The organism is uncultured Methylovirgula sp., from assembly GCF_947646745.1.
In the GTDB taxonomy this organism is placed as follows: Bacteria; Pseudomonadota; Alphaproteobacteria; order Rhizobiales; family Beijerinckiaceae; genus Methylovirgula.
In genome coordinates this window covers 1-57,671 of record NZ_CANSHK010000018.1, presented here as the reverse complement: position 1 = coordinate 57,671, position 57,671 = coordinate 1, and the positions used below count along the sequence as shown (strand labels likewise).

Sequence of the window (57,671 nt, the reverse complement as noted above, 5' to 3'; positions counted from 1 at the left end):
CAATGTCGCGAATAGGTAAGGGAGAAATCGCATTGAAACTCCTGCGAGGCTCAAGAAAGCAACGCGACGTAACAGGCAAAGTAAGACGAGAGTGCGTCAACGGTGACGGGGCCGTTCGGCCCGGCCCACGATTTGCGCGCGACGGCCGCGTTTCGGCGCGCCGCGGCCTTGACGGGCGCCGGGTCGAATGCCAGCTAGAGGGCAGCACAACGAGATTGTTGGATCATTTCATGCGCAACAGATTTTCTTTTCCTCGGCGTGCGGCCCCTGTACTTGCGGCCGCAGCTTTCGCTCTTCTTTTCCTTCCGGCGGCCAGCCAAGCCCAAACCACGCAGAGCGGCACCAGCGTGTCGGCGAGCACATCGACCGACAAGCAGCCGCAGGAAAGCCCCGTCGCACCGACGCAAAGCGACGGCAAATCAGGGCAAAGCGCGCGTCCCTGGCCGACGGACGCAACGTCGGCGGCCGATCCCGGCCTGAGCAACGCGCCGCAATAGTTCAACCTATCGATGCGTTTCGGCTGACGGGGCCTCCGCCCAGCGATAGAGACGCAGGATATATTTGGTCCCTGCGGCCGTGCCGCTGACGACGGCCTGATATGGGCCGCTTGCGACGGGCGCGAAAGTCAGCGACGGATACCAGACGCTGTTTGCCGAGAGCGGATCGGTGAATGCGACGGCGCCGCCGCTTTTGTCGCGTAAGGTCAGCGCGATGGGCGTTTCGCCTTCCGCGTAGGCGATGATCACGTAATGCTGGCCGGCGGAGAGGGACAGCGGCGTCACACCCGTCGCGGCACCCGACTTCGCATCCGCCAAGAGAACGCCCGGCGCGCGCAGGTCGAGCGCCGGCTCGGCATCGGCCCCGATGCCGGTATTCCTCTTGTCGGCTTGCAGGATCAGGGGAATATAGATTTTGTTGCCCGGCTCGTAGCCGGCAGCATGCAGCATGGTCAATTGCGATTGCCAATAGGCGCGGTCGCGGGCAAGCGCATCCGCGGCGCGGCCATCGATGAGATCGGCGACGATATCGGCACGCTGGGCATAATTGATCAGCACCGCGCTCGGCGCGCACTGACCACCGGTCGAACTGAAGGCGCTGATCACGGCAATGACTTTGCCATCCTCGCCGACGACCGGGCTGCCGCTCGCCCCGCAGGTGATCGGGATATTATGCATCACCAGCAGCGTTTCTTTGGGATCCTGCTCTGCCGAGGAAAAATAGTCGGTCAAGCTTTCGATCACCCCGGCCCGGTATTTCGGCGTCGCGCCGCAGCCGAGCACACTCGAACCTGCAACATTCTGGCTGGGATAGCCCTCGCTTTGGATTTGCATCCCCTTCCAAAGCGATTGCAGTTCGCTCTGCGTCGCGAGCGGCAGGATCGAATCCTCCGGCAACGGGCCTTTGACGCGCAGAAGCGCGACATCATAGGCGAGCCCAGTCGGCGGCGTCTCGATTTGCCCGGCATCCCATTTGACGAGGTCCTGCGCGCGGACGAAAGCGGTGAACGCCTTGTAGCCCGGATGCAGCACGCTCCCGATGACCTCGTATTCCTTGCCGGCGGGACCGGGCGCGCGCACCAGCATCGTGCCGCTGCCGGCCTCATCGACGACATGGGCGTTGGTGACCAGCAAATCGCGCCCGACCGGCCAAGCGGTTGCATCCCAGTCGGGACAACCGTCGGGGCGATGCCGGATCTCGACGAGGAAAGCCGAACGGTCGAGCCGCTGGCGAATCCGGTCGCTTTCGATCTTGTTGTAGATCAGCGTGCCGACGGCAGCGACAACAGCCAAGACAGCGACGCCCAAGGCGATTCGCACGTCACGGCGCACGAGACGGCGCACCGAAATCTGCTTTTGCTGCGCGCCGGTGAGACCGAGGTCGGGGCTTGCCGCATCGCGCGCGACATTCGCGGTGAAACTTGGCCCATCGTGGCGGCCGAGGCGGATTTTGGCGCCATTCGGAATGGCGCGACGCGTGTCGACTGGCTCGCCGTCGACTTCGGCATAATGATCGCCGTAAAGCTCGATGGCCCAATCGCCGGACGGCTGACGCAGCAAGGCGCAATGTACGCGTCCGACGATTGTGCAATCGGGCGGATAGACGATCTGGCAGCGGTCGGGATCGCGACCGATGGTGATTTGCGCCAGATCGTCGGAGATCGTCTGCTCCTGGCCGGCCAGCGGTCCCTCGGCATGCTTGATCGTCAGCAAAGGTCGGTTCCCCGGTGCCGTTCTGCTTCAGCCATGGTCGCGTTCTAGCAAAATCGACGGGCGCCGCGATAGGGCGCTCACGCCGTCCGCAGGTCTGCGAGCGCCGCCTGCAGGAGAAGCGCAATGTCGCGCGCCGCTTGCGGCCGGCGGCGCGGCGACGCGGCCAGCATTGCGGCGATGAGCCCCGCAACATCGGCGGCGACGCCGCCGCTGCGCAAATCGCCGCCGATGGCCTTGACGCGCGCATCAAAGAATGACGCAAATCCCCCGGGCATCGGCGGCGGCAGGCGCCCAAGCAAAACCTCATAGGCGATGACGCCCATCGCATAGATGTCGCTGCGCGCATCCGCCCAGCCGGCCTTTTTCTGTTCCGGGGCGGCGTAATTCAGCGTCTTCGGCGCATCCTTGCTTTGCCAGACATGGCCGATGGCGCTGATGCCGAAATCGATGATGACCGGCGAGATGCCGTCGCGCAGGACGACATTCTCCGGTTTCAGGTCGCGATGCACGATCCCGGCCGCGTGGATCGCCGCCAGGCAATGTGCCAGTTGCGCCAAGAGGCCGATCTTCTCGGCGAGATGCAGCTTACTTTGCATCGCTTCGCGCAAGGTCGGGCCTTCGACCAGTTCGCGCGCCAGCAGCGCATCGCCATCAGGCTCGTCCAACAGCCCATAGACCCGCCCGACACCCGGATGCTGAACGCGCGAGGCGGCAGCGACCTCCATCTCTGCCGCGCGGCGCCGCTCAGCGAGCACAGCGCCGTCGTACAGCGCTTTCAAGCGGAGTGTCTTCAGCGCGACCTCGGTGCCGAGCTCGAGATCATAGGCGCGGCTGACCGAACCGAAGCCGCCCGCCCCGAGCGGCCGGCGGCGGACGAAGCGATCGGCGGAACTGAGAGTGGACGACGCCACAGAAAGCCCCGGCGCCCAGACATTCTGGGCGCGGCCGCGCGCGGCAAGCCGCTCGCGCACCGCATCGGCGTGGCCTGGCAGATTAGCCGCAACGGCGCGCCGCAGTGCCGCCGCCAAGGTGCGGTCGGCCTCTTCGGAACGATCGAGCGCATCGAAAATCTGGCTCTCCAACAGGCGCCCGGCAATCTCGCGCCCCGGCAGATTGTCGTCGCCATAACGGGCGATGACCGTGCCGATTGTCTTCAACGCCTCGGCGAAGGATTGGCGCGCAAAGAGAGATTCGGCCTCGACATGCGCATATTCGACATGCTCGAATTTCTCGCAGTCCGGCGGCAGGCCGGCGCGGATCTCGGCCAGAATGGCATCCGCCGCGGCGAAATCATTTTGCGCTAAGGCGATCCGCGCGGCTTCGATCCGCGCCAGATGCTGCAGCCGCGATGTCGCGAGACGCGCGAGATTCAAATGCGCCGCAGCGGCTTGCGCGCCTGCCATATCGCCGGCTGCGACGAGCGCTTGCAGCGCGCCGATCCGGGCGCGGTCGCTCTCAAGCGCCGGCGGCGCATCACCACCGATGGCAAGCCCCCGTTCGAAGAAGCGACAGGCGTCGCGCGGCCGCCCGATCTCGACCTCGAGCCGGCCGGCTTCGAACAGAGCCAGGGCGACATTGATCCGGTCCTCGCTCGCCTCGCTGATCGCGCGCAGAAGGGCGAGCGCGGATTCGCGCGCATCGCTGCGCCAGGCATGGACAAGCGCGATCGCCCGCAGAATTTGTGCGGCGCCCGCCGCATCGCCGATTTGCGCGTAAAGCGCAGAGGATTCGAGCAGGTCGCCGAGCGCTTCGCTGCGCTGGCCCATGCGGTTCATCACCAAGCCGCGGGCATTGAGGTAGCGGGCGCGGGTATGCGGCAACGCCAGGCAGGGCACTTCGATGACCCGCAGACGCGCGGCGATCCCTGGCTCCGGTTCGTTGGCCGCGAGATCGGCAAAAACTTGATCAAGCGCCGCCCCGACATCCAAAGGGGAAGCTTCGTCGCTCATTGCGTCTCGATGATTTTAACGCGGAACAGCCGTTGCCAACCCTCCAGATCCTGCAGCATCAGCGATGCGACGGCATCGGCTTCGGCACCGAGATCCTGCGAGGCCAGGGGACGCTTCAAATTGATGCGGTCGATCCGCTGTTTCGCCAATTTCAGCAGATCGAGCATATGGTTCGATTCTTCGGCCAAAAGCTGCCATTCCGCGTAGCTGCCGATGCCGACCGCCGCCGCCGAAAGCGCCGGCAGGATAATGCCGAGAAGACCGAGGCTCGCCGTCACCCAATCGTCCAGCGGCGTCAGCGGCGTGCTCGCACGCAACGACAGCAGGATTTTGAAAAAGACGCAGACGACGACAATGCCGAAGATGCGCTCACCATTATGTTCGAAGAATTTCGCCGCGCCGGCGGCCATCTTGGCGCGCCCGCTGTGATATTCCAATTGTTCGTCGACGAGATCCTGCAGCACATCATGATTGCGGACGCCCGGCAGCAAATGGGCGATCGTCCCGCGCGGCAGGAGGGCTGCGCGCTGGTAGGCGCGAAACAGCCAGCTCACCCAGCCTGACCGGTCGCTCTCCGCGGCAAGCTTGGATCCGCCGGCGTGGTCCGGCGCCGACGACACCGCCTCGGCATCCCGCATCAGCGCCGCAAGCTGCTGGACTGCGCCGAAGGACAAAGCACGGCCGAGCGGCGCCAGCACCTGCTGCTTGCGGCAGAGCTCGGCAAGCAGGCGATATTCGATCGAACGCACATGCCAGTCGTTGCGCAAGGCCATGCGGGCGATCGCCACGATGGTCAGAAGGGCGACAAGTTCAGCCACGGCGAAAAATATAACGGCCAGCCGGCCGCTCACGGCGAAACCGAAGATCGAAAAAAGGCTGCCCTCGCGTCCATGGAACATGCTGGCGAGCGCGCCGAACAACAGCGAGCCGGTGGTGAGAATGAAGACCCAGACATAGCTCGAACGATAGCGCGCCGCGTATTCGCCGGCGCGGGCATCCGCGGGTGCATAGAATTGAAACCAGTAAGCGCCCGGCTCGTTTTGCGGCTTCACCGGCGGTGTCCAAGGCGGCTTACAGCCCGATGCCATGAACATCATGCGGCTATAGAGCTTCCACACGCCGTAGGACGGCAACGGCGCCTCGGCGAAATAATCGCCGGCCGGGTCATCGGCTGCAGCCGGCGGGAACGTCAAAGCATCGAGCCACGAATGGCGTTGCCGCAAAATCGGCTTCGGCGGCGGGATTTGCTGGCGCAGATAAGCACTGAGCTTGTCTTCCGGCTTTGCCGTGATCAGCGGATCACGCAAGTCCTGGATATCGGCGATCCACCGCGGCGCGACGGCTTGCGTCGCATGGATCCACCAGACCGGCACCCCGGCCTTGGCGGCAAAATGGACAATATCCCTTGTGCCGCCACGCCCGTTGCCCTGGCCGCCATCCCAAATGGCGATGACGATGTCGCTGTTGCGCACGACGAAATCGCCGACCGCCTCATAGGCGGCTTCGGCCGTCTGGTGATCACCATCAAGCGCAATCCAATCGTCCCCGGCCTGCGCGAAAAGCCCGCGAAACTCGTTGAGATCGTCCGTCTCCGCCGTGGCGGGACTGTCCGGCGGCCGAAAATCCCGCTCGTATTCTTCGCGCGAAAACGGCATCGGCACATTCAGCTGGTAGCCGAGCGCCAAGGCCTCCTTGGCGACAAGCCGATCGGCGCCGAGAGCAAGCGGCGAAATGATCCGCAAAAGCGGCGGCTGCAACGCGTCGCCCTCGCGCGCATAGGACCAGGCGAGCGCCGGTTGACCGGCAAGGGCGGTCATCTCGCTGCGGATCTGCTGCAGCACGGCGCTGACCTTGACGCTGAGATCGCCAAGCCGGTCGGCGCGCAGGGCCCGCGCGCCGGTCACGCCGACGCGAAACGCCAGTCGCGGCTTGGCCGCTGCATTGGCCTGAGCACGGGGTTCAGGTGAAAGCGACATCGGTCTTCACCGCAATTGAGCACTGGAACCCGCCGCGCGAACCGCTAGCAACGGTTCAGCTTGGCCATGTTGTGCCACGGCCGCAATCGGCAAACAAGGCGCAGACGGCCACCGCTCGGACCCGACCTTTCGTCGCGATGCAGATTTGCAACAAGCAGCGACAAAGCGTGCTGCGCCATTGACTCAAATTCGCGTCAACGCTCATGTGAATGGCTACGTTCGCGGTGCGTATAGCGGGGGGTGCTATGCGGAAAAACGGCTGGATGGCACTGGCCGGCGTGTGCCTGATGTCGGGCTGCGGGTCCCTGACAGGGCCGCCTTCCATCACGGCGAGCCGCACATTTTACAATGAAGTCATTCACGACACGTCGTCCGAACAATTATTGCTGAATATCGTCAGGGCGAAGAATTACGAGACGCCCAATTTCATCGACGTTTCCGAAGCCGATGCGACGGTTTCCTTCAACACCGGCGTCAACGGAGGGCTTGCCGGCATCGGCGCACAGCCGGGCGTGCGCTCCACCACCGCCGGAACGATCGCCGGCCAAGTCGGCGCGATTTCCGGCACCTTCACATACGGCGATTCCGCTCTCGTTCGTTACGCGCCGGTACAAGGCTATCCGCTGATTCAGCAGGTCTCCTCGCCGATCGCGCCGGAATCGATCGTGCGCATGTTCAATTCCGATTTCGGCCTCGCTGACGTGCTGGAATTTTCAGTCGATCGGCTGGCGCCAGGCTATATGGACAATTTCGTCGCGCAAGACCGCATGGTGCTGCTCGACCAATTCGGTGCGATCGTTCTCGCCGCCGATGTCGAGGACGTCGCCGGCGGGCACGGGCGCGGCCATTCCGGCATGGCGGACGGATTGCGCGGCGGCGGCGATGACGCGCCGAAGCAGAATTTGAACGTCATCCTCCACAACGCCGCCCTGCATCCTGGCGGCGGCATCGCCGGGTCCGATTGTCCCTTCATGGATCAGGCACGGGCGCCGGAGGCCACGGTTGCCAAGCTTTGGAACGGCCTGCGCCAGCTTTATCCGCGATCGGCGGCGAATGTGATTACGCTGCGCGGCGCCGCCTCGCCGAATTTCTTCTTTACCACCCGATCCGCCATCGGCGCCTTGAAGGAAGGCGAAGTCGATGCCATCCATTTCGCGTCGCCGCAGGAGGCGGCGCAAATCCGCGCGCTCAACAGTGCGGCGCCCTGCCGGATCAATGCCAATATCTTCTACTTCAATCCGCCGCACCTCACCCAGGATGAAGTCGACGTCATGTGGAGCACCTATCTCACCGACGCGCTTTTTCCGCGCATCGATCAAGATATCCGCACCCGCGCGATCTGGCGCGACACGCACCGCGCCTTCATCATCATCGAGCAAAGCGCCAGTGCGCCGGAGAATGCCTATGTCTCGGTCAACAAACGCGGCATCTGGTATTGGATCGATAATGACGATCTCGTCTCGAAGGCAAATTTTGCCTTGCTGAACGAGATCGTGACAATTCAGGCCGTGCCGGAGACGCGCCAACCCCTGACGCCATCGATCTCCGTCGGGCGATAGGGGGGTCGCGCACCTCGGCGCGCCGCCCGATGAGATCAGCTTGTGATCAGCTCTGATCCGACGCGTGCCCGTACATGCTCGGGTCTTCCTGCGGCCCGCCCGACGTCCAGATGACGCGCAGCGGCATCGGCTCCTGCTTCTTCAGGCCGCCGTCGGCCCCGATCATCTGGCTCGATACCCATTTCGTGCATTGCTTCTGATCGGTGTCGATCAGACGCTTTTCGATCTCCGCCGTCGAGGCCATGCCGGCGCCCGATTCGGTGATCGATTCGACGCTCTGGGACAGACAATCGAAAATGATCCGCTGCGCGCGATAGATCAGCGTATAGGGATGATCGGCACGGTTGAACGCATCCTGGAAATGCGAAACTCCATCCGAAGACGCCTTCAGCAGCAATTCCTCGGTATCCTCGCGGACGTCCCCCTTCACGAGATCGCCGCGGGCTTGGTAGAGCCGCTGCACGAAGAGCGTGGCGCTGCGATTCGAGGCGAGCAGTTCCGACGTCTCGAACAGGCGCGAATAGACCTCGCGCGCCGCCTTCTTGATCATCATGTTGAGATCGGCCATCGAAACGGCACCGCGGTTGTTGCCCTCGAAGAGACCGCCGAGTTCATCGGTGACGCGTTTGACGATCATGCCGCGCAAGCGCTCGGCCGACCAATTCTCGCCGATGAAGGTCTCGAACCGTTCCAATTTGGCCTGCAAGATCGCTTCGGTCAGCGCGTCCATGACCGCAGTCTCGGTCACATCACCTTCGCGGTCGGAATCGCCCAAACGCGACTTGAGCGTCTGGATGAGCTGATCGACCATGGTCGTATAATCGCGATCGGCATCGTTGCTCGCGGTATTGCCCGAACCATTTTGATCGTCGGAAGATCCGACCGCGCCGAGCGAATCGCTGGCATTGACATTCTTGAGCAAGGCCATTTGCTCGCGCGCCGGAGGCGCGAGCTTGGCGAGTTCGCGCGTCGAATCGGCCTCGGATGGTGCCGACGAAGACGAATCCTGATCTTCGTCGGTGTTGCCGCCTGTGGGCGCATGATGATGGCGCGCATGATGCGAGCGGTGCCGGCCACCGCCGCCGCCAAAAAATTGACGAAAGAAGCCGAATTGCGCCTGCGCCGGCGTCGGCTCGCCGGCGACAAAAAGGCTCGCCGCAAACGTACATGCGGCAACAAGACAGGACGTTCTCAAAAGATTTGCTCGCTGTGCAGCCATGGAACTCTCCCTAACCGCGCAAGTATAATCCGGGGTATTTTATACCTTGACCTTTGTGTCTTCAACCGCGGCATCGCCCTCAATAGCGATGGCGATGCCGGGAATTCGCGGTGGTATTGTCGACGGTTTCCCGCGCTTCCTTGATCTGCTGATAGATCAGATCGGCAAAGGGAACCTTGGTTTTCCGCGCCAGCAGGAAGCTGGCGATGAGCGTGCGGCGGAGCGTTTCATTGTCGTAGCAGCCTGTCTGGCGTTCGATGCTGCGGAACTGCGGCTCGGTCGGCGATTCCTTGCGGCCCCAATCCCAGACCCAAAGCGTGCCATAGCGGCTGTAATAGCCGTTGCAGCCGAGCGGTACCTCGAGCTTGCGGACCTCGACCTTGCGGACGTCGGGGTTGACCGTGCCGTAGAACTTTTGCAGCCGGTCGATCTCGTCCGGATTGAGCAAGGAATGGCCGTTGATATCGTTGGCCTCTCCGTTGACGGCCATTTCGGCGAGCAGAATCCCGGCGTCGATTTCGAAGAACGGATCGCCGTCCTCCGTGGTCGGATCGGCTTCGACCGAGAGCTTGATCGCCTGATAGGCGTATTGCATGGCCTTCAAGGGATCTTTGCGTTTGCCGAATTCGCCGTTGCGGTAGATTTCCGCGAGATAGGACGCCGCACGGGCCGAGCCTTGGCTGAGCGCGCGCGCCAACAGATCGACGGCTTCGTTCTCGCCATTCTCCGGATTGACCAGGATGCGGCCGGACCGCAGCCGCTCGGCAAGATCGATCTCGGCGTCTTCGTAGCCGCCATGCGCGGCGAGCCGGTAATAGCGCGCCGCAATCTCCGGCTGGGCGATGGGCAGGCCGTCACCGGCTTCCATCATCAGCGCGAGATAATATTGCGCCTGTGCATTGTTGGCTTGCGCCGCACGGCCGAACCACAGCAGCGCCAGCGAATCGTCGGACAATACGCTTTTGGCGTCGTCGACATCGCCGTTGTCGTTCACGATCTTATAGCCCCAGAAATAGAAGAGCCCGAGATCGACTTTGGCATCGACGGAGCCGGCGTCGGCGGCGCGTTCTGCCCATTCGACGGCCCGCCGTGGATTGGGGCTGACCCCTTGCCCATACCAAAGCGATTCCGCCACATCGACCATCGCACCGACGGAGCCCGCTTCGGCGGCCTTGGCCATCCAATCATAGGCTTGCGCGAAATCCGCCTGGATGCCGAACAGGCCCTTTTTATAGCGCAGGCCAAGCTCATACATTGCGGCAGGAAAATCCTGGTTCGCCGCCTTGATCAAAGCCTTGTTGGCCTGATCCTGATCCTGATCCGCGGATTCGGTGTAATCGTAAAGCGTCGCAAGGCTGTAGAGGGCCGCGACATAGCCGCGATCGGCCGCGTCCTTGAAGGCCGCGTGCGCCGCGAGCAGCTTCTCCTGCCGGGCCGGATCGTCCGGCCGCATCGCATTGGCTGCTGCCTCCTCGGCACGCCCATAATTATATAGGAAGCGGGCGATGCGCGGGCTGCGGACGATCGATTTTTGACAGGCCGGGATGGCCGCATCGACGTCGATCTTGCCGAGCGCGATGCCCGGCACTTCCGGCGGCCGCGCCGTATCGATATCGGCGGCGGCGAAGCGATCGCAATCGTCGATATTGCGATTGAGCGGCATCGCGATCACCGAACTATCGCCCGGCGAGCTGATCAGATTGACGAGGGCGCGGCGGGCAAGTTCGGCCGTCGGGCAATCGTGAAAGCGCCGACGGTGGCGTACGAGCGCATCGCGGGTCGGCCGCTGGCTGACCTGTTCCCAATCCTCCTGAGCCCCCTCGCATTGCTGCTGCGAAAGGGTGAAACGCTCGGCGCCGACCGAGCCGACCAGGGTGAAATCGCCGGCGCCCGCAAGATTATCGAATTGTTCCGGGTCCTGCTGGAAGCCGCCCTTGGCGGCATAGGCGCGCACGACAAGCCTGGCGCGATCGGCGAGTTGCGGCAGCGTCTGGCCGGGCCGCTGCATCTCCTGGCGCAGCACTTCGGTGAACAAAGAATTCCGCCGTTTGTCGCCGGGGCCGAAGCTCTCGATCGCCGTCTCCCCGAACGAGGCCGAATAAAGCACGAGAAAACCGTTCGGCAGATCGGTATCGGGCAGCAGGCGGCTGCCGGACGTGTCGCTGCGCTTGAGGGTGCGGATATCGGTCGTCGCCGGCGGCAAGGAACGGCAGGCATCGAGAACGATGAAGGCGACCTTGGGCTTCTTCTGGGCAATCTGCTGGATGATGTCCGATGCCGAAACGCCGTCTTTCGGAATTTCGTCGGTCTCGTATTGGCCTTCGAAGGACGGCATTTTCAGCGCGATAATATCGTCGCGCCGGTCGGCCTCGAGCAATTGCGCGCGCGTATAGGTCTTGAGGCTCTTCAGATTGCCGAGCAGCAGATAATTCGTTCCGGTCGCCTCGACCCCCAGGCCGTGGCCGGAGAAGAAGAAGAAGACGTCATCGCCCTCTTCGATCGTCTTGAGAAAGGCTTGGAATTTCTTGTCGAAATCTTCTTTTGTCCGCAGATCGGTCGCGACTGTGATGTTCTTCTTGTCGAAACCGAGATCCTCCAGATCGCCGGCAATGTCCTCGGCATCGGCGTCCGAGCGGGTCAGGCTCTGGATATTGGGGTCGGCGTAGCGCTGGACGCCGAGAACGAAGGCGCGGCGCGTCTCCGCCTGCGCGCCGCCCGCCGAAGCGAGCGTGCATAGACTGGCCAGCCCAAAAAACACCAACGCCCAGGCGGCCCGGCTCATTCGCAATTGCAACATCACGAACCTCTCAATTTGCCGCCCGTCGAAAATCAACTTTGTCTGTTTATCGTCCCGGCGCAAGCGTGCGTGCAACGCGTATGCCGATATTTGGCGATTCCCGATCGTCGGCAGCGTCCCAAGCCCGGGCCGAGGCGCGCAGGGCGTCGGGCTTGTCGGAATAGGAGCCGCCGCGGATCACCCGGTCGGCGCAATCGCCGCTGAGCACGGCACTGCCGTCGGCCGGCGGCGCCGCCAAATCGGCATTCCAGCAATCCTCGACCCATTGCTGGACATTGCCCAGCATATTGGTGAGCCCGAACGGATCGGGCTTGCCGCGATCGACCGGCACCGTTTCGACGACGTGATCCGCCTTCGGGCTGCCTTCGTAAGAATAGCGCGAATCGTAATTCGCCAGGTCGGGCGCGATGTCGCCGAACCAGAAGGGCGTCTCGGGACAGTCAGCTTTGGTGCAGCCGCGTGCCGCATATTCCCACTCCGATTCGCTCAGCAAGCGATAGGGCTGTCCGGTCTTGCGTTTGAGCCAATTGACATAGGCATTGGCATCATTCCACGAAACGAAGATGACCGGCCGCTTGCCGCGGCCGAAGCCGTTGTCGTCGGGCTTATAGCCGTTGCAGCCGCCGTCGGCGACGCAGGCATCCCATTGATCGAAGGTCACCGCATAGCGGCCGACGGCAAAAGGCTTGTCGATCGTCACGCTATGCGGCGCGGTTTCGTTCGACTGCCGCCCCGGCTCGCCCGACGGCGATCCCAAAATTGCCGTGCCGCGCGGCACAACCACCATCTGCGGGCAATCCTTGCACTCTTGAAAGATCTGCCCGCCCGGCGTCGCGACATCGTAGGGGGGCGGTTTGGTGCCGATGACCGGCGCGGCGGATTCGGCCGGAACGGGTTTGCGCGAGATTGGCTTGGCGGACGGAGCAATCGCCTGGACAGGCACGACCGGGCCAAGCGCTGCGACCTGGGTCTTCTTCGGCGCGGCGGCGGGTGAGACCGGTGCCGGTCTCGGGGCGGGAACAACAGGCGCGGGCATCGGTGACGGCGCCGGACGATTGCCCGCCGATCCATTGTCGCCTGCGGCGGTCTTATCGCCTTGGGTATCGGCGACCGCGATGGGCGTTGGTTTCGCCGCGGAAACGGCGGGTGCCGGCCCCGGCATGGGCGCCGCACGGCCGCTATCCGCCCTGTCGCCGCCGGCCGCAGCGCTCTTATTGGCGGCGGCTTTGTTATCGATCGTATCCGCGGCCGATTCTGCCGGCGAAAGCGCCGCATTCAGGCCGCTGACGTTGCCGCCAGCCTCGTGATGAGTGATCGCGACGGTCACCGGCGGCCGCGGCCACAGACCATAGGCGGCGGCGCCAGCGACGAGGACGACACCGGCCGCGGCAGCGATCCACGCCGGTTGAAGACGCGGCTTGGGCTGCGGGCGCGGCGGGGGCATATCCTCGAGCGGCTTGGCCTCGTTGACGATCGAAGACACGCGCCGCACCAGCGTTTGCATGCCCTGGTTCCAATCGGGGAAGCAATCGATCCAGTTGCGCGTGACCAATTCGTAGCGGAAAGCCTTGCTCGGTGTCGCATCTTCGATGCGGATCGGCACGACGGTGAGTTTGCGCTGGCTCGCCAGCGCGATCTCCTTCTTGATCTCATCGGAATTGTTGGCGTTGGCGGAAAAGACAAGCACCATGACTTTGGCGGTCTCGATCGCATCGACGATCGCATCGCCATAATTGTCGCCGGCGCCGATGTCGCGCTCGGAAATCCAGCAGCCGATGCCGTTCTTTTCGAGGATATCGACGACGACGCGCGATTGTTTGTAGTCGCGGGAGGAATGCGTGATGAAAACCGCCGCAGCCATAAAATCCGCTCTCCGGCAAACACCGTTTCCCCGCGGCCGCTATCGTATAATGCAATCTATTTTAGCGTAAATACATTGTCGCGCTCGCGCCGGCAAAAACCGGCGGCGGGAGCGGATTAGGCTGTCCCCCTAGGGCTTTTTCGGCTTGGCGCAGCCCATCAGCCGATCGGCCCAAGCAAATGCGTAACCTTGCCGATCACCACCGCGAAATCGGTGGACGGCAAGGCAAGCGCCCCTTCGAACGGATAATCGAGCAGCCGCGCCACAACGAGAATGCTCGACACCGACGCGGCAAATATACCCGAGACCAGCGCCGCGGACGTCCAGTAACGCAGGCCCGAAAGCACGACAAAGGCCACCAGGATCAGCTCGAAGCTGATCAACACGATCCAAAGGGCCCCGGGAATGCCGCTGCCCGCCTGGTAAATCCGCACGGCCCGCTGCTCATGGGCCTGTGCAAGCAGTGATAAGATTTCGGGTTTCTTGGCGTTTTCGCTGGGATCGGTCAATTTGAGGTTCGCGACGACCTGGATGAGATCCTGCAGCTTCCGGTCCGTCGCGATATCCTCGCCACGGCTCGCCGCCATAATCGGCCATTCGCTTTGCGTGACGCTGTCGAGATAGGCCTTTTCCCGGGTGAGGATTTGCTTCGCCGCGGGCGCCGGCAAGGTGGCGGCGATGATCGCGGCGCCATGCAGGGCGCTGACCTCGAGTTCGATCGCCGCGGATGCCTCGTTATATTCCGTCCACGCCTCGCTGAAGACGAAGGCAAGCAAAACGGCGAAGATGACGCCAAGCTGGAGGAAGACGGTGGAGCCAACCTCGTGATGCTCCCGCCGCAGCTCGGCGGCGACGGATTTCTGCACGAAAAGCGTCACGCCGGCCGCACCAAAACCCGCCGCCAAGACAATGAAAATAGCTAAGACATAGCTCATGCTTCGCTTTGCCGTTGGAGAGGCCGATAAGCCACGAGGAACAGCTTATCCAAACCTGAAGCCTCGGGCCGCGTCAAAGCCCCAGCGGCGGCAGGGCGGCGAGCGCCTCCTCGGCCGCGCGGATGCCGCTCGCCCAGGCGCCATGCACCGTTGAAAAGAAAGACGGATGCGTCGCCTCCCCGGCGAAGAAAAGCCGCCCCGCCACGGGCGCCGCAAGCACGGCCCGCGCCGCGGAATGCCCCGGCAGTGCATGCGAATAGGAGCCGAGCGCGAACGGATCGCGCCCCCAGCCGGTCTCGGCGATCGGCACGACACGGCGGCGGAAGGACGAGCCGACGAGCGCCGACAATTCGTCGAGCGCGAAGGCGCTCAAAGCCCCCTCGCCGGCGCGGATCAAATCCTCGGCATTGCGGCCGCCGAGAAAGGCTTCGATGTAAGGCCGGCCGAACGGCCGGGTGTGATAGGAGCCCGTAGCGGCGCGATCGATCCGGCCGAACAGATGACCTTCGATCGGCAGTTCCTCCGGCTGCTCAAGGTAGAAAAAGGCCTTCTCCGCCGTGCCGAGCGGCAGGCCGGCCGCCGCTTCGGTCTTGTCCGGCAGGCTCGGGGTGAAGGCGATCCGCTCTTTGGCGAGAAGGTTCGTCGGCACGGCGATGATGACGGCGCGCGCTTCAAGCGGCCCCTGCGGCGTCGCAAGGCGCACCGGCACGCGGCGATGGTCGATCCCCGTCACCGGGCAAGAAAAACGCGGCATGATAGGCGCGGCCAATGCGGCGACGGCGGCACCATAACCGCTCGTCACCCGCCAATTCACGCCGGTATCGAGATAGGCCGCATAATCGAGCACCGAGACACGATCGAATTCGGCGCCGTTGTAATAGGACGAGACCGCATCGATCAGGCCGTTCCAACGGCAGCCGGGCTCGAAATAATTCGCGGCCGGCGCATCGGCGTCCTTGATCGCCGCGGCAGCGAGCCGCGCATCAAAGGCTTCGAACGCTTCGGCGAATTCCTTTTGCTCGGCGGCACTGAAGCCTTGATCGCCGGATTGGCGGCCCCAATTTGCCCCGTTCTTTTCAAGTGTGAGGCCTTCCGCCTCGATCAGCGGCACAAGCGGATTTTGATCGGCCGAATGAACCCAGCCGCAGCCGGCATCGAGCGGGAATTCGCCGCGTGCTTCGAACGTATGCGCCCGGCCGCCGGCGCGTGCGCGCGCTTCGAGCACGACGATCGAGCGCCCGGCGCGCTGAAGCACCAAGGCCGCGGCAAGTCCCGCGGCACCGGCGCCGACGATCGCAACATCGAACATGTCATCCATGTGGACCGATCCGCCCATTACCGTGCTACTTGGCCGCCCGCGCGCGCCCCACGGCTTTGCGGAAGCCGGCTTCATCGAGCCCGCCGGCAATCAAATAAGGGCCGACGAGAAAGACCGGCGTGCCTTGAAGATGCAAGGCATCGGCTTCGGCGATGTTTCGCTGCAGCAGCGCGCCGATGTCGGCGTTATGCGCGGCGAGGTCCTTGTCCAATTGAACAATGTCGATGCCGGCGGATTGGACCGCGGCCTTGATCGCGGGCAAAGTCGCGGGGCGCAATTTGATCGCCATCAGCGCATCATGTGCGGCTTGATATTTGCCCTGATAATTGGCGGCGATGGCGACCTTCGCCGCGACGATCGACGAGGGCGCGAGGATCGGCCAATCCTTGTAGATGACTTTCACATGACCGTCGCTCGCGATGAATTTGTCGAGCTCCGGCGTCGCCCGGCGGCAATAGGGGCAATTGTAATCGAGAAAGGCGACGATCGTGATATCGCCTTTTGGATTGCCGCCGACAGGCGCCGCGGGATCATTCAAAACACTTTCGACGAGATCGAATTTTTTCTGCGCCTCAGCGCCGGGCATAGCAAAGACGAAAGCAACGAGCGCAAATGGGATCAGAAAATATCTTGGCATGAAGCCCCGTTGGGTTTGTCAGGCTGGAATAGGAAAGACATGGGCTTTCGCACTGGTGCAGCGAGGCCGCCGATCGGCAAGATCATTGGCTCGTCGGATTACAGCGATCCCGCGCTGAAGGAAACTGGCGAATGCGTGATGATGGCGCGAGCCCGTCTCAAATTCCGCCTTGCGGCTGCTTGCTCGGGCAGAGCTTCAGCCGCTCGATCAGCCACCGCCCGGCCGGCCCCGGCGGCGATGCGGTATGATAAACTGCATACATGGGCAGCATCAGGCCGCCGGGCGGCGCATCCTCGATATCGAGCACGACGAGCTTGCCGTTGTCGAGATCGGGCTGCACCGTATGCAAAGGCATGCCGCCGAAACCAAGCCCGTTGAGTAGAAAGGCATGTTTGGCAAAGAGGTCGGAGAGCCGCCAGGTCGCCGGCGACATGACGCCGAACTCGCGGCCGGCAGAGAGGGTCGAACGGTCGGTCAGCACCAGCTGGGTATGTTTGGCAAGTTCCGTCCGCGGAATCGGGGCTTCGATGGCAGCCAGTGGATGATCGCGCGCGGCGACAATGACGAAGCCTGTCTCGGACAGCCGCTCGGCCGAAATGTTCCCCGGCATCAGCGGCAGCGGCCCGGCGATGCCAAGGCTCGCGCGCCCGTCGAGCAGCGGTTCGAACACCCCGCCCAGCGCCTCGACATAGAGCCGAAGCGGCGTGCCGGGAAATTTCTCGCGGAATTCCTTTGCCGCCGCGGTGAGCGCCCCAATCGGAAAGAAGACATCGACGACGGCCGAAAGCTCGGGCTCGAGACCCGCCGACATGCCCCGGGCGCGCACTTTCATGAAATCGACGCCGGCGACGATGCCCCGGGCGTCGGCGAGAAGAACCGTGCCGGCGGCGGTCAGCTTGGGATAACGGCCGCTGCGGTCGAAAAGCGGCACGCCGATCTGCTCTTCCAGCGCGCCGATCATTTCGCTGACGGCGGATTGCGCCCGGCGCAGCTTGCGCGCCGCTGCCGAAAAACTGCCTTCTTCGACCGCGGCGATGAATGTCCGCAATTGATCGAGGGAGACGCCGTCGAGCATATACTATCGCCAATCCAGATGGATAAGATCGAAATATAACGGCTAGTCAAATGGACCGCAATCTGGGAGCAGAACCCCGCTATGCCGCCGGCTTCCGGCGGATCGAATCCGCCCGGCGCGCTGCGCGCGGGACTTTGAGGAGCATCCCGATGAAAACCCGAACCCTCGCCGCCGCCCTGGCGGCCACGCTCGCCTGCGCTGCGGTCCCCGCGTCGGCGCAGGTTTCACGCGACCCGGCCACGGTCAAGGCCGGCACCTATAAGGTCGAGCCCTATCACACGCAGGTCGCCTTCTCGCTCTCGCACTTCGGGCTGACCGAATATTCCGGCTTCTTCTCTGGCGCCTCGGGCACGCTGACGCTCGACCCCGGCAAGCCCGCTGCCGACAAGCTCGATGTGACGATCCCGGTCGATTCGGTGCTGACGACGGTGCCGAAGCTTACCGGCGAGTTGAAGGGCGACAAATGGTTCGATGCCGCGAAATATCCGACGGCGGAATTCGTCTCGACCAAGGTCACTCTTGCCGGCAAGGCCAGCGCGATCATCAACGGCACCTTGACGCTGCATGGCGTAACGAAGCCGGTGAGCTTGAAAGCGCATCTCGTCGGTGCCGGCCTCAATCCGATCGACAAGGCCTATACGGTCGGCTTTTCGGCGAGTGGCACAATCAAGCGCAGCCAGTTCGGCATCAGCGCCTATGTGCCCTATATCGGCGACGACGTTCGCCTGACGATCGCCGGCGCGTTCGAACTGAAGCCCTGATGGCGGCCGGCCAGCCGAGCCCCCGCTATACGGCCGTGGCGGTCTTTCTTCACTGGATCATGGCACTGGGCATCATCGCCCTCGCCGTGATCGGCCTGACGATGACGCATGTGAAGCTGAAGCCTTTCGATCTGTTCAAGCTCTATCAGCTTCACAAATCGATCGGCATCACCATCCTGCTCGCGGCCTTTCTGCGCCTCGCCTGGCGGCTCGCGCACCACCCGCCATCCTTGCCGGCGGCAATGTCGCCGTTGGAACGGAAGGCCGCCGAAACGAGCCATTTCTTGCTCTATGGCTTGCTTTTCGTGCTACCCTTCACCGGCTGGGCGGTCGTCTCGGCGGCGCCGCTCAACATCCCGACCGTGCTTTATGGCCTCGTTCCTTGGCCGCATCTGCCGATTCTCTCGACGCTGCATAACAAGGCGCCGGTCGAACATGTTCTGGCGCGAACCCATGATTATCTCGCCTTCGCGCTGATCGCGCTCGTCACGCTGCATGCCGCCGCCGCGCTGCGGCATCATCTTTGGCTCCGCGACGATGTGTTGACGCGAATGCTGCCGCGCGGGCGCGGACATCAATCGGAAACAGCAAATCGTGACAAGCTTTAAAATCTTCGCGGCTATGTTCGTCGCGACGCTCGCGATGGCGCGCGCTTCGGCCGCCGACGCGCCGAATTGGACGGTCGATCTCGCCAAAAGCAAGCTCGGCTTTTCGGGCACCCAGACCGGCGAGCCGTTCACCGGCAGTTTTACGCGATACGATGCGAGGATCGCCTTCGATCCGGCGCATCTCGAAGCCTCGCACCTAACGGTGACGGTCGATCTTGCGAGTGCGACGACCGGTGACACGCAGCGCGATACCGCGCTTCCGGGCGACGATTGGTTCGACATTGCGCATTTCCCGCAAGCGAGTTTCGTTTCGGACACGGTCCGCAAGAAGCCGGACGGCACTTACCAAGCCACCGGCCGCCTGACGCTCCGCGGCATCACGCATCCGCTGACCTTGCCCTTCACGCTCGATATCAAGGGCGGAAGCGCCCATGCCAAGGGTCATGCAGCGCTCATACGCACCGCCTTCGGCATCGGCCAGGGCCAATGGGCAACCGGCGATTATGTGGCGCTGGAGGTCGGCGTCGATATCGATCTTGTCGCGACGCGCAGCAAGTAAGCGGGTTCTTCTGAACGAGGAGCAGAGGTGGAAATCGGTATCGATAGTTTCGCCGCCAATGTGCCGGACCCCGCGACGGGCAAACGTGTGGCGCCCGCGGCGCGCATGGCCGACCTTCTCGACGAGATCGCGGTCGCCGACCGCGTCGGCCTCGACGTGTTCGGCATCGGCGAACATCACCGGCCGGACTTCCTGGATTCCGCCCCGGCCGTGATTCTCGCCGCTGCGGCGGCGCGCACCAGCACGATCAGGCTCGGCAGCGCGGTGACCGTACTCAGCGCCGCCGATCCGGTGCGCGTTTTTCAGGACTTCGCGACCCTCGATCTCATCTCGCAGGGACGCGCGGAAATCATCGCCGGGCGCGGTTCGTTCGGCGAAGCCTATCCGCTCTTCGGCTTCAACTTCGAGGATTACGACGACCTCTTCGCCGAAAAGCTCGATCTGCTGCTGAAAATCCGCGGTGCGACGGAGATCACCTGGTCCGGGCGCTTCCGACCGCGGCTCGAGGGCCAGGGCATCTATCCGCGGCCCTTGCAGGAAAAGCTGCCGATCTGGGTCGGCGTCGGCGGCACGCCGCAATCTTTCGTCCACGCCGGGACTTTGGGCTTGCCGCTGATGGTGGCGATCATCGGCGGCGCGTTCCACCGCTTTCGCCCGCTCGTCGATCTTTATCGCGAGGCGGGGCTGCGCGCCGGCCATGCGGCGGAGACGCTCAAAGTCGGGTTGCACGCCGTCGGTTTCGTCGCCGAAACCGCACAAGAAGCGAAGGACATTTTCTTTCCCGGCTGGCTCGCCATGTTCGGCGCGATCGGCCGCGAACGCGGCTGGTCACCGCCCTCGCGCGCCCAATTCGACGCCATGACCGGCCCGCATGGCGCTTATCTCATCGGCGATCCCGCGACGGTCGCCGAGAAGATGCTGAAAGCGAGCGAGGCGCTTGGCGGCGTCTCGCGCATCACCTTCCAAATGAGCGTCGCGGCGCTCGATCATGCAGTGATGACCCGCTCGATCGAACTCCTGGGCACTGAGGTCGCGCCGCGCGTCCGCGCTGGCGACGCGGGGCCGCTTGGGCGCTAGAGCGCATCGATTTTATCGTCGAGCGAATAGCGGCCTGCACCGCTGAGATAGAGCAGCAAAAAGCCCCCGATGAGGCCGACGTTTTTGAGGAAGTTGATTTCGTTCTCGAGCCGCGCCGTGCCGGCAAGAGTCCAGAACTTATGGCCGAGCAGCGCCGTGCCGAGCGTATAGAGCGCCATCAGCAAGGCCAGCGGACGCGTAAAAAGGCCGAGCGCGATGGCGATGCCGGCGAAAAATTCCGTCATCACCGCAATCACCGCGGCAAGAAACGGCAGTGGCACGCCGCTGTGCGAAAAATAAGCGACCGTCCCGCCGAAGCCGATGAGCTTTTTCCAGCCGAAGATCACAAACACGAGAACCAGCAGAACCCGTGCAACGAGCAGAACAGCGTCGCTGACTTTTTCCGCGCCGACTGTGCCGCGCATGATCATTCCTCCCCCTAGAGCGACGTGACGACCCTCACCATAGCGCCAAGCCCACAACAGGAGGTGCCTAAAGCCGGCATCAATAGAATAGCTCTATAATGTGTTCGGAGACTTTCATTGGATTTTAGCCGCCCAAAACCTTACATGTGCGTTGCACCCTAGACGCAATAATCGGTCCCGCCGCGCAAAGCGTGGACTCGGCGTCTGAAGGCGATCCATAGACAGAGGCTATACGATGGCTCAGCAGCGCGCCGTTCCGGGCATCAAGAAATACACCGCCCCGGCGGGGGGCTGGGGAGCGCTCAAGGCCACCGCCAAGGCGATCCGCGAACAGATGGAAACCGGCGAGGCGGCGGTTACCCTGTTCCGCACCAATAAGCCGGACGGGTTCGATTGCCCCGGCTGCGCCTGGCCGGACAAGGAACATACCTCGACCTTTCAGTTCTGCGAGAATGGCGCCAAGGCGGTGACCTGGGAGGCGACGAAGAAGCGCGTGTCCCCGGAATTTTTCCAAGGCCATACCGTCTCGGATCTGTGGAATTGGACCGATTATGAGCTCGAGAACGCCGGCCGCCTGACCCATCCTTTGGTTTACGACCATGCCAGCGACCGCTACCAGGCGATCTCCTGGGAGGCGGCGTTTCAGCGCATCGGCGAGGGGCTGCGCGCCCACCACCCGAACACGGTGGAATTCTACACCTCCGGCCGCGCCTCGAATGAGGCTGCTTTCCTCTACCAGATCTTCGCCCGCGAATACGGCACCAACAATTTCCCCGACTGCTCCAACATGTGCCACGAGGCAACGAGCGTCGGCCTGCCGCAATCGATCGGCCTCGGCAAGGGCACCGTCTCGCTCGACGACTTCGACCATTGCGATTTGATCATCTCGATCGGCCACAATCCGGGCACCAATCATCCGCGTATGATGGGCACATTGCATGAATGCGCCAAACGCGGCGTGCCGATCATCGTCTTCAATCCGATGCGCGAGCGCGCCTTGGAGCGTTTTGCCGATCCGCAAAACCCTATCGAAATGTCGACTTTCGGCTATGAGAACATCGCCTCGTCCTACTATCAGGTGAAAGTCGGCGGCGATGCGGCGGCGCTCAAGGGCGTCATGAAGGCGCTGCTTGCGCTCGACCGCGCGCCGGGACGCAACGCGCCCGTCATCGATCACGCCTTCATCGCCGAACATACGCGCGGCTTCGAGACGCTCGCCGCCGATCTCGATGCGACCGAATGGGCGGACATCGAAGCCGCGAGCGGTCTGTCGCGCACGGCGCTCGAAGCCGTCGCCAGCGCCTATGCGCAGTCGAACGCCACGATCATTCCCTATGGGATGGGCGTCACCCAGCACAGCCGCGGCACCGACAATGTGCAGCAGATCGCCAATCTGCTGCTGATGCGCGGCAATTTCGGCAAGCCCGGCGCCGGCATCTGCCCGCTGCGCGGTCATTCGAACGTGCAGGGCGACCGCACCGTCGGCATCACCGAAAAGCCCGCCGCCGACATGCTGCAGAGGATCGAAGAGACCTTCGGCTTCAAACCGCCGGTCGAGCACGGCCATGATGCCGTCGCCGCCATGCAGGCGATCATCGCCGGCCGCTCGAAGGTGCTGATCTGCCTCGGCGGCAATCTCGCGGTGGCGCTCCCCGATCCCGAGCAGAGCTTTCCGGCCATGTGCGGCCTCGATCTCGTGGTGCATGTCGCAACCAAGCTCAATCGCTCGCATCTTCTCATCGGCAAGGACGCGATCATCCTGCCCTGCCTCGGCCGCACCGAGCACGACATTCAGGCGGCCGGCCCGCAGATGGTCACCGTCGAAGATTCGATGTCGATGGTGCATTCCTCGCGCGGCAAGCTGCCGCCGGTTTCAGCGCATCTGCGCTCGGAGCCCGCAATCATCGCCGGCATGGCCATAGCCACGCTGCCGCAAAGCAAAGTGGCCTGGGCGGAACTCGTCGAAGATTACGACCGCATCCGCGACAAGATCGAGGCTGTCTTCCCCGACTTCCGCGATTTCAATCAGCGCATCCGGGTGCCGGGCGGCTTCCGCCTGCCACTGCCGGCAACCGAGCGGGTTTGGAAGACGCCGTCCGGCAAGGCCGAGTTCATCGTCTTTAAAGGGCTCAATGAGGACCCGGCGACCGCTGACGGCGCCGTCCTGCGGCTGACGACGATCCGCAGCCACGACCAATACAATACGACGATCTATGGTCTCGACGATCGCTATCGCGGCGTCTTCGGCCGCCGCGACGTGATCTTCGTGCACAAGGATGATCTTGCCGCGCATAACATTCAGCACGGCGATGCGATCGATATCGAAACGGCCCTGCCCTCCGGCTCGCCGCGACGCCTCGCGGGGTTCATCGCGATTGCCCACAATATCGCGCGCGGTTCGATCGCGGCCTATTATCCCGAGGCCAACGGTCTCGTGCCGCTCGACTATCACGATCCGCAAAGCGGCACGCCGTCCTATAAATCCGTGCCGGTCAGGATCATGCGTCACGCCTGAACGCGTTGGCGGCCTTGCATGCGCTCGATCACGTGGAACGATAGCGCCACGAGACCGATGACGGCTCCGCAGGCGGCTGTCGCCGCCCAGCCACAGCGGGCGTAGAGGACCGTGCCGAGCACCGAGCCGAGCGCGCCGCCGATAAAAACGAACGTCATATAAATTGCGTTCACGCGGCCGCGGATGTCTGCCGGAACGCTGAAGATGATGTGCTGACCGGTGACCTGATTGACCTGCACGGCGGCGTCGATCAAAACCGCAAGCAGGGCAAGCCAAACGAGGCCCACCGTGCCCGATACCGGGATGGCTCCGGCAAAGGACAAGCCGAGCACCGCCATCGCACCCGCCGTGGCCGCTGCGATATAGCCGCGGTCGGCAAGATGGCCGGCAATCGGCGCCGCAAGCGCCCCACCGGTGCCCGCAAGCGCGAAGAGGCCGATCGCGTGCTCGCTCAATCCGAACCTCTGCGCGAGCAAAAGCGGCACGGTCGTCCAAAACAGATTGAAGGCGCAGAACATCAGGCTCTGATAGAGCGCCCGCCAGCGCACCGGCGGCCGTTCGCGCAAGATGCCCAGCATCGAGGCGAGAACCTGGCCATAATGCAGCCCCTGCCTGGGCTGATAGCGCGGCACCGCCCGCGCCAGGGCAACGCCGATCGCAAGCATGAGCGCCGCTGAAACGAAGAAGACAATCCGCCAGCCAAAGCTTCCGGCGATGAATAAAGCCATCGGGCGCGCCAGCATGATGCCGGTCAGCAAGCCGCCCATCACCGTGCCGACCACGCGGCCGCGCCGTTCGGGCGGCGCCAGATGCGCGATAAACGGAACCAGAATCTGCGCGGCCGAGGCGCAAACGCCGGTGCACAGCGAAGCAAGGCAAAATGCAACCGCCGTCTGCGAAAGACCGATCGCGACGAGACCGGCGATGACGACGGCCACCGCGATCAGCACCAGCCGCCGGTTCTCGACGAGGTCAGCCAGCGAAACCAAAAAGAAGAGACCGGCGCCATAACCGATCTGGGTCACGCTCACGAGCGATCCGGAAAGCGCCGTCCCGATGCCGATGGACGGGCCGATCGAAGCGATCAACGGTTGCGCATAATAGATATTCGCAACGAGCGCACCGACCGAAACCGCGACGACGCCGATCAGCGCCTGGGACGGCGCCGTCCTCTCTTTGATTGATTTTTCCATCGAGCCCGCGCGATTTGCGACAATTTGCCGACACTTGCCTTGCGCGTTCTCGCCGGTTCAATATGTTGGCGTCCGTTAGCTAATGACGCGGGACACCGCTGTCCAGGTTGCGCGGTGTCGCGATCTCTCACATTCGCGGGAAGCGCGGCCGTCGCAAAACCGAAACGATCGGCTTGCGAAGATCCGACAAAGATCGTGACCGGCCGCAGAACGCCGGGCAGACAGGCATCACCAACGACAACGAAGAGGGGAGCAAGCGATGCGGATCGGCATTATCGGCGCGGGACATATCGGCAGCACATTGGCGCGTCGCCTCAGCGAACTTGGGCATCGGGTGATTATCGCTAATTCGCGCGGGCCAGCGAGTCTCGCCGAGATTGAGGCGCAGACCGGCGCATCGGCTGTAGCGGTCCAGGACGCCGTGCGCGGGATCGATCTCGCCGTTCTCACCATCCCGATGAAAGGCGTGCCCAAACTGCCGGCTGGGCTCTTTGCGAATTTGCCCGCCAATGTTCCGCTCATTGATACCTGCAATTATTACCCGCGCCAGCGCGACGGCCGCATTGCCGAGATCGAAGAGGGCCTGCCGGAAAGCGCCTGGGTCGAGCGCCAGATCGGCCATCGCGTGGTGAAGGTGTTCAACAATATCTACGCCCGGCATCTCGCCGATTTCGGCAAGGAAGCCGGCTCGCCCGGGCGCATCGCGCTGCCTGTCGCCGGCGACGATCCGGCGGCAAAGGCCATCGTGCTCACGCTTGTCGAGAATTTGGGGTTCGATGCGCTCGATGCCGGCCCGATCGCCGAATCGTGGCGCCAACAACCGGGGACACCCGCCTATTGCACCGATCTCGGCGTCGCGGCGCTGCGGCGGGCGCTGGCCGAGGCGCCGCGCGAACGCACCGCCGAATGGCGCGCAACCGACAAAAGCCCCGCTTGAGCTAATACATCGGACCGAGAAGTGCGAAGCGGCTTTCGGGATAAATCCGATGCGATGAGGAAGACGCAAAAGCGCCGCGATTGAATTTGAACGTCGACGCTCAGGCCCGCGGCTTGCCCCAGATCCCGTCGAAGACGAGATCGTCGAGCGGCAGACGCTCGGCCCAATTGCGCGCCTCAAGCTCCGGCCGGGCGAAGAGCTGATCGACGAAGCCGACGCAGAGATAGGCGACGACGACGATCTCCGGCGGGATATTCAGAATCGGGCGCAGATCCTCGGGGTCGAAAATGCTCACCCAGCCGACGCCGACGCCTTCGGCGCGCGCGGCGAGCCACAAATTCTGGATGGCGCAGACAGTGCTGTAGAGATCGGTATCGCGCTGATGCGTGCGGCCGAGCACGACCGGACCGCCGCGCGCGCGATCGCAGGTGACGCAGATGTTCAGCGGCGCTTTGAGAATGCCTTCGAGTTTCAGGCGCCGATAATCGACGCTGCGCGCATCGGCAAACATGCGTGCGGCTTCCGCGTTGCTGCGCGTGAAGATGTCATGCACCTTCGCCTTCACCGCCGGGTCGCGGACGATAATGAAGTTCCACGGCTGGCTTAACCCGACGGACGGCGCATGATGTGCTGCCTCAAGGATACGATTGAGCGTCGGCCCGGGGATCGGCCGCGGTAGAAATTCGTCGCGCACGTCGCGGCGCGCATAAATGGCGCGATAAACGGCGGCCCGCTCCTCCGCAGTGAACGCACCGGCCGGCGCCAATTCGGTTTCGGGTCCGTCGCCATCGCTGTCGGCAAGCCGCATCATCATCTCCTTACGCATCCGCAGTTTGGCATTTTCTTGATCCGGATCAAAGCGGGTTGGCCGGTGCATCGGCCTTAATCGCGGCGAAGGAGAAAGTCATGCGAGTGCTGCTGCGAGATTTCCTACGCGTTTTCTCAACGGTTTTTTTGGCGCTGGTCGTGCTGCCGGTGCGTAGCGACGAAGTTCCGTTCGCGCAGCCTGCGCCGTCGCCCAATGCCCATGGCGATTCTTATGCGGTCTCGCTCAGCGACGCGATGCAACTCACGCAATTGCGCCACATCAAGCTCTGGCTCGCCGGCAAGGCGAAGAACTGGCCACTGGCCAGTTATGAACTCGCCCAGCTCAGGGACACGTTCAACAAGGCCGCAATCCTCTATCTCAACATTCCCGTCCCCTATATCGCTGCGGCCGTCCAGCCGCTCGTCGTTCTAAGCGATGCCGTGACAGCGAAGGATGCGGCGCAATTTCAGCGCGGCTTCAAGGCGCTGCAAGCCGCCTGCAACGATTGTCACAAGGCGGCGGACGTCGGCTTTATCGTCATTCAGACGCCAACGGCCTCGGTCTTCCCCGACCAAAGCTTCGCTCCGGCGCGGTGATGCGGGACCTGCCGCTTCGAGACGTCTATAAGCTCTTGGAGCCTGGCCCGGTCGTCCTGCTGACGACGGCGCGCCGTGGCCGGCATAATGTCATGACGATGTCATGGCATATGATGGTCGACTTCATGCCGCCGCTGATCGCCTGCGTCGTCAGCAATGGCGATTTCAGCTTTGCGGCATTGCGCGCCACCAAGGAATGCGTGATCGCGATCCCCGACGTTTCGCTCGCCGAGACGGTCGTGGAGATCGGCAATTGCTCCGGCAGCGACACCGACAAATTCGCCAGGTTCGGACTGACGCCGCGGCGCGGCGAAAAAGTCGATGCGCCGCTCGTCGGCGAATGTTTTGCCAATCTGGAATGTCGCGTGGTCGATACGCGCTTCGTGAACAAGTATAATATTTTCGTTCTCGAAGCCGTGAAGGCCTGGCGGCGCGCTAAGCCAGACGATCCCAAGACAATTCATCATCGCGGCTTCGGCACGTTTGCCGTCGATGGCGAGATCATCCATCTGCCCTCCGGCAAACCGTAAGAGCTTTCCCGCAAAAAAAGACCGCGGCGGAACGGGTCCGCCGCGGCCAAAGTTCGGCCGATATCGGATCAGGCCGCGGCCGAGACGCCGGTGCTCGACGAAACGGAAGCGATCGTCTTCAGGATGCGCGAAGCGATCTGGTAGGGGTCGCCTTGAGAGTTCGGCCGGCGATCCTCGAGATAGCCCTTGTAATCGTTGCGCACGAAGCTGTGCGGAACGCGGATCGACGCGCCGCGGTCGGCTATGCCATAGCTGAACTGATGGATCGAGGCGGTCTCGTGCTTGCCGGTGAGGCGCATGTGATTGTCCGGGCCATAGACGGCAATGTGATCTTCCCGGTTGGCCTCGAAAGCCGCCATGAGCTTCTCGAAATAATCCTTGCCGCCGACGTCGCGCATGTAGGCGGTCGAGAAGTTGCAGTGCATGCCCGAGCCGTTCCAATCCGTGTCGCCGAGCGGCTTGCAATGGAATTCGATGTCCACGCCATATTTCTCGGTGAGGCGCAGCAGCAGGTAGCGGGCCATCCACATCTGATCGGCGGCCGTCTTCGAGCCTTTGCCGAAAATCTGGAATTCCCACTGCCCTTTGGCGACTTCGGCATTGATGCCTTCGTGGTTGATGCCGGCAAAGAGGCAGAGATCGAGATGTTCCTCAACCATTTTGCGGGCGACATCGCCAACGTTCTTGTAGCCGACACCGGTGTAATACGGGCCTTGCGGCGCCGGATAACCGCTCTCCGGGAAACCAAGCGGACGACCGTTCTTGTAGAAGAAATATTCCTGCTCGAAGCCGAACCAGGCGCCGGAATCGTCGAGAATGGTGGCGCGCATGTTCGACGGATGGGGGGTGACGCCATCCGGCATCATCACTTCGCACATAACGAGCGCGCCATTGGTGCGTGCCCCGTCCGGATAGACCGCGACCGGCTTCAGCACGCAATCGGAATTATGCCCCTCGGCCTGGTTGGTCGAAGAACCATCGAACCCCCAGAGCGGCAATTGCTCCAGGGTCGGAAAGACATCGAATTCCTTGATCTGGGTTTTGCCGCGCAGACTTGGCACGGGCGTGTAGCCGTCGAGCCATATGTACTCGAGCTTGTACTTGGTCATCACAGGTTTCCTCTTACGGCGGGGATTTGAAAGGGCCGCTATTTTTACCGGCAGGCGAGGGTATGGTTAGCCGGGAACGCCACGTTTAAGCATTTGCCGTGCCATCCGCCACCACCAATCGTGCGGCTCGGCACTGCGCGCGCCGCCCTTTCGCAGTCTGACGGCAGCCCGCCTCGCCAGAGAGGCGGCGCAACTTTGGGAGCGCGCAGGACGTTTGGCCCTGAGCGCCGGATTGGACGAACGGATGGGTTGAAAATGCCTTCGATCGCGACGATCTGTATAGGAATTGTGCAGTTCGCCTAGGAAGGCATCGGTTGGCGTCAGACGCAACGGAACGAAGTCAGCACTGAGAGCAGCCATGGAACCGAATTCTTACTTTGGCTCGGCCAAGATCTACGCGTTCCCTGCGGGCGGCCGCGAAGCCGAGAAAACAAAACGTGAAGAAGCGAACCTCGCGGCGCGGGGCATCGCCACGGCGCCGATCGGCAGCGGCTGGTATCACGAAGCTGCAATGCGCGAGGAAGAAGCCGTCCACACGCCGCATGAATTGCCCTGGTGGGCGGAGGCGGAGAGCGAGTCGCGCGCCAAGAGCGTCACGGTCCGGCTCTTTTAATTTCCCCCGAAAATAGACCAGCCCATGCGTTTGGTCAGTTCCTCGAGCGCGAGGCGGCCGAGGTGCGAATTGCCGGCCGCGTCGAGGCCGGGCGACCAGACCGCGATCGAGGCGCGGCCGGGCGCGATCGCCAATATGCCGCCGCCGACGCCGCTTTTGCCCGGCAAGCCAACGCGATAGGCGAACTCGCCGGATCCGTCGTAGTGCCCGCAGGTGAGCATGATGGCGTTGATGCGCCGGGCGCGCTCGGGCTGCACGACCAAGAGGCCGGTCGAGGGGTTGCGGCCGTGGTGGGCGAGAAAGCGCCCGGCCATGGCGAGCTGCCGGCACGACATCGCGATCGCGCAATGGTGAAAATAGACGCCGAGGGTGAAATCGACGGGATTTTCGAGCACGCTGAAAGATTTCATGTAATTGGCCAGTGCCCGGTTGCGAAACCCGGTGCGATTCTCCGACGCCGCGACCGCAGCGTCGATCGTAATCGAGGAATCGTCGGCGAGAAATTGCAGAAAGCGGAGGATTTCGCCGAGCGCCTCGCGCGGCTGATGCCCGGATAGAATCAGGTCCGTCACCACGATCGCGCCGGCATTGATGAAGGGATTGCGCGGAATGCCGCGCTCGCGCTCCAATTGGACGATCGAGTTGAACGGGCTGCCGGACGGCTCGCGCCCGACGCGCCGCCACAGCCGGTCGCCGATCATGCCGAGCGCGAAAGTGAGCGTGAAGACCTTCGAGATGCTTTGAATGGAGAACGACGTATCGCAGTCGCCGCCACAAGCGAGCTGGCCGTCGGCATCGATCACGGCGAGGCCAAAAGCCTTGGGATCGACGCCGGCAAGCTCCGGAATATAGGTCGCGACCTCGCCCCGGTCCGACCGCTCCTGCATTTCCGCGACGATGTCTTTGACGACCTGATCAAGCTTGGACACGCGGCCGATCTTCCCTCAATAAATTCGCGCCATCTTAAAATGCGTCGTCTGAAAGAAATAGATCTTGAGCCTTGGCGTCGCGATGAAACTTTCGGCAACCGGCTTGCGCGGCGGCGCGGACTAAGCGAATCATAGCCCGTGCAACTTCGAATCCTTCTCATCGACAGTGACGACGCGCGCGCCGAGGCGCTGAAAGAAAAGCTCGCCCAAGCCGGCTTTGCCGAAGTGCTGCATGCCCGCGAAGGCGCCAATCTGGTCGAAGCCGTCGAGAACACCAAGCCCGATCTCGTCATTGTCGACATGGCGTCGCCGGATCGCGACACGCTGGAAGACGTGCGTGCGGTGTCGGCCGACAAGCCGGTCGTCATGTTCGCCGACAGCGACGATATCGGCTTCGCCGAGGAGGCGATCGCCGCCGGCGTCTGCTCTTATAATCTCTCCGGCGTCGCGCTGCGGGACGTCAAGCCGATCATGGCCTCGGCCATCGCGCTCTTCCGCCGTTACCGGCACGTCGAAGCCGAACTCGTCGCCGCCAAAACGCTCCTCGAAGAGCGCCGCGCGATCGAGCGGGCGAAAGCCATTTTGATGAAACATCGTAAAATGACGGAACCTGAAGCCTATCGCTGGCTGCAGAAAAAGGCGATGGACGAGAATCGCAAGCTGGCTCAGGTCGTGGCGCAATTTGTCCGCGAACACGAAATCGAGGCTGCGCCGAAAGCGGGAGAGAAACGGTCATGAGCGAAATCGTCTCGCTGTCCGCGGCGCGGAAATCCGCGGCACCGAAGATGCGCATCGGCCTGCTGCATCTCACCGATGGCGCGCCGGTGATGGTCGCGCATGAATTCGGCTTCTTCGCCGAGGAAGGCGTCGAGACGGAGCTTTTCGTCGAACCGTCTTGGGCCAATATTGCCGACAAGCTTGCCTTCGGCTTTCTCGACGCCGCGGTGATCGTGCCGCCGCTCGCTTTCGCCGTGCAGCTCGGCCTGCGGGGAGCCATCCAGCCGCTTCTCATCCCGTCCGCGATCAATGCGCGTGGCAGCACGATCACGCTCAACAATGCGCTGGCGCGCGAAACGCACGACCAAGCCGCCCGTAAAGATCTCTCGACGGTCGAAGCTCTCGCCGCGGTGCTGCGCTCGCGCCATGCGACGCTCGGTATCGTCCATGCCTATTCGACGCATAATCTTTATCTGCGTTATTGGCTGGCGACGGCGGGCATCGAAGCCGGCCGCGACGTGAAGCTCACCGTCGTTCCGCCGGCCCGCGCCGTCGAAGCGCTGACGAGCGGCCAGATTTCGGGCTTTTGCGCCGGCGCACCCTGGGGCGAGGTGGCGCGGCGTGCTGGTGCCGGCGCGACGATTGCGACCTCGCACGACATCTGGGCGCACGCGCCGGAAAAAGCCTTCGCCGTGCGGGCCCGGTGGGCAGAGGAACAGCCGCAAGCGCTGAATGCAGCGTTGCGGGCGCTGTTGCGGGCGGCGAAATTCTGCGACGCGCCGGAGAATGCCTCCTATACCGCCGCGCTGCTCGCGCGCCGCCGCTATTTCGCGCTCGACAGCCACGCCATCCTCGCCTCGCTTCCCGGCGGCGCGATGGGGGATGGCGCCTGCGTCTTTTATCGCGGCGCCTCGACCTTCCCCTGGCGCTCGCACGGGCTGTGGTTCCTGAACGAGATGCGGCGCTGGAGCCTGGTCGATCCCGCCGTCGATCTGCATGATCTCGCCACACGCGTCTATCGACCCGATCTTTATCGGGGAGCCGCCGCAGCGATGGAGGTTCCGGCGCCGACCGTGGATTGGAAAGACGAAGGCGCGCATGACGCGGCTTGGACGCTCGAGGCCGTGCCTCAGCCGATCCCCATGCCGGCCGATCGCTTCTGCGACGGGACCGTCTTCGTGCCGGAAAAAATCCCCGCCCTCGGTGATGCGGCAGCGAAGAGTGCACTGCACAAATTTTGACCTGCGCATGTGCAGCATCTAGGCGTTTTGCCTCGCAACAAGCTCGGCTGACCAAAGAACTTCGGCTCTTTCGCTCTGCGAAAGGCTGGCACATGTCTTGCGATCAAGGCCCGCGTCGGCATGAGCTTTTGCCGCCGGCGGCGAGCCGTCTAACGGCGGACGGTTTCGCACCAGCATCGTTTCCCGCGAGCTAACGATGGTTCGCATCCGGACAATCCGGCAGCGCTGAGCGCTGACGCGTGCCAGGCCGATGACATCCTTTGTTTCAACAGCGAAGGCCGCTTCGCGCGTGACCGCGTCACGCGTGAACACGATTCGCTGCGCGGCTTACGCAGTCAGCCCATCGCGCCACGACGCATCGAGGAGCAGAGGGAATGAAGACGCATAAGGTGGAGCAGCTCGTCATCGCGACCATGGGCTTCTTCTGGTGCTTCCTCATGTGGTTTTCGACGGCAGCCTTCAGCCCGAGCATCGCCGCGCATTATCATCTGAGCATCAAGGCGCTCGGCCTTCTGGCGAGCTCGGCGATCTGGATGGCGCCGGTCGGTCGTGTCGTCGCAGGCTGGGCATCGGACCGTTTCGGCGCGCCGCGCACCTTCGCCGTCATCCTCAGCGTCTGCGGTCTCGTTTCGATCGCCTCGGCTTTCACGCAGGATTACTCGCTGCTCTTTGCCGAACGCGTCATCGTCGCCATCGCCGGCGTCTCCTTCGTCGTCGGCATCCAGCACGTCGCGCAATGGTTCAATGCCGATGAAATCGGCACAGCGGAGGGGCTTTATGCGGGGACCGGCAATGTCGGCGCCGGCATGGGCGCGCTGGTTCTGCCGCGTCTCTTCGGCACCGATTATCATACCGCATTCCTTTGGCTCGGCCTCATCGCGCTCGTGGTCGCAGCCTGGTATCTGCTGCGCGGCCGCGCGGCCAGGAACGCCGAGCAAATCGCCCTCACACGCCGGCGCAGCGACTTCCGCAGCACCGCCTTCGTCTGGAGCCGTTACATCGCTGTCGCGCTGATGCTGGCCTATGCCATGTCCTTCGGCCTCGAAATCGCGATGAATGCCTGGCTGCCGGGCTATTTCACGCATGGGTTTCATGGCGCCATCCTGGCGCTCGGATTCAGCAGTGTCGCCGGCCTGCAAATTGCCGCCGGAACCTTCGCCGCCGTCGAATCCTTTTGCGCCTCGCTGTTCCGGCCCTTCTCGGGCTTCATGTCCGACCTGTTCCAGCGCAACGGCTGGACGCCGCTGCCGTTCATCGCCCGCACCCTTCCCTATGCGCCGCGCCTGCATTGGCTCGGCATCGCCTTGATCCTGATCACGTTGGCAATGGGCGGCCTGACCTTCGCGGGGATGACGGGATCACTGCATGCCTCCGTCCTCACGCTGGTTGCGCTCGGCGTTTTCATTTCCTTCGGAACCGGCGGCACGTTCGCGCTCGTTCCGCTGCTGTTTCCCGACCGCCCCGGCACCGCGGCGGGCTTCATCGGCGGCATCTCGACCGCCGCCGGCATCATCTATCCGCTCGTCTTCTCGGCGAGCACGAACATTCACATGGGCTACCTGACCGTCGCCCTCTACATGTTCGTGCCGTTCATCCTCTTCTACTTCTGGGCCGCGCGGCATGAGCGCCGCCCCGAAGAGCACGGCATCTTCACCGAAGCGCTCGCGGTCGAGAAAGCCTGAGCCGCCTTGCAACGTCAAATCCAGACGGAGGTCTCTATGCACATGCCCGCACAATCATCGGCCAAAGGACCTTTTGAGCCCTGGTACAAATACGGCGTCGCCTTTCTCTCCTTCGAAATGGCGGTCGCCATCGCCGTCAGCGCCTATTCGCTGTTCATGACCTTCCACGGCCTCGGCGGCTTTCCCGGAAAGCATTGAGCGCGCGCCGCAATCGGGAGATCAATGATGACCCCTGAACAAATCAGCCTTGTACAATCGAGCTTCGCCAAAGTCGCGCCGATCGCCGACGAAGCCGCGACATTGTTTTACGCACGGCTTTTCCAGATCGCGCCGGACGTCAGGCCGCTCTTCAAGGGCGACCTGGAAGATCAAGGCCGCAAGCTGATGGCAGCGCTCGGCACGGTCGTGCGCAGCCTCGACCGGCTGGACGACGTTCTACCGGCCGTCAAGGCGCTGGCGGTCCGGCACGCGGATTATGGCGTCGAGCCGGAGCACTACGCGCCGGTCGGCGCAGCCCTGCTCTGGACGCTGAAGCAAGGCCTCGGCGAGGCCTTCACAGCCGAAACCGCCGAGGCCTGGCATACCGCCTACGGGCTTCTGAGCAACACGATGATCGCCGCGGCCACTGCGCCGTCCGACGCTTGAAGCGGATGTTTCTCATGTATCAAGACGACGAATATTCACAGGCAACACCCGGCGCGCCTTTGCGCCTCGTTGTCATCGGCAACGGCATGGCGCCCGGCCGCATGCTGGAACACCTGATCGACGAAGCGCCCGACCGTTACAAGATCACGATCTTCAACGCCGAGCCGCGCGTCAATTACGACCGCATCATGCTCTCGCCCGTGCTCTCCGGCGAAAAGGATTACGAGCAGATCGTTATTCACGGCGATGGCTGGTACATCAAGAACGGCATCACGCTCTACAAAGGCCACAAGATCGTCGCGATCGATCGCGCGGCCAAGACCGTCACCTCGGATCATGGCGTGACCGAAAGTTACGACAGACTCGTTATCGCGACCGGCTCGACGCCCATCATCCTGCCGGTACCGGGCAATGATCTCGCCGGCGTCCTGAGTTTCCGCGACCTCGACGACGTGAATGCCATGCTGCTCGCCGCGCAATCGCGGTCGAAGGCCGTGGTCATCGGCGGCGGCCTGCTCGGCCTTGAAGCGGCCGCCGGGCTTCAGTCGCACGGCATGGACGTGACCGTGCTGCATCTGATGCCGACGCTGATGGAGCGCCAGCTCGATTCTGCTGCCGGCTATCTTCTGCAGCAGGCGGTCGAAGCGCGCGGCATCAAGGTTCTCACCAAGGCCAATACCAAAGCGATCCTTGGCGCGCGCAAGGTCGAGGGGGTCGAACTCGCCGACGGCACGATCATCCCGGCAACGCTCGTCGTGATGGCCGCGGGCATCCGGCCCAATGCCGCTTTGGCGAAACGCGCCGGAATCGAGGTCAACCGCGGCGTCGTCGTCGATGCGCAGATGCAGACCTCCGATCCGGATATTTTCGCATTGGGCGAATGCGTCGAAATCGGCGGCCATACCTATGGCCTCGTCGCGCCGCTCTATGAAATGGCGCGCGTCCTTGCGGCGCGGCTCGCTGGCCGCGAAGCGCCAGGCTTCGTCCACAACGACACGCCGACGAAGCTGAAAGTCACCGGCATCGATCTCTTCTCGGTGGGCGATTTCGCCGATGGCGAGGACCGCCAGGAGATCGTGCTACGCCATGCCTCGGCCGGCATCTACAAGCGCCTTGTGCTCAGGGACAACCGCATCATCGGCACGGTACTTTTCGGCGAGACCGGCGACGGCGCCTGGTTCAATGATCTGAAGAAAAAGAGCGTCGATATTTCCGACATGCGCGAGACGCTCATTTTCGGCCAGTCCTATCAGGGGGGTGCCCCGCTGGACCCTATGGCGGCCGTTGCAGCCTTGCCGGATGATGCAGAAATCTGCGGCTGTAACGGCGTATGCAAGAGCAAGATCACCGGCGCCATCGCATCCAAGGGTCTGACCTCGCTCGACGATGTCCGCGCCCACACCAAGGCTTCCGCCTCCTGCGGCTCGTGCACCGGGCTCGTCGAGCAATTGTTGAAGCTCGCTCTCGGCGACGTCTATAACCCCGCCGCAGTGCAGCCGATATGCGGCTGCACCGATCTCGGTCACGACGATGTCCGCCGCCTGATCCGCGCCAAGGGGTTGAAAACCATTCCCGCCTTGATGCAGGCGCTCGAATGGAAGACGTCCTGCGGCTGCGCCAAGTGCCGCCCCGCGCTCAACTATTATCTCGTCTGCGAATGGCCGGGCGACTATGCCGATGATTACCAATCGCGCTTCATCAACGAGCGGGCGCACGCCAACATTCAGAAGGACGGCACTTATTCCGTCGTGCCGCGCATGTGGGGCGGCGTGACCAGCGCCGCGGAATTGCGCGCCATTGCCGATGTCGTCGACAAATTTGCGATCCCGACAGTGAAAGTCACCGGAGGCCAGCGCATCGATATGCTCGGCGTGAAGAAGGAAGACCTGCCCGCCGTCTGGGCCGATTTGGGCAAGGCGGGCTTCGTCTCCGGCCATGCTTACGCAAAAGGCATCCGCACGGTGAAGACCTGCGTCGGCTCGGAATGGTGCCGTTTCGGCACGCAGGATTCGACCGGCCTCGGCATCCGCATCGAAAAATTCATGTGGGGCTCGTGGACGCCGGCGAAAGTCAAGTTGGGCATCTCGGGCTGCCCGCGCAATTGCGCCGAGGCGACCTGCAAGGACGTCGGCGTGATCTGCGTCGATTCGGGCTATGAAATCCATTTTGCCGGCGCGGCCGGGCTCGACATCAAAGGCACCGAAGTTCTCGGCCTCGTCAAAACCGAAGATGAGGCTTTGGAAGGCATTGTCGCTTTAGTGCAAATGTATCGCGAGCAAGCGCGCTATCTCGAGCGCATCTACAAATGGGCGAAGCGCGTCGGGATCGAAGAAATCCGCCGCCAGATTCTTGGCGATGCGAAAAAGCGCAAGGCCTATTTCGACCGCTTCGTCTTCTCGCAGAAATTCGCGCAGGTCGATCCGTGGTCGGAGCGCGTCTCGCGCAAGCATAAGCACGAATTCAAGCCGATGGCCGTCATCGATTTCGCGCCGGCGGCGGAGTGAAGACCATGAGTTGGATCGACATCGGCTCCATCGCCGACATTCCGCACCGCGGCGCGCGTTGCGTCGTCACGCCACAAGGCCGGATCGCGGTCTTCCGGACGATGGACGATCGCTTCTTTGCGATCGAAGATCATTGCCCGCACAAGGGCGGCCCGCTGAGCCAAGGCATCGTGCACGGCGCCGCGGTGACCTGCCCGCTGCATAATTGGGTCATCTCGCTCGAAACCGGCAAGGCGCAGGGCGCCGACGAAGGCTGCGTGCGGACCATCCCGCTCCGGCGCGAGGGCGAAAAGCTCTTTATCGCGCTGGATGTGGCGATGCGGCGAGCCGGCTAGATGGACGCCAGCGAGACGCGAACCACCTGTCCTTATTGCGGCGTCGGCTGCGGGCTGCTCACCCGCGTTGCGGCAGACGGCAGTGTGAGCGTGCGCGGCGATGCGGAGCATCCGGCGAATTTCGGCCGGCTCTGCTCCAAAGGTTCGGCGCTCGGCGAAACGGTCGATCTCGACGATCGTCTGCTCCATCCACAAATCCGTGGTCGCGACGCAAGCTGGGACGATGCGCTCGATCTCGTCGCCGCAACATTTACGCAGACGATCGCCGCGCACGGCCGTGACGCCGTCGCCTTCTATGTCTCCGGCCAATTGTTGACCGAAGATTATTATGTCGCCAACAAGCTGATGAAAGGTTTCATCGGCTCGGCCAATATCGATACCAATTCGCGTCTCTGCATGGCCTCGTCCGTCGCCGGACATCGGCGCGCCTTTGGCGCCGACACGGTGCCGGGCACCTACGACGATCTCGAGCTTGCCGACCTCATCGTCCTTGTCGGCTCGAACCTCGCTTGGTGCCATCCCGTTCTTTATCAGCGCATCGCCGCGGCCAAGCAGCGGCGCCCCGAGATGCAGATCGTGCTTGTCGATCCGCGGCGAACCATGACTGCCGATATGGCCGACATGCATCTTGCCGTGCGACCGGATGGCGATGTCGCGCTTTTTACGGGCTTGCTCGCGTGGCTCAACGACCACGACGCGCTCGATCGCACGTATATCGCCGCGCATACAAATGGGTTTGAGGACGCCCGCGCCGCGGCGAGCACGGTCCCGCTTGACGCGATCGTCAAGCAAACCGGATTGAACATCGCCGAGCTGCAGGCTTTCTATGCGTGCTTTGCGCGGACCGAAAAGGTCGTGACCGTTTACAGCCAGGGTGTCAATCAATCCTCCGCCGGCACCGACAAGGTCAATGCGATCATCAATTGCCATCTCGCGACGGGGCGGATCGGCCGCCCCGGCACGGGGCCTTTCTCGGTCACCGGACAGCCCAACGCCATGGGCGGCCGCGAAGTCGGCGGCCTGGCCAATATGCTTGCCGCGCATATGGAGATCGAGAACCCGGAGCATCGCGACCGCGTGCGCCGCTTCTGGCGCGCGCCCGTCATCGCCGAGCGGCTGGGCCTGAAGGCGGTCGATATGTTCCGCGCCGTCGCCGAGGGGCGCATCAAGGCGATCTGGATCATGGGCACGAATCCCGTCGTGTCGATGCCCGAGGCAGACCTGGTCGAGGCGGCGCTCAAGACCTGCCCTTTCGTCGTCGTCTCTGATGTCGTCGCCGAGACCGACACGCTGCGGCACGCACACGTCAAACTGCCGGCCGCCGCTTGGGGCGAAAAAGACGGAACCGTCACCAATTCCGAGCGGCGGATTTCGCGCCAGCGTCGCTTCCTGCCGCTGCCCGGCGAAGCCCGGGCGGACTGGGAAATCATCTGTGGCGTCGCCCAGCGCATGGGCTTCGCCGCAGCCTTCTCCTATGCGACACCCGCCGAGATCTTTGCCGAATATGCGGCGCTCTCGGCCTTCGAGAATCATGGAACACGCGACTTCGATATCGGCGCCTTTGCCGATCTAGGCGCCGCGGGCTTCGACGATCTGGCGCCCTTCCAATGGCCGCGCCCGACGAAGAGCGTGCCGGCCGAGACGCGATTCTTCGCCAACGGCCGGTTCTATACGCCGGATCGAAAGGCGCGATTCGTGGCAATCACGCCCGGCGTGGCCACACGCGTGACCGGCGATCTGCGTTTCGTCCTCAATACCGGCCGCGTGCGCGACCATTGGCATACGCTGACGCGCACGGCCAAAAGCCCGCGCCTGTCGCAACATCTCGCCGAGCCTTTCGCGGAAATTCACCCCCATGATGCCGCGAAACTCGGCATCGTCGATGCCGATATCGTCCGTATTTCCGCCGCCGACCGATCCGTTCTCGTTCGTGCGCTTCTCTCGCCGCGGCAGGCGCGCGGCGCGATCTTCGTCCCGATGCACTGGAACGATCAATTCGCCGCCCAAGGACGCATCGACGCCCTCGTGCCGGAGGTAACGGATCCGCAATCCGGCCAGCCGGCATTCAAGCACGTCGCGGTCGCTTTGGCGCGCTTTCCGGCCGCGCGCTATGGTTTCGCCGTTCTGCGCGAGCGGCCGCGCCGCTTCGACGCGGATTATTGGGCCTTGGCGAAATGCCGGAACGGCTGGCGCGTCGAATTCGCTTTCGCCAGTGCCGCGCGCGATTGGATGGCGTTCGCGATCGATCTCTTCGGTTCGGCTCAGGATGCCGACATTCTGTCGTATCAGGACCCCTCGCGCGATCGCCATCGCTTTGCCTGCTTCGAAGGCGAGCGTCTCGCCGGCGCTTTATTTCTCGCCGCGGAGCCCGTGCCGGTGTCGCGCGATTGGGCCGTCGAACAATTGTCGACGGCTTTCGCCGATCCGCGCCGCAGGCTCGCGATCATCGCGGCGCGGCCCGACGCCGGCAGTATCGATCGAGGCGCGACGGTTTGCTCCTGTTTCGGCGTCGGCGCCAAGCAGATTGCCGCCGCTGTCGCCGCCGGCTGCACCAGCGTCGAAGCCGTCGGGCAATCCACGCAGGCCGGCACCAATTGCGGCTCCTGCCGCGCCGAAATCAAAACGATCATCGACGCAAGTCCGCGCGGCGCGGCGCAAAATGGCGAACAGGTTTCTGCCGAACCGCAACCCCACTACGCCATGCGCTGAGCATAGGCGGTCTCACATCTCAGCGGACCGTTGACGAGGGCGTGCGGCCACGACGGGACGCCTTGCGCGGACGTGGCGCTAGCCGCCTCGGTGCGACCGGCCTACTTTGACGTCCGTCCAGATCGCTGGCATTTAAAATGCTCCCGAAACCCCAGCGAGACCCCAAGCGACGGCATTTGCCGCTTGCTCGAACGCTCCCATGTTGAATTGAGACAGAAAGGCAATCGTGGTGTCTCAAATCAAATCAATTCAAGCGCTTCGCGCAATGGCGGCGATCTCAATCGTATTCGTCCATACACTGGTGGAAGCCACGACATTGCCGGTGCCTCTATCCTTCCGCGGCACCCCGATTCTTCTCGACATTGCCGGCGCTGGCGTTGATGTCTTTTTTGTCATCTCCGGCTTCATTATGGTCTATGCGTCGCAGGATCTGTTCGGCGTTTCCAAAAGCTGGCTGAAATTTCTTAGGCGTCGTATCGCACGTATTGTTCCATTGTACTGGTTGATGACGACGTTGTTCCTCGTCGTGCTGGCGGTGACTCCGCAAGCACTCAACGATTCAAAGCCGACCGCTCTCGAAGTCCTGAAATCTTACGTCTTTATTCCTTATCAACACGCGGGGGATGACCTGATCCGACCGGTCTATAAGCTCGGATGGACACTCGATTATGAAATGTTCTTTTATGTGGCTTTTGCTGCCCTGCTGTTTTTGCCGATGCGCTCCACGATTTTTGTTCTCTCGAGCTTTTTCGCGACTTTCGTTATCCTGGGAATCGTTTTGACGCCTCCGCCCGGGCCTCTCGCGTTTTGGACCAATCCGATAATACTCGAATTCGTCATGGGGACATTCGTCGCTCTGGCTTTCATTGACGGCTGGCGGCTTCCGCCGGCGCTCGCTCTCATCCTGCTTTTGGTCGGCCTTGGGTCACTCGCATTGGGCGCCATGGAACACCTGGCGACAGACGGACCGTGGCGTCCCGTGATCAGCGGCCTGCCGGCAGCATTCATCGTTGCTGCCGCCGCATTGAGGAGAGAGTCTTTATCCCCGGCATCCCCGACCATCCTGACGACGATTGGTCTCGTCGCGCTCGGCGATGCTTCGTATGCCATTTATCTCGCTCATCCATGGCTTGTGCGTCTTTCACATTTGATCTGGAACCGCGTTCACCTCAGTTCGCATTTGTCGGCGTGGATCTTTGTCGGCACGGTGCTTTTGCTCGTTGCGCCATTCGGCTTGCTCGTCCATCACTCTATCGAACAGCCTCTCACGGCCTTTGCTCGCGGGCGATCAACAGTTCGAAAGCCGCAACTACCGGCCCTGGCCAATCAAAACGAATAATATCGCCTCAGCGGCCATTCTATCTGTGAGGCAACCGAACCGCCGCCGCTGCTATGCCACGCGCCGCGCGCAGCGCTCTAAAACTCAATAATCGCTGACCGGGCTCGGATCATAAATGCTCGGAACATATTCGCCGCATGCATTGATGCGCGCTTGGTGGCGCTGCGCCGCGGAACAGCTCCGCGGCGATATGTGAGACGCCTTCGTCTGGCTGGCCCGCCACGCATGATGTGACATATGCCCCTTTACATGATGCGAGGCATTGGCAATGCCGATCGAAGCGAAAAAAAGAAACAGCACCAGCGTTAAAGTGTTCATCGGGCTCTCCGCCGCATCATTGGACGTGCGAACCGTTGCGCCTCGGGCGCGTCGCAGACACACCGCTTGTTCTATTGAGGAGACTCGCGCTGAGGCTTTTTTATTCCGCGCCGGCCATCTGCAGAACGTTATTGCTTGATGAAATCATCGACGAAATTTCTGAGCTCGGGCGGATCGAGATCGGAGACTGCCCAATATCTGAAGCCGCCGCCGGCCCAATCAATCATGTTGTAGCCGTCGACAGTCTTAAAATTCGGCGCTTGCGTCCGTGTTGATCCGTTCGCAAGCGGCATGGCGACGACCGAAATCAAATGCTGGCGGCGCCGGTAGACCAGGGTCGGCAGCGCATTGCCGGCGATGACTTCGACACGGCCGCCGACCAGCGGAAAGCCTTGTGCAGAAAGGTCGGCGGTCGGCGGCGAGAGGCCAAGCTTCCGATCGAGCCACGGTTTTACCGTGTGCTGGTCCGAAGATTGGACATCGATCGGATTTGCGGCAAGAAGGGCGCGATGGTGTCCATTGGCGACGGCGTCTTCGATCGAAGCCTCGCTCTGCGGCGCGGTGAACAGATAGGTTCCGCCACTGGCAACGAGAGCCGTCAGCACGACCGAGGCGGCGAGCGCCTGCCAGCTTGGATGATCGAGCGACAAAATCCGCGCCCGCCGCGGCTTGGACACGGGCCTCGTATCCGAGGCGAGCGCGACAACGCGCGCCGCAAAGTCCGGCGCGACGGCCGGCTTGCCGAGTGCCTTGGTGCGCGCTTTCAAGGCGAGGATGCGGGCATATTCGGCCGCGAGCGCCGGTTCGGCCGCAACCCGCGCCTCGAGTGCCAGCGCGGCCGCGGCATCCAATTCCTGATCGGCCAGGGCATGCAGCAGCAAATGATCGGCGGATGATAGTGCGGTCATGACGGCCGTCCGATCTGCATCGCGATCTGTCGCCGTGCGCGAGAGAGACGCGACATGACGGTTCCGATCGGGATCGAAAGCATGGCCGCGATTTCTTTATAGCTCAGATCATTGATGTCATGCAGCACGACCACTTCCCGATAGAGTTGCGGCAGCGCGGCGATGGCGGCTTCGACTGCGGCCGTATCGGCTCTTTGGATAAGCTCGGCTTCGGGGTCGAGACCGGGATCTTCCTGCAAGGCAAGCTCGGTCCCGTCCGCCTCGGCCGCTGAGCCGACCAGCACAATCTCCTTCGGCCGGTTTTTCGCAAGCCAGGTGAAGCAAGTGTTGCGCACGATACTCAGCAGCCAGGCACGCTGGCCGCGCCCTTCATAGGAACCGATGGCGCTGAAAGCCCGGATCGAGGCCTCCTGCACAACATCCTCCGCGTCATGCAAGCTTCCCGTCAGCCAACGCGCGAGCGCCAGCGCATCGGCAAGATGCGGCACAACGATTTGCCGAAAAAGCTCGGACTCTTCGTTGGTTGTCAAATTTTAAATCCAAACTGGGCATCGCACTCAGGGGGTAACGACGATTTTGCCCTGCATGCGCGGATGTAATGTGCAGAAATACGGGAACACGCCCGGTTTGTTGAAAGTGACACTCGCCACGTCGTCTGTGTCAAGCGCCTTCGAGAAGAAGCTTCCATCCGTCGCGGCAACCCGGTGTGGGATGTCATCTTCGTTTTTGAAGATGACCGTCGTTCCCACTTTGATTTTCAGGTCCCCCGGCTTGAACGTGAAGTTGGATATCCCGACCGTGATGACGTTGGAAGATGCCGCAGCGTCGCCGTAGGCGACCGCAAGGGCGATCACCGCAATCAAATACCTTAATTTCATGACGCTCTCTTTTGCTTAATTGTCGGCCAAGGTTTTGTCAGTGATTGCGAGCGGCTGCGATCCCATGCTGACGTCGACGCGCGTGATGCCGAGGACTTTGCGCAATTGATCGGCCGGCACCACCATCGGGCCGGGCGCCGGCGCCTTGCCGGGCGCGGGTTGTAAAAACGCAAGCGACCGCGCGGTGTGGAAGGTCATATTGCCTTCGATCTTCTGGATGATCTGGTGAATATGCCCGTTGAGCACCGTCACCGAGCCGAAGCGCCGCAGAAGCTGCAGGACTTGCGCGCCGTCGTCCGTGCCCCAGCCCCAATCGGCGTAGACGGTCCAAAGCGGAATATGCGCAAAGACCACGATCGGCGTCGAATTCGACTTGTCTTTCAGATCGTCGGCAAGCCAGGCGAGCTGCTCCGGCCCAAGATTGCCGAGGCCGCCGGCCTTCAGGTTGACGACATTGACGAGGCCGATGAAATGCACCCCATGGTCGTCGAAGGAATACCAGCCCGCGCCGAGCTTTCCCTTGCCATAGCGGTCAGCATAAAGCTTGCCGTTCCCGTCATCGACGAGATCGTGCTCGCCGGGCACATAATGCGTCTCAATGCCGGCGCTGCCGATAATCTGCGCGGCATCATCGAATTGCGAGGCCAGAGACAAGTGGGTGATATCGCCGGTGTGGATCATGAAGGCGGGCTTTGCCGCCAGCGCCTTCACCTTTGCAATTCCTTCCTTCAAAGTGTCGATCGCATGCGGGTTAGCCGCCTTGTTGAAGCCGATATGGCTATCGGAGATTTGCATAAAGGTGAAAGGGCCCTGTATCGCTTCAGCCGCCTCGGCGGTGCCCAGCAGGCCAAACGACTTGGGCACACCACCCGACACCGTCCAGAGCACGCCAGTGCCTGCCCAAGCCATACATTCCAGCGCCTGGCGGCGTGAGGGCTCGTAAGTCTGATCTTCGTCTCGCATCGCGGCAGTCTCCTCGCTGTCGGATGAGAGACTCGCGGCTTCGCGGCTTTATTCCCGCGGCGCACGGATTTTTTCCGGGCCGCTAACCGAGGCTTTCCGGCCGGCCGGCGAAGGACCAGAACGTGTGGAGCAGAAAGCTGCATGGCGGAAAGAGCGCCGCCACGAGCCCATTGCTCCAGAGGCGCCCGAGAGCGAAATCAATGGCTAAAATCTGTGAGAATGCCGAGAAAATGAAGATCAGCGCGAGCGTCGCCAAAGCGAATCGTGGGCCGTAGAAAACATGGTCCGGCGCGGCGCGATACGTGAAAAAGAGGTGGCCCACGTAAGAAACGATAAAAGAAAGAGCGAATCCCGCCAGGCTCGCCGCCCACGGCGCAAGTCGGACGGACGAACTCGAGAGGAAAAGTGAAACGGCGAGATAGGTTGCCGTTGCGAGGCTGCCGACAAGAGCAAAGCGGAGAAGCGTCCATAGGCGGTCGCGCCCGCCAACCAGTACGCTAGGATCCCCGGCACAGGGGCTTTTGGGAAGCGCAGACCTCTCCGTGCCGGTCATCCCGCCGCCCGCAGATCGTGCAGCACTTGGCTGACTGCGCTCGCGGAGGATGCCGGCGGAACGTAGGATTCAACGAAATAGAGCGGGCGATGCTTAAGCTCGTTGAAGCTGCGGCCGAGATACTCGCCGATGATTCCGAGCACGATCAACTGCGTGCTTCCCATGAACAATATGGCAACCAAGAGGCTTGGATAGCCCGGTACTGGATTGCCATGGATCAAAGTCGAAATGACGAGATAAACCGCATAAAGGCCGGATAAGAGCGCGATTCCCAAGCCGAGATAGGTGGCGACTTTCAGCGGCAGAACGCTGAAACTCGTGATTCCCTCGAGCGCAAAATTCCATAGCTTCCAATAATCCCATTTGCTCGACCCCGCGGCACGCGCCTCGCGGATATAGGGCACCGCGCGCGTGCTGAATCCGACCCAGGCAAACAGGCCCTTCATGAAGCGATGATGCTCACGAAGTTGCAGCAGCGCATCGACCGCCCGGCGGCTCATCAATCGAAAGTCGCCCGTATCGGGCGGAATATCGATCTTGGTGAGGCGCCGCATGACGCGATAGAACGCAAAGGCGGTCTGCCGTTTGAGCCACGATTCGCCGCTTCGGCCGCGGCGCTGCGCATAGACCACATCGACACCCGTTGCCCAAACTTCCACGAGTTGGGGAATGAGTTCCGGCGGATCCTGCAGATCCGCATCGATGACGACAACGGCATCGCCGGCCGCGCGATCGAGCCCGGCGGTCAAGGCGATTTCTTTGCCGAAGTTGCGTGAAAGGTTGAGCATGGCGACATGCGCGTCCCGCGCGTGGAGCGCGCGCATGATGTCGAGCGAACGGTCGCGGCTGCCATCATTGACATAGATGACTTCCCAATCGACGCCGATTGCATTCATTGTCGCGGACAGTCGTGCATGGAATTGATCGAGGACTTCCGCCTCGTCGTAAACCGGGACGACGACTGACACCATCAACATGGCACAAACGCCCTTTTTAAAAGCTCGTGTCCGTTTGCAAACCCTGCAACCTGTAAACAGCCAAACTCCTACCCAAATATCCTTTAAACAAGGTGAAATCGAAACGACGTTCTAGGGGATCATGCCGAGTTGCGCCGCGGTTCTTAAATATTCGTTCCAAAGGCTTGGAAGATTGAATCAACCGCGCCGTCAATCGGCGCGCAAAATCTTCCATTCGTTGGTTTGGTCGACGAGCTTGTAGATTTGGCTTTTGCCGAGCGAATCCTTTGCCCAGAGCCCGTCCCGTGGGGTCACGACGAGTGTCCTGCACTGGAATTTGTCGCGCATGGCACGAAGATCTTCGTCAGAACCTTGCCCTGAAAAGACGCGTCCGAGCAAAATTTGGGCTTCCGATCGGATCGCGAGAGAGAAAACCGGCCGGAAGGCCAAAAGATAGGAGCCGCCGACCGCGCAGTGGCGGCGACGCGAGAGAAGCGCCCAGCCGATATCGCCGGGCCAGGGCGTGAGCGAGGCAAGGTCGGACGGATTGTTGGCAATGGCTTCGTCGGGCGGCGTTACATTTCTGACGGCTTGCCATAGCGCGGATTCGCTCACGAAGCCGCGACCGGCCTCGGTCTGCCTCGGGTACAGGATGAAATTCAGATCGTTGGTCCGCACGAACCAAAGCCCTGCCAGAATACCGGGAACCAGGGTCAAAACAATGAGCGCGTTGCGGGTGAAATGCACCCAAGGCCTGTGCTCGACCGAGTTTGCAGCAAAAGCCGACGCCATCGCCATCATGACGAGCACCGACGGAATGATGGCTCTCCATCCGAGATCGTTATTTGCGATGACGCTGTGAAGAAATTGCGCCGCGACCAGCGGCACGAAGACCAGCATCGTCAGCGCGCGCTCGACATAGACAGAAACCAACGGTTCGTCCTTGCGGCCGCCCACCTTGCTGAGAATCCAGGCGAGATAGATGAAACCAAAATCGAGCGGAAGCAGAAACAGCCAATAGGCGGCTGAATTGAACAGCCGATAGGGATATTGCAGCACCGGAAATACCCAGACATCGACCGTGTGCGTGTTCCCGAGGATGCCCGCTTGTTGAATCAGAAACGGCGAAGCGACGATCACCGCGGTGACCGCGACGGTCGTCATATTCTGCGCGAGGAAGCCAAACCCGCCGCTTTCGACGCTGTCTCTCAGGCAAACGAGCGTGAGCACGATGACGATGAGGACAAAGCCGATGGCGACCCAGACCGAGCTCGCATAGATCGCGGCGGCGAGGACGCCGATCAAAACGCAGAGCGCCGGATCGAACGACCGGGTGAAGAGCTTGACGATAAGAAGGACGGCCATGACCGCCGCCGTCGCCGCAAAGACGTGCTGCGGCACCCACGACGCCTGAATGATCCAAGGCTCAAACGTGTGCTGATGGGTTCTGAACTGATCGAGCCACGGCCCGAGCAGAAAATTGTTGAGCAGGATGTCGATCGGTCCGATCAGGCAGGTCGCGACGACCCACCAGGCGGCCGCTTTCTTGCCGCTGTAGCCGGTCGCGAGCCATATGACCGTCAATACCGAGGTGAACGCGGTCGTGAAGGTCAATGCGGCGTCAGCCGTCCATCCCGACAGCCGCGTCGTGATCGACAACGCGGCGGCGAGCAGATACCAGAGATAATAATAATTCAGCGCATTGCCGGTCCCGGCAAAAGATACAAAAGGGTTGTGCGGCGGATTTCCGTTATTGACGATCTCGTCGATGATCGCGACCTTCTCGTGATCGAAAATCGGATCGCCAAAGGAGACGCTGCTGCCGGTGATATGCGGCATCACCGCGAAGGCCGGCAGCGCAGCGATAGCGGCCGCCGCAATGATCGCCGCGAGCGGCGGCGCGACGCCGCCTGGAAACAGCGTCGCCTTGTAATCGTCGGCGCGCCCTGCCGCGAAGGACAATATGGCCACGCCGGCGAATAGGCTCATGACGGAAATCGGCGTGACGGGAAAAAATCTGAACGCCAATCCGCAGCCGCCGGCATAAACTGCGAGCCCGAGCGCGGGCGCGACGAGCAGCCGCCTTTGCGGCAAAGCGTCAAGATGGCGCGACAACGGAAAGCCGACGACGGTGCCGGCGATCAGGAAAATAGAGATCGCGACCAAGATCGAGAAAGGCGAAACCATGCCCGCGCCGAGTCCTCAAACAGCCTTTGCGGATAGCGCGCCGTGCCGGCTCATTCGCCCTCCGAGCGAAGAGCGTCTCAAATTTCCATCAAAAATCTGTTGCAGCCGCAGCGCGTTCGGGCAGCGGCGTGCGGCGGCCACGGCCTAGGAAAGATTGCCGTCATAGCCATAAATTTATTACAGATCAGGCTGTTAGACCAGTCGCGGGCGGAAGAAGACGCTGGAAACCGGCGCTGGCGAAGATAACGGTCCCGCATCGGCAACCATTCCGGCATGAAAAGCGCTATTGAACCAGCGGCGAATCGGCCCGCTTGATCTCAAGCCCGGAGATGTTCGCTCGGCCCGCGAGCAAAGACAGATATTCGCTGACGGCGTGCTGCCAGGCATGCGACGAGAGATGGCGGGCGATTTGCGCCGCGACGGTTTGATAGGGCAGCGCCTCACCCCGGACCAGGTGATCGAGGCGCAAAACACGAATGGCGCCACAACCGTCTCGTCAAAAGCCAACCGCTCTCCGGCGCAGACGCCGGGAACACTTAATCCTTGGACGGGAGGTCGGGTTTATTTGAGAATCCGGACTCGCCGAAGACGCCGGCGGCGCGCCTGGCTGGGGCGGGAGGATTCGAACCTCCGGATGGCGGAATCAAAATCCGCTGCCTTACCACTTGGCTACGCCCCAAGACGTGAGATTGGCCCGAGAGAAAGCCGGGGGCCGGCGGCGGCGCGACCATAAAGCCAGCACCGGCCCCTCGCAACCTCTTCCTCCCGCGCTGCGAACTGGTAAATAGCCCCATGTCTTTGCGCCATGTTGATATGGCAGCGCTCGCCGACCGCGCCGCGCCGCTGCGGCCGGTTGATCTCGGGCCCCTCGACATCGTGACCGTGCCCGGCCGCGACGGAGGATTTTACGCCCGCTCGCCGTTCGACCTCGGCCCTTACGAAGCCAAAGTGACCCTCTGGCTCGATCATTGGGCTGCGGCGAGGCCCGACGATGTTTTCCTTGCCGAAAGGCGCGGCGAGGCCTGGCAGACGTTGAGCTATGCCGAGGCGCGGCGGAAGGCGCGCGCCGTCGCCCAGGCGCTGCTCGCGCGGGGATTGAGCACCGAGCAGCCGCTCGTCATTCTCTCGGGCAACAGCATCGCCCATGCGTTGCTCGGCCTCGCCGCGCTTTACGCCGGCATTCCTTATGCGCCGCTGTCGCCGGCCTATGCGCAGGCAGGGCCGGATTTTATCCGATTAAAAAGCATCATCGCTTTGCTCACGCCCGGCCTCGTCTTTGCCGAGGACGGCGCGCTCTATGCGCAAGCGCTTGCCGCCCTGCCCTCGGGGCCATCCCGTCTCGTCGCGACGCCGCTACCGGCGGCCACGCCCGCCGATGTCGAAATCCTCGACGATCTGCTGGCGACGCCGGAGACCGCCGCGCTCGATCGGGCCAATGCGACCGTCGGGCCCGACACGATCGCGAAATTCATGTTCACCTCCGGCTCGACCGCCGCACCGAAAGCCGTCATCACGACGCATCGGATGCTCTGCGCCAACCAGGCGATGATCGCGCATGCGCTGCGCTTCCTGCGGCGTGAGCCGCCGGTCGTCGTCGACTGGCTGCCCTGGAGCCACAGTTTCGGCGGCAATCAGAATTTCAATCTGGTGTTGGCGCATGGCGGCACGCTCTATATCGATGCCGGGCGACCGGTGCCGCAAGGCATCGCCGCAACGCTCGCCAATCTGCGCGAGATTTCGCCGACCCTGCATTTCAACGTGCCGGCAGGGATCGAGGCTCTGCTGCCGGCTTTGGCGCGCGACAAAATGCTCGCGACAAATTTCTTTCGTCATTTGCGGCTTACGTTTTTTGCCGGCGCCCCGATGCGGCGCGCAACCTATGAAGCCTGGGATGATATGGCCGTGGCAGCCTGCGGCGAAAAAATCGTGACGATGAGCGGCTACGGCGCGACGGAATCGGGCCCCGCGACGACGTTCTGGACGCCTTTCGTCCGCGCCGAAGGCGGCGTCGGCCTGCCGCTCCCGGGCAGTGAACTGAAGCTTGTGCCGCAAGGCGAAAAGCGCGAGGTGCGCGTGAAAGGGCCCCACGTGACGCCAGGCTATTGGCGTGACGCCGCGGCGACAGATGCGGCTTTCGACGCGGAGGGCTTCTTTCGCCTCGGCGATGCCCTGCACCTTGCCGACGCGACGGCGCCGAAACAAGGCTTCTGCTTCGACGGCAGGATCAGCGAGGATTTCAAGCTCGCGACCGGCACATGGGTCAGTACTGGGCCCTTGCGCGACGCCTTTCTGGCGGCCTTCGCGCCCTTTGCCAAAGATCTGGTGATCGCCGGCGAGGGCGAGGCTTTCGCGGCGGCGCTGGTCTTTCCCAATTTGGAGGCTTGCGCGTGTCTTGCGGGCGAAGCTCTCCCAGAGAGCAAAATCGTGGCGCACCCGGCTGTGCGCGCCAAATTCCAGGCGCTTCTCGACGGCTTTGCCGCCAGCGCCGACGGATCGTCGCGACGGATCGCGCGTCTCATCCTGCTGGACGAGCCGGCTTCGGCCGCGGCGGGCGAATTGACCGACAAGGGCGGCCTCAACCGCACGGCGGTTCTCGCCAACCGGGCCAGCGAAGCCGCCGGTCTTTTTTCCGCCATGCCGCCAGCGCAAGTCATGATCGCCGGATCGCCCTTCGACGCGGCTAAAACCGAACAACGGACTGAAATCACTAGATAATTCTCTGTTTCCCCGCCATTCACCCTGCCGACCGAAAGCCATCGCGCCGGCCGGCCGCAATTGCTAAAGAGAGGCGCAAATTCGAGAGATGTCCGTGAGCGCCGACCCCACTTCCGCTGCCGCCAAGCGTGCCGCTTCTGCGGCCCTGATCGCGCATCTCGAAGCCTCCGGCTATCCGCGCTACGAGCCGCCGATTCTGCAAAAGGCGGATTTGTTCTTCAATTCAGGCGAAGACATCCGCAGCCGGCTCTATCTGACGAACGATCTGTCCGGCGCCGAATATTGTCTGCGGCCCGAATATACGATCCCCGTCTGCGCCCATTATCTCGCCTCCGAAGCCGCCGGGTTTCCCGCGACCTATTCCTATTGCGGGCCCGTGTTCCGCTATCGCACCGACGCGCCGAACGAGGTCCTGCAGGCCGGGCTCGAGAATTTCGGCCATCCCGACCGCGAAGCCGCCGACGCCGAAATCCTGGGCGTCACTCTCGATGCGGTTGCAGCGCTCGGCCAGGGCGATCTCGACGTGCGCTTCGGCGACAATGGCTTGGTCCGCGATCTCGTCGCCGCGCTCGATCTTTCGCCGCAATGGCAGCGGCGCATTCTGCGCGGCCACGCGCAGGACAAGGCGCTCGATGCCATCCTCTCGCAGCCCGTCAATGCCAAAGGGCCCGACCACACCGGCGTTCTTGCCGCGCTCGAGGGCGTCGACAAGCAGGGCGCCCGCGCTTTGGTCGAAGACCTGCTCTCGATTGCCGGCATTTCGAGCGTCGGCGGCCGTAGCATCGCGGAGATCGCCGACCGTTTTCTCGAGCAAGCGGCGCTCAAGGCGGACGAAGATTTTCCGACCGAGCAGCGGGCGATCCTGAAGGAATTTCTGGCCATCGAGACGGATCCCGATCAGGCTTCCGGCCGGCTGCGCCAGCTTGCTGCGACCACCGGACTGGACCTTAACGCCGCGCTCGATCGATTCGACGCGCGCCTCGGCTTCATGGCCGCGCGCGGCCTCGATGTTGCCGATTTCACCTTCTCGACGCGCTTTGCTCGCGATCTCGAATATTATACCGGCTTCGTTTTCGAAGCCTTCGATCGCAGCCGCCCGCAGGAAAAGTCGATTGCCGGCGGCGGTCGCTATGACGGCCTGCTCAAGTCGCTGGGCAGCGATCGTGGCATCGGCGCCGTCGGCGCGGCGATTTGGATCGAGCGTTTGGAATTGCCGCAACGCGGCGAGATGGATTGGTGGCGATGAGCGATGTGATCAAGCCTCAGCTCGTTCTCGCCGTGCCGTCCAAAGGCCGCTTGCAGGAAAACGCGGCCGCCTTCTTTGCCCGCGCCGGGCTGCAATTCGTGCAAAGCCGCGGCGCCCGCGATTACCGCGCCAGGATCGCCGGATTTGACGGGGTCGAAGTGGCCTTCGTCTCGACCTCGGAGATCGTCACGCATCTTGCCGCCGGTACGGCGCATCTCGGCGTCACCGGCGAGGATCTGGTGCGCGAAACGATTCCCGATGCCGATGCCAAATGCGAACTTCTCGCGCCGCTCGGCTTCGGCCATGCCAATGTCATCGTCGCCGTGCCGCAGGCCTGGATCGATGTGCGCACGATGGCCGATCTCGAAGATGTCGCGGTCGCCTTCCGCGCCCGGCGCGGCGAGCGGATGCGGGTTGCGACGAAATATGTCAATCTCACGCGGCGTTTCTTCGCCGAGAGACATGTCACCGATTATCGCATTGTCGAAAGCCTCGGCGCGACAGAAGGCGCGCCCGCCGCGGGAACAGCGGAGCTCATCGTCGACATCACCACGACCGGCAGCACGCTTGCGGCCAATGCGCTGAAGATCCTCGATGACGGCGTGATTCTGCGCTCCGAAGCCAATTTCGTCGCCTCGCTGGCAGCGCCCTGGACCGAGGAGACGCGCGAGGCCGCGCGGATCATCCTTTCGCGCATCGCGGCAGAAGAAATCGCGCGCACCACCCGCGAAGTCTCGGCGCGGATCGCGCAGGCTGACGTCGAACTCTTCGCCCATGCCGAAGTTCTGTTCGCGGCGCGGCCGCGCCGCCACCTCGCCGATGGCTGGCTGACGCTGACCTGCCCAAAAGATAAAGTGCCGGGGCTTGCCGACTGGCTCTTGATGCAAGGCGCGGCCGAAGTCACCGTCGCGCAGCTCGATTACGTCTTCGCCGAGAAGAACAAGCTCTACGAAAAGCTCGTCGCACGGCTGCCTTAATTCATTCGGCCGCGTTGGCGACGTCGTCCTTCGGCGTGAACATGCCCTCGCCGGCCGGTTGCATTTCGAGCCGGCGCTTGTGGAATTGCTCGATCGTTGCGCGGTGGCCGATCGAAACGATCGTCGTCTTCGGCAAGCTTTGGCGCAGCGTCTGGTAGATCAAGGCTTCCATCGGCTCGTCCATCGCGGTCGTGGCTTCGTCGAGGAACAGCCAATCCGGCTTTTCGAGCAATGCGCGAGCGATCGAGAGACGCTGCTGCTCGCCGCCCGAAAGCTGCTGCTGCCAAACCCCATCGGCATCGAGCCGGTCGATGAGATGCGTGAGCTGCGCCGCTTCCATCGCGGTGCGTAAGGTTGCATCGTCATATTGGTCGGGCGCGGCCGGATAGGCGAGCGCCGCCCGCAGCGTTCCCATCGGCACATAGGGCTTCTGCGGCAGCAGCATCAACTTCGCCGACGGCGGCAGATCGATCTTGCCCTGACCATAGGGCCAGATGCCGGCTATGGCACGGAATAGCGTCGATTTGCCCGAGCCCGATGGCCCGACCAAAAGAGCCGGAATTTCCGAGACAAGGTCGAGATTGGCATCCTCGACGATCGTGCGCCCGTCGGGCAGGCGCAACGTCACTTCGACGAGGCGGACATTTCCGGCTTCGCCCGGCGTGAGCATGGGGACCGGCTGGAACTCCTGGCTGTCTGCCTTTTCGATCGATTGATCGAACGACGTGAGACGATCGAGGACGGCCTTATAGTCGGCGAGGAAGACGTAATAGGTGACGACGAAGGTGAGTGCGCTGTTGACGTTGCTGAACGCATTCGCCGTCTGCGTCATGATGCCGAGCGTGACCTTGCCGGCAAAATAAAACGGCGCCGAGACGATGTAGGGAATGAACGGGCTGATCTGCGAATAGGACGCGGTGAAGGCGGTGAGGCGTTTGCGGCAGGCGATGATGTCGAAATAATTCGTCACGATCGCGCTGAAACGTGTTTTGAGCGAGCGCTTCTCCGCCGCTTCGCCGGACAGAAGCGCAACCTGTTCGGTATATTCGCGCAGCCGTGCGAGCGAGAAGCGGAAGTCGGCTTCATAACGCTGCCGCTTGAAGGACAAGGGCACGAGCGGCTTGCCGATCCAATGCGTGAGCCAGGTGCCGATCGCCGCATAAATGAGCGCGACCCAGAACAGGAAGCCCGGCACGGCGATATGCGTCCCCGGCAGAGTGAAATTCGCCGAGAGCACCCAGAGCAGGATGGCGAAGGAGACGAGCGAACTCAGATTCGAGATCAAGAGAATGGTGAAGGAATAGATGCCATAGCCGACGTCGCCGCCATCGATGAACCGGCTGATGTCCTCCGAAATACGCTGATCGGGATTGTCGGCCGGCGTTCCGGCAAGCGACATCCGGTAATGGCGGTGATTGTCGAGCCAATGGTCGAGATAAAAGGCGGTAAGCCAGCGCCGCCAGCGGATCACCAGCGTCGAGGTCACGACATATTCGACGACAGCGCAAAAGATGTAGAGGAAGGCCCAGACCATGAAGACGGTGAAGAGCTGATACCAAAAGGTCTTGGCATCGTGGGCCTGGATGGCGTTGAACCAGTCGCGCGAGAAGAACGACAGGCGGATGTTGATGCCGACCTCGGCCTGGTTGATTAGAACCAGAAAGACGACCATGGCCGTGGCGACTTTGTGCTCACCCGCCCGATAGGACGGGAATGGCCAGACGCGCGCGGTCGTTACATCGCGGGAATCGAAATAGCGGTCGGCGATGCGCATCATCGATTGGACGAGCGGCACGAAGGACGTCAGATAGACCGCGATGGCGAAGAGCGCGACCGTCAACGGCAGGCTCTCGGGAATTTGGTAGTCCGCCCAACTGACCGGCCAGAGGTGCAGCACGGCAACGAGGCACAAAGCCCCGAAAACGATGAGCTCGATCGCGAAAATCGCGACAAAGATCCTCAGATAGCTCGAAATATGGCGCGACCGGTGGGTCGTATAGGCGCAGATAAAGGCCGTGACGGCGAGAAGCGCCGTCGTCGCATCCTCCGCCTTGGCGGCGACCAGCGCAGCGGCGACAGCAAAGAGCGCAACAGCGATTGCAAGTGCTTTCATGGAGGCGTCATCATCCGGCGAATTTCGAGCGATCAAACACGCTTTAGCGCATAGGCGCAAAGCGCCGCCTAGTTACAGGTTGGTAATCTTTGCGGCATCCCTGCGGCCAGCCCGCACATCCGAATTCGCGCGCCGGCTCGATTAATCCTGCAATTCTTGTGCGGTTTCGGCATTTTCCCCGTTAATCAGCGCGACCAGCACCGGCGAAGGCCGGAAAGTCAGCACCCGACGCGGCTTGATCGGCACTTCGATGCCGGTGCGCGGGTTGCGGCCGATACGTTCCCGCTTCGCGCGGACGGAGAAAAGGCCGAAGGAACGAAGCTTGACAGTTTCGCCGCGGACCAGCGCCGCGGAAATTTCATCCAATGTCATTTCAAAAATATCCCGCGCTTGCGCGCGCGACAGACCTTTGCAAGATTCATACACGGCATTGAGTAAATCAGCCCGCGTGGCTGTTTTTTTATCGGCCTCGTTTGGCGGCAACTGACTCACTTTTAGCCCCTCCTTGCGTCGGTCTTTGAAGCGCTACCGGCCCCGCATCAGCTTCTTTTGCACTTCATCCTGTCGTTTTAGCCAGCCATGACAGAACGAGAAACATTGATTCTCGCGCTTCACACCGACGCACGCAAGCGGAGTAAACAAAAAGCCCCGGAAACCCGGGGCTTTTAAGTGTCGTTTCGCACAAAGTCGGGACTTAGAAGTCCATCCCGCCCATGCCGCCCATGCCGCCAGCGCCGCCGACCGGCGCGGTTTCCTTCTTCGGCTGCTCGGTGATGATCGCCTCCGTGGTGATCAAGAGGCCGGCCACCGAAGCGGCATCCTGCAGCGCGGTGCGAACAACCTTGGTTGGGTCGATGATGCCGAGCTTGACGAGATCGCCGTACTCGCCCGTCTGCGCATTATAGCCATAGCCATAATCGCCGCTTTCGAGCAACTTGCCGACGATCACCGCACCATCAGCGCCGGAATTGTCGACGATCTGGCGCGCCGGCGACTGGATCGCCTTGCGGACGATGTCGACGCCAGCCTTTTGATCGGAATTCGCCGTCTTGACCTTGTCGAGCACCTTCGTCGCACGCAGCAGCGGAACGCCGCCGCCCGGCAGAATGCCTTCCTCGACCGCGGCGCGGGTCGCGTTGAGCGCATCGTCAACGCGATCCTTCTTTTCCTTCACCTCGACCTCGGTCGCGCCGCCGACGCGGATCACCGCGACGCCGCCCGCGAGCTTAGCCAGACGCTCCTGCAGCTTTTCGCGATCATAGTCGGAGGTCGTATCGGCGATCTGCGACTTGATCTGAGCAATACGCGCCTCGATGTCGCTCTTCGAGCCGGCGCCGTCGATGATCGTCGTCGTCTCCTTCTCGATGCGGATGCGCTTGGCGCGGCCGAGCATCGGCAGCGTGACGTTCTCCAGCTTGATGCCGAGATCCTCGGAGATGAGTTGACCGCCGGTCAGGATGGCGATGTCTTCGAGCATGGCCTTGCGGCGATCGCCGAAGCCCGGCGCCTTGACGGCCGCGACCTTCAGACCGCCGCGCAGCTTGTTGACGACGAGCGTCGCGAGCGCCTCGCCTTCGACGTCCTCGGCAACGATCAGCAGCGGCTTGCCGGTCTGCACGACCGCTTCGAGCACCGGCAGGATCGCCTGCAGCGACGACAGCTTCTTCTCGTTGATCAGGATGTAGGGGTCTTCGAGCTCGGCGATCATCTTCTCGGCGTTGGTGATGAAATAGGGCGAGAGATAGCCGCGGTCGAACTGCATGCCTTCGACGACATCGAGTTCCGTCTCGAGGCTTTTCGCCTCTTCGACGGTGATGACGCCTTCGTTGCCGACCTTCTGCATCGCGGTGGCGATGATCTGGCCGATCGAGGCGTCGCCATTGGCCGAATTGGTGCCAACCTGGGCGATCTCGTCGTTGGACGTCACCTTCTTCGACTTGGTCTTGAGATCGCCAACCACCGCGTCGACGGCGAGGTCGATGCCGCGCTTCAGATCCATCGGGTTGAGGCCGGCGGCGACCGCCTTGGTGCCTTCACGGACGATCGAGGAGGCGAGGATCGTCGCCGTCGTCGTGCCGTCACCGGCGATGTCGTTCTGCTTCGAGGCGACTTCGCGGACGAGCTGGGCGCCGAGATTTTCGAACTTATCGGAAAGCTCGATCTCCTTGGCAACGGTCACGCCGTCCTTGGTGATGCGCGGAGCGCCGAAGCTCTTCTCGATGACCACGTTGCGGCCCTTGGGACCGAGGGTCACCTTGACGGCATTGTTGAGGATATCGACGCCGCGCAACATCCGGTCGCGGGCGTCAGAGGAAAAACGTACGTCTTTGGCTGCCATGTTGGAAAACTCCTGAATTGGGGCTCGCTGGGATCAGGCGCTCAGCCGACGACGCCCAGGATGTCGCTCTCCTTCATGATGAGGAGATCCTGGCCATCAATCTTGAACTCGGTGCCGGACCATTTGCCGAAGAGAATGCGATCTCCGGCCT

48 protein-coding genes, 1 tRNA gene and 3 pseudogenes (1 of these 52 running past the window's edge) are annotated in these 57,671 nt (G+C 62.6%); 22 read left to right on the top strand and 30 right to left on the bottom strand.

The features are described from left to right. The 4 genes and pseudogenes from Q0025_RS07240 to Q0025_RS07225 all read right to left on the bottom strand — a co-directional run. Nucleotides 1–33: pseudogene (locus Q0025_RS07240) on the bottom strand (hypothetical protein) (its annotated part extends 1,093 nt beyond the left edge of the window); the annotation flags it as partial. 470 nt (nucleotides 34–503) lie between these two features. Further along, the gene (locus tag Q0025_RS07235; protein WP_297297486.1) at nucleotides 504–2,210 is read right to left on the bottom strand and encodes a trypsin-like peptidase domain-containing protein; all 1,707 of its coding nucleotides are present in this window, start codon (nucleotides 2,208–2,210) and stop codon (nucleotides 504–506) included. A 77-nt stretch (nucleotides 2,211–2,287) separates the two neighbouring features. Continuing rightward, a complete protein-coding gene (locus Q0025_RS07230; protein WP_297297484.1) occupies nucleotides 2,288–4,159 on the bottom strand; it encodes a serine/threonine-protein kinase in 1,872 nt (623 codons plus the stop codon). Next, entirely contained in the window at nucleotides 4,156–6,135 is a 1,980-nt protein-coding gene (locus Q0025_RS07225) for a hypothetical protein (RefSeq protein ID WP_297297483.1), read from the bottom strand. The genes Q0025_RS07230 and Q0025_RS07225 overlap by 4 nt, the downstream gene beginning before the upstream one ends. 245 nt (nucleotides 6,136–6,380) lie before the next feature. On the opposite strand from Q0025_RS07225, the gene Q0025_RS07220 reads away from it, so the two are divergent. Further along, entirely contained in the window at nucleotides 6,381–7,694 is a 1,314-nt protein-coding gene (locus Q0025_RS07220; RefSeq protein WP_297297481.1) for a hypothetical protein, read from the top strand. A gap of 46 nt (nucleotides 7,695–7,740) precedes the next feature. Here Q0025_RS07220 and Q0025_RS07215 read toward each other — a convergent pair whose 3' ends face one another. From Q0025_RS07215 to Q0025_RS07185, 7 genes are all read right to left on the bottom strand, one after another. Next, complete coding sequence (locus Q0025_RS07215; protein ID WP_297297479.1) at nucleotides 7,741–8,913, bottom strand: hypothetical protein; 1,173 nt, start codon at nucleotides 8,911–8,913, stop codon at nucleotides 7,741–7,743. A gap of 79 nt (nucleotides 8,914–8,992) precedes the next feature. Then, the gene (locus Q0025_RS07210) at nucleotides 8,993–11,710 is read right to left on the bottom strand and encodes a DUF2610 domain-containing protein (protein WP_297297477.1); all 2,718 of its coding nucleotides are present in this window, start codon (nucleotides 11,708–11,710) and stop codon (nucleotides 8,993–8,995) included. Nucleotides 11,711–11,756: 46 nt separating this feature from the next. Continuing rightward, a complete protein-coding gene (locus Q0025_RS07205; protein WP_297297475.1) occupies nucleotides 11,757–13,571 on the bottom strand; it encodes an SUMF1/EgtB/PvdO family nonheme iron enzyme in 1,815 nt (604 codons plus the stop codon). A 158-nt stretch (nucleotides 13,572–13,729) separates the two neighbouring features. Further along, nucleotides 13,730–14,506: a DUF4239 domain-containing protein gene (locus tag Q0025_RS07200; protein ID WP_297297473.1), complete on the bottom strand. Its 777-nt coding sequence runs from the start codon at nucleotides 14,504–14,506 to the stop codon at nucleotides 13,730–13,732. A 73-nt stretch (nucleotides 14,507–14,579) separates the two neighbouring features. Next, nucleotides 14,580–15,824: an NAD(P)/FAD-dependent oxidoreductase gene (locus Q0025_RS07195; RefSeq protein WP_297297470.1), complete on the bottom strand. Its 1,245-nt coding sequence runs from the start codon at nucleotides 15,822–15,824 to the stop codon at nucleotides 14,580–14,582. Nucleotides 15,825–15,849: 25 nt separating this feature from the next. Continuing rightward, entirely contained in the window at nucleotides 15,850–16,461 is a 612-nt protein-coding gene (locus Q0025_RS07190; protein WP_297297468.1) for a DsbA family protein, read from the bottom strand. Nucleotides 16,462–16,618: 157 nt separating this feature from the next. Next, nucleotides 16,619–17,536: a LysR family transcriptional regulator gene (locus Q0025_RS07185; protein WP_297297466.1), complete on the bottom strand. Its 918-nt coding sequence runs from the start codon at nucleotides 17,534–17,536 to the stop codon at nucleotides 16,619–16,621. A 149-nt stretch (nucleotides 17,537–17,685) separates the two neighbouring features. Here Q0025_RS07185 and Q0025_RS07180 point away from each other — a divergent pair, with 149 nt between their 5' ends. The 4 genes from Q0025_RS07180 to Q0025_RS07165 are packed head-to-tail and all read left to right on the top strand — an operon-like array spanning nucleotide 17,686 to nucleotide 20,541. Continuing rightward, a complete protein-coding gene (locus Q0025_RS07180; RefSeq protein ID WP_297297464.1) occupies nucleotides 17,686–18,297 on the top strand; it encodes a YceI family protein in 612 nt (203 codons plus the stop codon). Beyond that, nucleotides 18,297–18,905, top strand: a complete 609-nt coding sequence (locus Q0025_RS07175; RefSeq protein ID WP_297297462.1) for a cytochrome b — start codon at nucleotides 18,297–18,299, stop codon at nucleotides 18,903–18,905. Before Q0025_RS07180 ends, Q0025_RS07175 begins: the two co-directional genes overlap by 1 nt. Continuing rightward, nucleotides 18,892–19,464 (top strand): YceI family protein, encoded by a 573-nt coding sequence (locus Q0025_RS07170; protein ID WP_297297460.1) that lies wholly within the window; start codon nucleotides 18,892–18,894, stop codon nucleotides 19,462–19,464. The genes Q0025_RS07175 and Q0025_RS07170 overlap by 14 nt, the downstream gene beginning before the upstream one ends. Before the next feature lie 27 nt (nucleotides 19,465–19,491). Further along, nucleotides 19,492–20,541, top strand: coding sequence for an LLM class flavin-dependent oxidoreductase (locus tag Q0025_RS07165; RefSeq protein WP_297297458.1), 1,050 nt, complete (start codon nucleotides 19,492–19,494; stop codon nucleotides 20,539–20,541). Here the strand turns inward: Q0025_RS07165 and Q0025_RS07160 are convergent. Further along, nucleotides 20,538–20,966, bottom strand: coding sequence for a DoxX family protein (locus Q0025_RS07160; RefSeq protein ID WP_297297457.1), 429 nt, complete (start codon nucleotides 20,964–20,966; stop codon nucleotides 20,538–20,540). The two genes, Q0025_RS07165 and Q0025_RS07160, sit on opposite strands and share 4 nt — an antisense overlap. A 235-nt stretch (nucleotides 20,967–21,201) precedes the next feature. Between Q0025_RS07160 and Q0025_RS07155 the strand changes: the two genes are divergently transcribed. Next, complete coding sequence (locus Q0025_RS07155; RefSeq protein ID WP_297297455.1) at nucleotides 21,202–23,481, top strand: FdhF/YdeP family oxidoreductase; 2,280 nt, start codon at nucleotides 21,202–21,204, stop codon at nucleotides 23,479–23,481. On the opposite strand, the gene Q0025_RS07150 is transcribed toward Q0025_RS07155, so the two are convergent. Next, nucleotides 23,472–24,674 carry an MFS transporter gene (locus tag Q0025_RS07150; RefSeq protein WP_297297453.1) on the bottom strand — a complete coding sequence of 401 codons (1,203 nt, stop codon included), beginning with the start codon at nucleotides 24,672–24,674 and terminating at the stop codon, nucleotides 23,472–23,474. The genes Q0025_RS07155 and Q0025_RS07150 overlap by 10 nt on opposite strands. A gap of 241 nt (nucleotides 24,675–24,915) precedes the next feature. Here Q0025_RS07150 and Q0025_RS07145 point away from each other — a divergent pair. Continuing rightward, nucleotides 24,916–25,611: pseudogene (locus Q0025_RS07145) on the top strand (NAD(P)-binding domain-containing protein); the annotation flags it as partial. A gap of 100 nt (nucleotides 25,612–25,711) precedes the next feature. Here the strand turns inward: Q0025_RS07145 and bluB are convergent. Continuing rightward, nucleotides 25,712–26,419 (bottom strand): 5,6-dimethylbenzimidazole synthase, encoded by a 708-nt coding sequence (bluB, locus tag Q0025_RS07140; protein WP_297297451.1) that lies wholly within the window; start codon nucleotides 26,417–26,419, stop codon nucleotides 25,712–25,714. 98 nt (nucleotides 26,420–26,517) lie between these two features. Between bluB and Q0025_RS07135 the strand changes: the two genes are divergently transcribed. Both Q0025_RS07135 and Q0025_RS07130 read left to right on the top strand, forming a co-directional pair. Further along, nucleotides 26,518–27,015, top strand: coding sequence for a hypothetical protein (locus Q0025_RS07135; RefSeq protein ID WP_297297449.1), 498 nt, complete (start codon nucleotides 26,518–26,520; stop codon nucleotides 27,013–27,015). After that, on the top strand, nucleotides 27,015–27,545 hold the full coding sequence (locus Q0025_RS07130; protein ID WP_297297447.1) for a flavin reductase family protein: 531 nt from the start codon (nucleotides 27,015–27,017) through the stop codon (nucleotides 27,543–27,545). The genes Q0025_RS07135 and Q0025_RS07130 overlap by 1 nt, the downstream gene beginning before the upstream one ends. 68 nt (nucleotides 27,546–27,613) lie before the next feature. On the opposite strand, the gene Q0025_RS07125 is transcribed toward Q0025_RS07130, so the two are convergent. Continuing rightward, nucleotides 27,614–28,654 carry a glutamine synthetase beta-grasp domain-containing protein gene (locus Q0025_RS07125; RefSeq protein ID WP_297297445.1) on the bottom strand — a complete coding sequence of 347 codons (1,041 nt, stop codon included), beginning with the start codon at nucleotides 28,652–28,654 and terminating at the stop codon, nucleotides 27,614–27,616. Nucleotides 28,655–29,012: 358 nt separating this feature from the next. On the opposite strand from Q0025_RS07125, the gene Q0025_RS07120 reads away from it, so the two are divergent. After that, nucleotides 29,013–29,267, top strand: coding sequence for a DUF2735 domain-containing protein (locus Q0025_RS07120; protein ID WP_297297444.1), 255 nt, complete (start codon nucleotides 29,013–29,015; stop codon nucleotides 29,265–29,267). Here Q0025_RS07120 and Q0025_RS07115 read toward each other — a convergent pair. Then, the gene (locus Q0025_RS07115) at nucleotides 29,264–30,196 is read right to left on the bottom strand and encodes a glutaminase (RefSeq protein ID WP_297297442.1); all 933 of its coding nucleotides are present in this window, start codon (nucleotides 30,194–30,196) and stop codon (nucleotides 29,264–29,266) included. The two genes, Q0025_RS07120 and Q0025_RS07115, sit on opposite strands and share 4 nt — an antisense overlap. A gap of 138 nt (nucleotides 30,197–30,334) precedes the next feature. On the opposite strand from Q0025_RS07115, the gene Q0025_RS07110 reads away from it, so the two are divergent. Together Q0025_RS07110 and Q0025_RS07105 are read left to right on the top strand one after the other, a co-directional pair. Then, nucleotides 30,335–30,934 (top strand): ANTAR domain-containing protein, encoded by a 600-nt coding sequence (locus Q0025_RS07110; protein WP_297297440.1) that lies wholly within the window; start codon nucleotides 30,335–30,337, stop codon nucleotides 30,932–30,934. Next, entirely contained in the window at nucleotides 30,931–32,154 is a 1,224-nt protein-coding gene (locus Q0025_RS07105; RefSeq protein ID WP_297297438.1) for a CmpA/NrtA family ABC transporter substrate-binding protein, read from the top strand. Before Q0025_RS07110 ends, Q0025_RS07105 begins: the two co-directional genes overlap by 4 nt. Before the next feature lie 18 nt (nucleotides 32,155–32,172). Here the strand turns inward: Q0025_RS07105 and Q0025_RS07100 are convergent, their stop codons facing one another. Continuing rightward, on the bottom strand, nucleotides 32,173–32,466 hold the full coding sequence (locus Q0025_RS07100; RefSeq protein WP_297297436.1) for a hypothetical protein: 294 nt from the start codon (nucleotides 32,464–32,466) through the stop codon (nucleotides 32,173–32,175). 62 nt (nucleotides 32,467–32,528) lie between these two features. On the opposite strand from Q0025_RS07100, the gene Q0025_RS07095 reads away from it, so the two are divergent. The 7 genes from Q0025_RS07095 to Q0025_RS07065 all read left to right on the top strand — a co-directional run bounded on the left by Q0025_RS07095 (nucleotide 32,529) and on the right by Q0025_RS07065 (nucleotide 41,368). Next, nucleotides 32,529–33,836 (top strand): MFS transporter, encoded by a 1,308-nt coding sequence (locus tag Q0025_RS07095; protein WP_297297434.1) that lies wholly within the window; start codon nucleotides 32,529–32,531, stop codon nucleotides 33,834–33,836. A 36-nt stretch (nucleotides 33,837–33,872) separates the two neighbouring features. Beyond that, on the top strand, nucleotides 33,873–34,034 hold the full coding sequence (locus Q0025_RS07090; RefSeq protein WP_297297432.1) for a hypothetical protein: 162 nt from the start codon (nucleotides 33,873–33,875) through the stop codon (nucleotides 34,032–34,034). A 27-nt stretch (nucleotides 34,035–34,061) separates the two neighbouring features. Next, the gene (locus Q0025_RS07085; RefSeq protein ID WP_297297430.1) at nucleotides 34,062–34,481 is read left to right on the top strand and encodes a globin family protein; all 420 of its coding nucleotides are present in this window, start codon (nucleotides 34,062–34,064) and stop codon (nucleotides 34,479–34,481) included. Nucleotides 34,482–34,495: 14 nt separating this feature from the next. After that, nucleotides 34,496–36,985, top strand: a complete 2,490-nt coding sequence (gene nirB / locus Q0025_RS07080; RefSeq protein ID WP_297297428.1) for a nitrite reductase large subunit NirB — start codon at nucleotides 34,496–34,498, stop codon at nucleotides 36,983–36,985. A 5-nt stretch (nucleotides 36,986–36,990) separates the two neighbouring features. Next, the gene (gene nirD / locus Q0025_RS07075; protein ID WP_297297427.1) at nucleotides 36,991–37,320 is read left to right on the top strand and encodes a nitrite reductase small subunit NirD; all 330 of its coding nucleotides are present in this window, start codon (nucleotides 36,991–36,993) and stop codon (nucleotides 37,318–37,320) included. Continuing rightward, nucleotides 37,321–40,029: a nitrate reductase gene (locus Q0025_RS07070; protein WP_297297425.1), complete on the top strand. Its 2,709-nt coding sequence runs from the start codon at nucleotides 37,321–37,323 to the stop codon at nucleotides 40,027–40,029. 229 nt (nucleotides 40,030–40,258) lie between these two features. After that, nucleotides 40,259–41,368: an acyltransferase gene (locus Q0025_RS07065; RefSeq protein WP_297297423.1), complete on the top strand. Its 1,110-nt coding sequence runs from the start codon at nucleotides 40,259–40,261 to the stop codon at nucleotides 41,366–41,368. An 84-nt stretch (nucleotides 41,369–41,452) separates the two neighbouring features. Here the strand turns inward: Q0025_RS07065 and Q0025_RS07060 are convergent, their stop codons facing one another. The 9 genes from Q0025_RS07060 to Q0025_RS07025 all read right to left on the bottom strand — a co-directional run bounded on the left by Q0025_RS07060 (nucleotide 41,453) and on the right by Q0025_RS07025 (nucleotide 48,810). Then, nucleotides 41,453–41,686, bottom strand: coding sequence for a hypothetical protein (locus Q0025_RS07060; protein ID WP_297297421.1), 234 nt, complete (start codon nucleotides 41,684–41,686; stop codon nucleotides 41,453–41,455). 128 nt (nucleotides 41,687–41,814) lie between these two features. Continuing rightward, nucleotides 41,815–42,594 carry an anti-sigma factor gene (locus Q0025_RS07055; protein WP_297297419.1) on the bottom strand — a complete coding sequence of 260 codons (780 nt, stop codon included), beginning with the start codon at nucleotides 42,592–42,594 and terminating at the stop codon, nucleotides 41,815–41,817. Continuing rightward, entirely contained in the window at nucleotides 42,591–43,124 is a 534-nt protein-coding gene (locus tag Q0025_RS07050; protein ID WP_297297417.1) for a sigma-70 family RNA polymerase sigma factor, read from the bottom strand. Before Q0025_RS07050 ends, Q0025_RS07055 begins: the two co-directional genes overlap by 4 nt. 27 nt (nucleotides 43,125–43,151) lie before the next feature. After that, nucleotides 43,152–43,472 carry a cupredoxin family copper-binding protein gene (locus Q0025_RS07045; protein ID WP_297297415.1) on the bottom strand — a complete coding sequence of 107 codons (321 nt, stop codon included), beginning with the start codon at nucleotides 43,470–43,472 and terminating at the stop codon, nucleotides 43,152–43,154. 15 nt (nucleotides 43,473–43,487) lie between these two features. After that, on the bottom strand, nucleotides 43,488–44,435 hold the full coding sequence (locus Q0025_RS07040) for a metallophosphoesterase (protein ID WP_297297413.1): 948 nt from the start codon (nucleotides 44,433–44,435) through the stop codon (nucleotides 43,488–43,490). Between the two features lie 82 nt (nucleotides 44,436–44,517). Continuing rightward, the gene (locus Q0025_RS14925; RefSeq protein WP_366939411.1) at nucleotides 44,518–44,988 is read right to left on the bottom strand and encodes a GtrA family protein; all 471 of its coding nucleotides are present in this window, start codon (nucleotides 44,986–44,988) and stop codon (nucleotides 44,518–44,520) included. Next, on the bottom strand, nucleotides 44,985–45,965 hold the full coding sequence (locus Q0025_RS07035; protein ID WP_297297411.1) for a glycosyltransferase family 2 protein: 981 nt from the start codon (nucleotides 45,963–45,965) through the stop codon (nucleotides 44,985–44,987). Before Q0025_RS07035 ends, Q0025_RS14925 begins: the two co-directional genes overlap by 4 nt. Before the next feature lie 189 nt (nucleotides 45,966–46,154). Beyond that, entirely contained in the window at nucleotides 46,155–48,131 is a 1,977-nt protein-coding gene (locus tag Q0025_RS07030; RefSeq protein ID WP_297297409.1) for a hypothetical protein, read from the bottom strand. A 604-nt stretch (nucleotides 48,132–48,735) separates the two neighbouring features. Continuing rightward, a tRNA-Gln gene (locus Q0025_RS07025) sits at nucleotides 48,736–48,810 on the bottom strand. 113 nt (nucleotides 48,811–48,923) lie between these two features. Here Q0025_RS07025 and Q0025_RS07020 point away from each other — a divergent pair. From Q0025_RS07020 to hisG, 3 genes are all read left to right on the top strand, one after another. After that, entirely contained in the window at nucleotides 48,924–50,846 is a 1,923-nt protein-coding gene (locus Q0025_RS07020; RefSeq protein WP_297297407.1) for an AMP-binding protein, read from the top strand. A gap of 88 nt (nucleotides 50,847–50,934) precedes the next feature. Then, nucleotides 50,935–52,092 (top strand): ATP phosphoribosyltransferase regulatory subunit, encoded by a 1,158-nt coding sequence (locus Q0025_RS07015; protein ID WP_297297406.1) that lies wholly within the window; start codon nucleotides 50,935–50,937, stop codon nucleotides 52,090–52,092. Continuing rightward, on the top strand, nucleotides 52,089–53,069 hold the full coding sequence (gene hisG / locus Q0025_RS07010) for an ATP phosphoribosyltransferase (protein WP_297297404.1): 981 nt from the start codon (nucleotides 52,089–52,091) through the stop codon (nucleotides 53,067–53,069). Before Q0025_RS07015 ends, hisG begins: the two co-directional genes overlap by 4 nt. A 1-nt stretch (nucleotide 53,070) precedes the next feature. On the opposite strand, the gene Q0025_RS07005 is transcribed toward hisG, so the two are convergent. The 4 genes and pseudogenes from Q0025_RS07005 to Q0025_RS06990 form a co-directional block, all read right to left on the bottom strand. Beyond that, nucleotides 53,071–55,182, bottom strand: coding sequence for an ABC transporter ATP-binding protein/permease (locus Q0025_RS07005; protein ID WP_297297402.1), 2,112 nt, complete (start codon nucleotides 55,180–55,182; stop codon nucleotides 53,071–53,073). Between the two features lie 141 nt (nucleotides 55,183–55,323). Beyond that, entirely contained in the window at nucleotides 55,324–55,674 is a 351-nt protein-coding gene (locus tag Q0025_RS07000; RefSeq protein WP_297297400.1) for an integration host factor subunit alpha, read from the bottom strand. 202 nt (nucleotides 55,675–55,876) lie between these two features. Beyond that, on the bottom strand, nucleotides 55,877–57,520 hold the full coding sequence (gene groL / locus Q0025_RS06995) for a chaperonin GroEL (protein WP_297297399.1): 1,644 nt from the start codon (nucleotides 57,518–57,520) through the stop codon (nucleotides 55,877–55,879). A gap of 41 nt (nucleotides 57,521–57,561) precedes the next feature. After that, a pseudogene (locus tag Q0025_RS06990) lies at nucleotides 57,562–57,671 on the bottom strand (co-chaperone GroES); the annotation flags it as partial.

Bases quoted from the DNA above. Each gene is read 5' to 3' on its own strand.
- Q0025_RS07230 (WP_297297484.1), bottom strand. From the start codon at position 4,159: ATGAGCGACGAAGCTTCCCCTTTGGATGTCGGGGCGGCGCTTGATCAA.
- Q0025_RS07225 (WP_297297483.1), bottom strand. From the start codon at position 6,135: ATGTCGCTTTCACCTGAACCCCGTGCTCAGGCCAATGCAGCGGCCAAG.
- Q0025_RS07220 (WP_297297481.1), top strand. From the start codon at position 6,381: ATGCGGAAAAACGGCTGGATGGCACTGGCCGGCGTGTGCCTGATGTCG.
- Q0025_RS07215 (WP_297297479.1), bottom strand. From the start codon at position 8,913: ATGGCTGCACAGCGAGCAAATCTTTTGAGAACGTCCTGTCTTGTTGCC.
- Q0025_RS07210 (WP_297297477.1), bottom strand. From the start codon at position 11,710: ATGTTGCAATTGCGAATGAGCCGGGCCGCCTGGGCGTTGGTGTTTTTT.
- Q0025_RS07205 (WP_297297475.1), bottom strand. From the start codon at position 13,571: ATGGCTGCGGCGGTTTTCATCACGCATTCCTCCCGCGACTACAAACAA.
- Q0025_RS07200 (WP_297297473.1), bottom strand. From the start codon at position 14,506: ATGAGCTATGTCTTAGCTATTTTCATTGTCTTGGCGGCGGGTTTTGGT.
- Q0025_RS07195 (WP_297297470.1), bottom strand. From the start codon at position 15,824: ATGGATGACATGTTCGATGTTGCGATCGTCGGCGCCGGTGCCGCGGGA.
- Q0025_RS07190 (WP_297297468.1), bottom strand. From the start codon at position 16,461: ATGCCAAGATATTTTCTGATCCCATTTGCGCTCGTTGCTTTCGTCTTT.
- Q0025_RS07185 (WP_297297466.1), bottom strand. From the start codon at position 17,536: ATGCTCGACGGCGTCTCCCTCGATCAATTGCGGACATTCATCGCCGCG.
- Q0025_RS07180 (WP_297297464.1), top strand. From the start codon at position 17,686: ATGAAAACCCGAACCCTCGCCGCCGCCCTGGCGGCCACGCTCGCCTGC.
- Q0025_RS07175 (WP_297297462.1), top strand. From the start codon at position 18,297: ATGGCGGCCGGCCAGCCGAGCCCCCGCTATACGGCCGTGGCGGTCTTT.
- Q0025_RS07160 (WP_297297457.1), bottom strand. From the start codon at position 20,966: ATGCGCGGCACAGTCGGCGCGGAAAAAGTCAGCGACGCTGTTCTGCTC.
- Q0025_RS07155 (WP_297297455.1), top strand. From the start codon at position 21,202: ATGGCTCAGCAGCGCGCCGTTCCGGGCATCAAGAAATACACCGCCCCG.
- Q0025_RS07150 (WP_297297453.1), bottom strand. From the start codon at position 24,674: ATGGAAAAATCAATCAAAGAGAGGACGGCGCCGTCCCAGGCGCTGATC.
- bluB (WP_297297451.1), bottom strand. From the start codon at position 26,419: ATGCGGCTTGCCGACAGCGATGGCGACGGACCCGAAACCGAATTGGCG.
- Q0025_RS07135 (WP_297297449.1), top strand. From the start codon at position 26,518: ATGCGAGTGCTGCTGCGAGATTTCCTACGCGTTTTCTCAACGGTTTTT.
- Q0025_RS07130 (WP_297297447.1), top strand. From the start codon at position 27,015: ATGCGGGACCTGCCGCTTCGAGACGTCTATAAGCTCTTGGAGCCTGGC.
- Q0025_RS07125 (WP_297297445.1), bottom strand. From the start codon at position 28,654: ATGACCAAGTACAAGCTCGAGTACATATGGCTCGACGGCTACACGCCC.
- Q0025_RS07120 (WP_297297444.1), top strand. From the start codon at position 29,013: ATGGAACCGAATTCTTACTTTGGCTCGGCCAAGATCTACGCGTTCCCT.
- Q0025_RS07105 (WP_297297438.1), top strand. From the start codon at position 30,931: ATGAGCGAAATCGTCTCGCTGTCCGCGGCGCGGAAATCCGCGGCACCG.
- Q0025_RS07095 (WP_297297434.1), top strand. From the start codon at position 32,529: ATGAAGACGCATAAGGTGGAGCAGCTCGTCATCGCGACCATGGGCTTC.
- Q0025_RS07090 (WP_297297432.1), top strand. From the start codon at position 33,873: ATGCACATGCCCGCACAATCATCGGCCAAAGGACCTTTTGAGCCCTGG.
- Q0025_RS07085 (WP_297297430.1), top strand. From the start codon at position 34,062: ATGACCCCTGAACAAATCAGCCTTGTACAATCGAGCTTCGCCAAAGTC.
- nirB (WP_297297428.1), top strand. From the start codon at position 34,496: ATGTATCAAGACGACGAATATTCACAGGCAACACCCGGCGCGCCTTTG.
- nirD (WP_297297427.1), top strand. From the start codon at position 36,991: ATGAGTTGGATCGACATCGGCTCCATCGCCGACATTCCGCACCGCGGC.
- Q0025_RS07070 (WP_297297425.1), top strand. From the start codon at position 37,321: ATGGACGCCAGCGAGACGCGAACCACCTGTCCTTATTGCGGCGTCGGC.
- Q0025_RS07060 (WP_297297421.1), bottom strand. From the start codon at position 41,686: ATGAACACTTTAACGCTGGTGCTGTTTCTTTTTTTCGCTTCGATCGGC.
- Q0025_RS07055 (WP_297297419.1), bottom strand. From the start codon at position 42,594: ATGACCGCACTATCATCCGCCGATCATTTGCTGCTGCATGCCCTGGCC.
- Q0025_RS07045 (WP_297297415.1), bottom strand. From the start codon at position 43,472: ATGAAATTAAGGTATTTGATTGCGGTGATCGCCCTTGCGGTCGCCTAC.
- Q0025_RS07040 (WP_297297413.1), bottom strand. From the start codon at position 44,435: ATGCGAGACGAAGATCAGACTTACGAGCCCTCACGCCGCCAGGCGCTG.
- Q0025_RS14925 (WP_366939411.1), bottom strand. From the start codon at position 44,988: ATGACCGGCACGGAGAGGTCTGCGCTTCCCAAAAGCCCCTGTGCCGGG.
- Q0025_RS07035 (WP_297297411.1), bottom strand. From the start codon at position 45,965: ATGTTGATGGTGTCAGTCGTCGTCCCGGTTTACGACGAGGCGGAAGTC.
- Q0025_RS07030 (WP_297297409.1), bottom strand. From the start codon at position 48,131: ATGGTTTCGCCTTTCTCGATCTTGGTCGCGATCTCTATTTTCCTGATC.
- Q0025_RS07020 (WP_297297407.1), top strand. From the start codon at position 48,924: ATGTCTTTGCGCCATGTTGATATGGCAGCGCTCGCCGACCGCGCCGCG.
- Q0025_RS07015 (WP_297297406.1), top strand. From the start codon at position 50,935: ATGTCCGTGAGCGCCGACCCCACTTCCGCTGCCGCCAAGCGTGCCGCT.
- hisG (WP_297297404.1), top strand. From the start codon at position 52,089: ATGAGCGATGTGATCAAGCCTCAGCTCGTTCTCGCCGTGCCGTCCAAA.
- Q0025_RS07005 (WP_297297402.1), bottom strand. From the start codon at position 55,182: ATGAAAGCACTTGCAATCGCTGTTGCGCTCTTTGCTGTCGCCGCTGCG.
- groL (WP_297297399.1), bottom strand. From the start codon at position 57,520: ATGGCAGCCAAAGACGTACGTTTTTCCTCTGACGCCCGCGACCGGATG.